At 31.8% G+C, this 57,671-nt stretch carries 45 protein-coding genes and 3 tRNA genes (2 of these 48 cut by a window edge); 22 read left to right on the forward strand and 26 right to left on the reverse strand.

Annotated elements, in window-relative coordinates; genetic code table 11:
- The 3 genes from ABNT61_RS06030 to ABNT61_RS06040 all read right to left on the reverse strand — a co-directional run.
- Positions 1–1,723 carry the 5' portion of a VCBS repeat-containing protein gene (locus tag ABNT61_RS06030; protein ID WP_348745239.1) on the reverse strand. It extends 1,571 nt beyond the left edge of the window, so 1,723 of the gene's 3,294 nt are visible here — the first part of the coding sequence; it begins with the start codon at positions 1,721–1,723; the stop codon falls past the left edge of the window.
- Positions 1,724–1,837: 114 nt separating this feature from the next.
- Positions 1,838–3,379: a RagB/SusD family nutrient uptake outer membrane protein gene (locus tag ABNT61_RS06035; protein ID WP_348713200.1), complete on the reverse strand. Its 1,542-nt coding sequence runs from the start codon at positions 3,377–3,379 to the stop codon at positions 1,838–1,840.
- 23 nt (positions 3,380–3,402) lie between these two features.
- On the reverse strand, positions 3,403–6,435 hold the full coding sequence (locus tag ABNT61_RS06040; RefSeq protein ID WP_348745240.1) for a TonB-dependent receptor: 3,033 nt from the start codon (positions 6,433–6,435) through the stop codon (positions 3,403–3,405).
- 216 nt (positions 6,436–6,651) lie between these two features.
- Here ABNT61_RS06040 and ABNT61_RS06045 point away from each other — a divergent pair, with 216 nt between their 5' ends.
- Positions 6,652–7,524, forward strand: coding sequence for an AraC family transcriptional regulator (locus ABNT61_RS06045; RefSeq protein ID WP_348713198.1), 873 nt, complete (start codon positions 6,652–6,654; stop codon positions 7,522–7,524).
- A 130-nt stretch (positions 7,525–7,654) separates the two neighbouring features.
- Positions 7,655–9,955, forward strand: coding sequence for a beta-glucosidase BglX (gene bglX / locus ABNT61_RS06050; protein WP_412766932.1), 2,301 nt, complete (start codon positions 7,655–7,657; stop codon positions 9,953–9,955).
- A gap of 77 nt (positions 9,956–10,032) precedes the next feature.
- Here bglX and ABNT61_RS06055 read toward each other — a convergent pair whose 3' ends face one another.
- From ABNT61_RS06055 to ABNT61_RS06085, 7 genes are all read right to left on the reverse strand, one after another.
- Entirely contained in the window at positions 10,033–11,169 is a 1,137-nt protein-coding gene (locus tag ABNT61_RS06055; protein WP_348745242.1) for a response regulator, read from the reverse strand.
- A gap of 246 nt (positions 11,170–11,415) precedes the next feature.
- Entirely contained in the window at positions 11,416–12,594 is a 1,179-nt protein-coding gene (locus ABNT61_RS06060) for a glycosyltransferase (RefSeq protein ID WP_348745243.1), read from the reverse strand.
- Positions 12,595–12,678: 84 nt separating this feature from the next.
- Entirely contained in the window at positions 12,679–13,884 is a 1,206-nt protein-coding gene (locus tag ABNT61_RS06065; RefSeq protein ID WP_348745244.1) for an oligosaccharide flippase family protein, read from the reverse strand.
- 1,003 nt (positions 13,885–14,887) lie between these two features.
- Positions 14,888–15,610 (reverse strand): LytTR family DNA-binding domain-containing protein, encoded by a 723-nt coding sequence (locus ABNT61_RS06070; RefSeq protein WP_348745245.1) that lies wholly within the window; start codon positions 15,608–15,610, stop codon positions 14,888–14,890.
- Between the two features lie 14 nt (positions 15,611–15,624).
- Entirely contained in the window at positions 15,625–15,945 is a 321-nt protein-coding gene (locus ABNT61_RS06075) for an Hpt domain-containing protein (RefSeq protein WP_348745246.1), read from the reverse strand.
- A 3-nt stretch (positions 15,946–15,948) separates the two neighbouring features.
- Positions 15,949–18,258: a PAS domain S-box protein gene (locus ABNT61_RS06080; RefSeq protein WP_348745247.1), complete on the reverse strand. Its 2,310-nt coding sequence runs from the start codon at positions 18,256–18,258 to the stop codon at positions 15,949–15,951.
- A 121-nt stretch (positions 18,259–18,379) separates the two neighbouring features.
- Complete coding sequence (locus ABNT61_RS06085) at positions 18,380–18,793, reverse strand: response regulator (RefSeq protein ID WP_348713190.1); 414 nt, start codon at positions 18,791–18,793, stop codon at positions 18,380–18,382.
- Between the two features lie 350 nt (positions 18,794–19,143).
- On the opposite strand from ABNT61_RS06085, the gene ABNT61_RS06090 reads away from it, so the two are divergent.
- Positions 19,144–19,404: a hypothetical protein gene (locus ABNT61_RS06090; protein WP_348724370.1), complete on the forward strand. Its 261-nt coding sequence runs from the start codon at positions 19,144–19,146 to the stop codon at positions 19,402–19,404.
- Between the two features lie 54 nt (positions 19,405–19,458).
- Here the strand turns inward: ABNT61_RS06090 and ABNT61_RS06095 are convergent.
- The 4 genes from ABNT61_RS06095 to ABNT61_RS06110 form a co-directional block, all read right to left on the reverse strand.
- A tRNA-Arg gene (locus ABNT61_RS06095) sits at positions 19,459–19,532 on the reverse strand.
- 14 nt (positions 19,533–19,546) lie between these two features.
- A tRNA-Pro gene (locus ABNT61_RS06100) sits at positions 19,547–19,621 on the reverse strand.
- 24 nt (positions 19,622–19,645) lie between these two features.
- A tRNA-Ser gene (locus ABNT61_RS06105) sits at positions 19,646–19,728 on the reverse strand.
- 84 nt (positions 19,729–19,812) lie between these two features.
- Positions 19,813–21,873: an HDIG domain-containing metalloprotein gene (locus ABNT61_RS06110; RefSeq protein WP_348745248.1), complete on the reverse strand. Its 2,061-nt coding sequence runs from the start codon at positions 21,871–21,873 to the stop codon at positions 19,813–19,815.
- Between the two features lie 102 nt (positions 21,874–21,975).
- Here ABNT61_RS06110 and ABNT61_RS06115 point away from each other — a divergent pair, with 102 nt between their 5' ends.
- Both ABNT61_RS06115 and ABNT61_RS06120 read left to right on the forward strand, forming a co-directional pair.
- Positions 21,976–23,151: an acetyl-CoA C-acyltransferase gene (locus ABNT61_RS06115; protein ID WP_348745249.1), complete on the forward strand. Its 1,176-nt coding sequence runs from the start codon at positions 21,976–21,978 to the stop codon at positions 23,149–23,151.
- 21 nt (positions 23,152–23,172) lie between these two features.
- A complete protein-coding gene (locus tag ABNT61_RS06120) occupies positions 23,173–23,940 on the forward strand; it encodes a C40 family peptidase (protein ID WP_348745250.1) in 768 nt (255 codons plus the stop codon).
- A 52-nt stretch (positions 23,941–23,992) separates the two neighbouring features.
- Here ABNT61_RS06120 and ABNT61_RS06125 read toward each other — a convergent pair whose 3' ends face one another.
- Entirely contained in the window at positions 23,993–25,237 is a 1,245-nt protein-coding gene (locus ABNT61_RS06125; RefSeq protein WP_348713185.1) for a tetratricopeptide repeat protein, read from the reverse strand.
- A gap of 33 nt (positions 25,238–25,270) precedes the next feature.
- Positions 25,271–27,757 (reverse strand): DNA gyrase subunit A, encoded by a 2,487-nt coding sequence (gene gyrA / locus ABNT61_RS06130; RefSeq protein WP_348724364.1) that lies wholly within the window; start codon positions 27,755–27,757, stop codon positions 25,271–25,273.
- A 302-nt stretch (positions 27,758–28,059) separates the two neighbouring features.
- Here gyrA and ABNT61_RS06135 point away from each other — a divergent pair, with 302 nt between their 5' ends.
- The 3 genes from ABNT61_RS06135 (at position 28,060) to ABNT61_RS06145 (ending at position 33,366) form a co-directional block, all read left to right on the forward strand.
- On the forward strand, positions 28,060–30,624 hold the full coding sequence (locus ABNT61_RS06135; RefSeq protein ID WP_348713183.1) for an ATP-dependent Clp protease ATP-binding subunit: 2,565 nt from the start codon (positions 28,060–28,062) through the stop codon (positions 30,622–30,624).
- A gap of 80 nt (positions 30,625–30,704) precedes the next feature.
- Complete coding sequence (locus ABNT61_RS06140; protein ID WP_348745251.1) at positions 30,705–31,658, forward strand: septum formation inhibitor Maf; 954 nt, start codon at positions 30,705–30,707, stop codon at positions 31,656–31,658.
- Positions 31,659–31,707: 49 nt separating this feature from the next.
- The gene (locus ABNT61_RS06145) at positions 31,708–33,366 is read left to right on the forward strand and encodes a glycosyltransferase family 39 protein (protein ID WP_348745252.1); all 1,659 of its coding nucleotides are present in this window, start codon (positions 31,708–31,710) and stop codon (positions 33,364–33,366) included.
- Between the two features lie 6 nt (positions 33,367–33,372).
- On the opposite strand, the gene ABNT61_RS06150 is transcribed toward ABNT61_RS06145, so the two are convergent.
- From ABNT61_RS06150 to ABNT61_RS06170, 5 genes are all read right to left on the reverse strand, one after another.
- A complete protein-coding gene (locus ABNT61_RS06150; RefSeq protein WP_348745253.1) occupies positions 33,373–33,945 on the reverse strand; it encodes a phosphatase PAP2 family protein in 573 nt (190 codons plus the stop codon).
- Positions 33,946–33,949: 4 nt separating this feature from the next.
- A complete protein-coding gene (locus tag ABNT61_RS06155) occupies positions 33,950–34,999 on the reverse strand; it encodes a peptidylprolyl isomerase (protein WP_348745254.1) in 1,050 nt (349 codons plus the stop codon).
- Positions 35,000–35,068: 69 nt separating this feature from the next.
- Positions 35,069–35,863: an FKBP-type peptidyl-prolyl cis-trans isomerase gene (locus ABNT61_RS06160; protein ID WP_348745255.1), complete on the reverse strand. Its 795-nt coding sequence runs from the start codon at positions 35,861–35,863 to the stop codon at positions 35,069–35,071.
- Positions 35,850–36,398 (reverse strand): gliding motility-associated peptidyl-prolyl isomerase GldI, encoded by a 549-nt coding sequence (gene gldI / locus ABNT61_RS06165; RefSeq protein WP_348745256.1) that lies wholly within the window; start codon positions 36,396–36,398, stop codon positions 35,850–35,852. Before gldI ends, ABNT61_RS06160 begins: the two co-directional genes overlap by 14 nt.
- Complete coding sequence (locus ABNT61_RS06170; protein WP_348724362.1) at positions 36,388–37,416, reverse strand: bifunctional oligoribonuclease/PAP phosphatase NrnA; 1,029 nt, start codon at positions 37,414–37,416, stop codon at positions 36,388–36,390. Before ABNT61_RS06170 ends, gldI begins: the two co-directional genes overlap by 11 nt.
- A gap of 238 nt (positions 37,417–37,654) precedes the next feature.
- Between ABNT61_RS06170 and ABNT61_RS06175 the strand changes: the two genes are divergently transcribed.
- From ABNT61_RS06175 to ABNT61_RS06185, 3 genes are all read left to right on the forward strand, one after another.
- Entirely contained in the window at positions 37,655–38,074 is a 420-nt protein-coding gene (locus tag ABNT61_RS06175; protein WP_348713175.1) for a nucleoside-diphosphate kinase, read from the forward strand.
- Positions 38,075–38,258: 184 nt separating this feature from the next.
- Positions 38,259–38,669 (forward strand): hypothetical protein, encoded by a 411-nt coding sequence (locus ABNT61_RS06180; protein WP_348745257.1) that lies wholly within the window; start codon positions 38,259–38,261, stop codon positions 38,667–38,669.
- A 93-nt stretch (positions 38,670–38,762) separates the two neighbouring features.
- Positions 38,763–39,173, forward strand: a complete 411-nt coding sequence (locus ABNT61_RS06185) for a hypothetical protein (RefSeq protein WP_348745258.1) — start codon at positions 38,763–38,765, stop codon at positions 39,171–39,173.
- Positions 39,174–39,177: 4 nt separating this feature from the next.
- On the opposite strand, the gene ABNT61_RS06190 is transcribed toward ABNT61_RS06185, so the two are convergent.
- Positions 39,178–39,474 (reverse strand): DUF721 domain-containing protein, encoded by a 297-nt coding sequence (locus tag ABNT61_RS06190; RefSeq protein WP_348724360.1) that lies wholly within the window; start codon positions 39,472–39,474, stop codon positions 39,178–39,180.
- A 10-nt stretch (positions 39,475–39,484) separates the two neighbouring features.
- On the reverse strand, positions 39,485–40,570 hold the full coding sequence (recF, locus tag ABNT61_RS06195; protein ID WP_348745259.1) for a DNA replication/repair protein RecF: 1,086 nt from the start codon (positions 40,568–40,570) through the stop codon (positions 39,485–39,487).
- Between the two features lie 101 nt (positions 40,571–40,671).
- On the opposite strand from recF, the gene ABNT61_RS06200 reads away from it, so the two are divergent.
- The 8 genes from ABNT61_RS06200 to ABNT61_RS06235 all read left to right on the forward strand — a co-directional run bounded on the left by ABNT61_RS06200 (position 40,672) and on the right by ABNT61_RS06235 (position 48,109).
- Positions 40,672–41,457, forward strand: coding sequence for a tetratricopeptide repeat protein (locus tag ABNT61_RS06200; RefSeq protein ID WP_348742742.1), 786 nt, complete (start codon positions 40,672–40,674; stop codon positions 41,455–41,457).
- A gap of 40 nt (positions 41,458–41,497) precedes the next feature.
- Entirely contained in the window at positions 41,498–42,004 is a 507-nt protein-coding gene (gene ribH / locus ABNT61_RS06205) for a 6,7-dimethyl-8-ribityllumazine synthase (RefSeq protein WP_348745260.1), read from the forward strand.
- Between the two features lie 170 nt (positions 42,005–42,174).
- The gene (locus ABNT61_RS06210; protein WP_348713169.1) at positions 42,175–42,453 is read left to right on the forward strand and encodes a riboflavin synthase subunit beta; all 279 of its coding nucleotides are present in this window, start codon (positions 42,175–42,177) and stop codon (positions 42,451–42,453) included.
- Positions 42,453–44,312: a DNA mismatch repair endonuclease MutL gene (mutL, locus tag ABNT61_RS06215; RefSeq protein WP_348745261.1), complete on the forward strand. Its 1,860-nt coding sequence runs from the start codon at positions 42,453–42,455 to the stop codon at positions 44,310–44,312. The genes ABNT61_RS06210 and mutL overlap by 1 nt, the downstream gene beginning before the upstream one ends.
- Before the next feature lie 3 nt (positions 44,313–44,315).
- The gene (locus ABNT61_RS06220) at positions 44,316–45,041 is read left to right on the forward strand and encodes a rhomboid family intramembrane serine protease (protein WP_348745262.1); all 726 of its coding nucleotides are present in this window, start codon (positions 44,316–44,318) and stop codon (positions 45,039–45,041) included.
- Between the two features lie 6 nt (positions 45,042–45,047).
- Positions 45,048–45,905 (forward strand): rhomboid family intramembrane serine protease, encoded by an 858-nt coding sequence (locus tag ABNT61_RS06225; protein ID WP_348745263.1) that lies wholly within the window; start codon positions 45,048–45,050, stop codon positions 45,903–45,905.
- Positions 45,905–46,927 carry an endonuclease/exonuclease/phosphatase family protein gene (locus ABNT61_RS06230; protein ID WP_348745264.1) on the forward strand — a complete coding sequence of 341 codons (1,023 nt, stop codon included), beginning with the start codon at positions 45,905–45,907 and terminating at the stop codon, positions 46,925–46,927. The genes ABNT61_RS06225 and ABNT61_RS06230 overlap by 1 nt, the downstream gene beginning before the upstream one ends.
- 42 nt (positions 46,928–46,969) lie before the next feature.
- On the forward strand, positions 46,970–48,109 hold the full coding sequence (locus tag ABNT61_RS06235; RefSeq protein WP_348745265.1) for a geranylgeranyl reductase family protein: 1,140 nt from the start codon (positions 46,970–46,972) through the stop codon (positions 48,107–48,109).
- Positions 48,110–48,178: 69 nt separating this feature from the next.
- Here ABNT61_RS06235 and ABNT61_RS06240 read toward each other — a convergent pair whose 3' ends face one another.
- Both ABNT61_RS06240 and ABNT61_RS06245 read right to left on the reverse strand, forming a co-directional pair.
- Positions 48,179–51,988, reverse strand: a complete 3,810-nt coding sequence (locus ABNT61_RS06240; protein ID WP_348745266.1) for a M36 family metallopeptidase — start codon at positions 51,986–51,988, stop codon at positions 48,179–48,181.
- A gap of 159 nt (positions 51,989–52,147) precedes the next feature.
- Positions 52,148–53,785 (reverse strand): ABC transporter substrate-binding protein, encoded by a 1,638-nt coding sequence (locus tag ABNT61_RS06245; RefSeq protein WP_348745267.1) that lies wholly within the window; start codon positions 53,783–53,785, stop codon positions 52,148–52,150.
- Between the two features lie 574 nt (positions 53,786–54,359).
- Here ABNT61_RS06245 and ABNT61_RS06250 point away from each other — a divergent pair.
- Positions 54,360–55,625 (forward strand): S8 family serine peptidase, encoded by a 1,266-nt coding sequence (locus ABNT61_RS06250; protein WP_348724341.1) that lies wholly within the window; start codon positions 54,360–54,362, stop codon positions 55,623–55,625.
- An 88-nt stretch (positions 55,626–55,713) separates the two neighbouring features.
- On the opposite strand, the gene ABNT61_RS06255 is transcribed toward ABNT61_RS06250, so the two are convergent.
- The gene (locus ABNT61_RS06255; RefSeq protein ID WP_348745268.1) at positions 55,714–56,214 is read right to left on the reverse strand and encodes a GNAT family N-acetyltransferase; all 501 of its coding nucleotides are present in this window, start codon (positions 56,212–56,214) and stop codon (positions 55,714–55,716) included.
- Positions 56,215–56,254: 40 nt separating this feature from the next.
- On the opposite strand from ABNT61_RS06255, the gene mtaB reads away from it, so the two are divergent.
- On the forward strand, positions 56,255–57,589 hold the full coding sequence (gene mtaB, locus ABNT61_RS06260) for a tRNA (N(6)-L-threonylcarbamoyladenosine(37)-C(2))-methylthiotransferase MtaB (RefSeq protein WP_348745269.1): 1,335 nt from the start codon (positions 56,255–56,257) through the stop codon (positions 57,587–57,589).
- A 41-nt stretch (positions 57,590–57,630) separates the two neighbouring features.
- Positions 57,631–57,671 carry the beginning of a DUF6438 domain-containing protein gene (locus ABNT61_RS06265; protein WP_348745270.1) on the forward strand. Its footprint extends 706 nt past the window's final position, so 41 of the gene's 747 nt are visible here — the first part of the coding sequence; the start codon lies at positions 57,631–57,633; its stop codon lies beyond the right edge, outside the window.

The raw sequence follows: 57,671 nt of genomic DNA on the forward strand, positions 1-57,671 counted from the left end.
TTATGATTTGAGACTTCTGAGTATTCCACTGCACTTTAACACTATCAACATTCATCTTTTTATTCAAACCAAAATGTAATTCTGGAGCTACAGAAGACTGAAAACCTCTAGTTAGCGTTAACTCTTGAACTTGCTCTGAATCCTTTGAATAAACGAACACTTTTGCACCTAAACCGAAAGTGTTTTTCTCGTTTCCTTTCAGTTTTACCTTTAAGAAGTTTTTATCTTTAGAAGAAGTATTTTCAAATATGGTTGCTTCCTCATCAATATTATTTACAATAACTTCTAAATCACCGTCATTATCTAAGTCCGCATAAGCTACTCCGTTCGAAAATCCTTCATGAGAAATTCCCCAATCGTTATTTACTTTTTTGAATTCAATTCCTCCTAAGTTTTTAAACATGAAATTGTCTATTTTCTCACTAGGAATCATTTTTGTTTTTTCTAAAAGAGAAACTTCCTTAAATTCTTCACCATCGATTTTATTAAAGAAATCTTTATTATTCACCTCTCTTCTTGTTCCGTTAGTTACATATAAATCTTTGTATCCATCATTATCAAAATCTGCAAATAATGGAGCCCAACTCCAATCTGTAGAAGATGTCCCTGTTAATCGTGAAATATTAGAGAACTTCGGAACTCCGTTTTTGTTATACCCAGAATTCAATTGTAAACAATTGTGCATGTATTGATAATGGAAACCGTACAAAACAGTTTCATAAAACAATCTTGGATTCATACTTGACATGTTAGCTTTTTGCCTTCTATTATCATCTGAATCCATGTCAGCTTGAAAAATATCTAAATGACCATCATTATTGATATCGGCAATATCGATTCCCATTCCGTAAAAAGCAGTTTGAGAAGTTGCTTCTTTAACTACTTCTTTAAAAGTACCATCTTGGTTATTGATGTACATAAAATCTGGAATACTATAATCGTTTGACACGTATATATCTGTCCAACCATCATTGTTCAAATCAGCAGCAGAAATACCCAGTGAAAAACTATAATTTTTCACGCCAGCCTTCTCTGTAACATCAATAAAATTCCCATCTTGATTCTCAAATAATTTATCCGATTCAACATCTTTAACATTTTGCATTCGATGTTTATAAATCATATTTGGAGTTGAAGGATGTGCTATTGGATAATTGGCTAAATACATATCTAAGTCACCATCATTGTCATAATCTAGAAATGTAGCTTGAACAGAATTTCCTTCGTCAGCTAAACCATATTTTTCTGCAGATTCAGTAAATGTATTGTCTTTATTATTGATAAATAATTGATTCTTCTTATTCCCATCTTTACCTGCAACAGAACAATAAATATCTAAATAACCATCGTTATTAATATCTATCATTGTAGAACCTGTGTACCATCTTGAATCACCGGTAATTTTGGCTGATTCTGAAATATCTTCAAAAGTTAAATCTCCTTTATTAACATATAATTTATTTGAAACTTGATTTCCTGTAAAGAAAACATCTAACAAACCATCATTATTAACATCACCAACAGACACTCCTCCTCCCATGTATATTGAGGTATACTTAAAATAATTTAAAGAATCAGTCTCTGTTAATGTATTACTGAAATGAATTTGTGATTTACTCGAGGAAAGCTGAACAAACTTTTTTCTGTTACTTTTTGGATTTTCAACTTTGGTACAACTAATAACAATTAGTACAAGTAAAAAAAGCGTAGCTACTTTTTTCATTATGGAATAAGATATAGGTTAAAATTAGTAAAGCAGTATGCACTTTCATACTGCTTTACTTATAATTAGATTATTAATTCAAATACAATCTACAAATAATCTAAGTTCACAAACTTAATATCCTGGGTTCTGATCCGCAGCGGTTAACTCAGAATTTTTATCGATTTCTGTTTGTGGAATAGGATATAAATTATTCTTAACTGAATAACCCGTACCTGATAATTCTGTTGAAGCTCTTCCCCAACGAACTAAATCCCAAAAACGTTGACCTTCGTGAGCTAATTCTAAAAACTTCTCATTTACAATTGCATCGAATAAATCGTTTCCTGCAGTTGAAGATGGAATATCTGCTAATCCAGCCCTATTTCTAATCTTGTTTAACTCAATTCTTGCTTGAGGATCATTTCCTGACATGTTATAAGCCTCAGCAGCTAATAAAAGAACCTCTGCGTATCGTAATAATCTGAAGTTAGTACTATAGTTTAATTCTCTAACTCCATCTGCACTTGTATCTTCTGATTTTGTAGCATATTTAATTCTAATTGCTCCTTCGTAATCCCAAATAACTCCACCTGTTGCGGCAGATGCATCCACTGATCCTCCAGCCGCAATTAATTCAGCTTCTGTCATTAAAGTTGCAGATTTACGATTTGTATCTCCAGCTGCATCAAACGCCATAGCAAGTTTATTCGTTGGTAAATTAAAGCCCCATCCATTCAATAATCCAATAGAACCTACTCCGAAAATACCATCTCCTCTAGGTCCCATTAACTGAATATGTAAGTTACTTTCATTTCTTCCTCCCCAAGCGATATTTCCCCAATCTCTACCAGTAGTAGAAATGTATCCAATCTCTAATAAAGATTCAACACCAAACTCGTTACTTACAGACCAAACATCTGCGATATTTGATTGTAAATCGTGAGATGGATTATTAATTACTGATTCAAAGAAAGGAACTGCTTCTGCATACTTTTCTTGGAATACTAAAACCTTACCCATTACAGCTTGAGCCGCTCCTTTAGAAACTCTAAACGAATCAGCAACTCCTGATTTTTCAGGTAAATTTGTAATTGCATCTCTTAAATCATCCTCTATTGCCACATATACGTCAGCACGTGAAGATTTCGCTAATCCAAAATCTTCCGCTCCTTTTGGAACAGTTAATCTCAATGGAATATCTCCAAACATTGTTGTTAATTCGAAATAACACCATGCTCTGAAAAACTTAGCTTCAGCAATAGCTCTATCTTTATTACTTACATCGCTATCGGCTAAATTTTCAATAATTAAATTAGACATAGCAATTGTTCTGTAGAATAAATTCCACATGCTTTCAATTGATGGATTAGACGTTGCTACATTTGCGTAATCGTCTATATCTTGTAATTGCGCTTGATCATTAGAGTTACCTCCAGCACAGTTTGCATCATCTCCAGGTAATAATTTCACTAAAAATGCACTATGCCAATCTCTACCATAGTTATACTGCATTAAATCGTAAACACCGATCACAGCTTGCTCAACATTATCTTCTTCTAAGAAGAATGTTTTTAAATCCTGTACGTCTTCACGAGGATTATTCGTAAAATCCTCACTACACGAAATAGCACCTAGAAACATTATAAATGCTATAAAATAAATCGCTTTTTTCATTTTTTATTGTAAGTTTTTAGTCTTTAAAAGTTAAGAGAAAATCCAAATAATGCTCTTCCAGCAGTTGGATAATATCCTCTATCAACACCTATATCATTAAATCCAAAATTTCCAATTTCTGGATCAAGTCCCTTGTAGTTTGTGAATGTAAAAATATCATCAAATGAAACATACATTCTTAAACTACTTACGTGTAATTTTTCAGTTATACTTTGTGGTAAAGTATACCCTAATTGAATTTGTTTGATTCTCATAAAAGATCCGTCTTCAACAACTAAGTCTGTATCATAAGCCGATGCAACATTTGCTGCCGATGGAAAAGTCGCATCAGTATCTCCAGCTCCTGTCCATCTTCCTTCAAAGAAGTGTAATGGCTTATTTGTAATAGGACGAGAAGGTTGATGGTAAGTTGCAATGATATCATTTCCTACTGTTCCTTGGAATTGAACATTAAAATCAAATCCTTTATAACCTAATCTGATATTACCACCGTATAATAAATCTGGATGTGGAGAACCAATCATTGTTTTATCATCATTAGTTACACTTCCATCTCCATTAGTATCAACTCTGATAATTTCACCTGTAGCAGGATCGATTCCATCAGTTTTATATCCATAGAAATACCAAGCTGGCAATCCTTCTGTAAATCTAGTTACACCATCAGCATTTTGAGGTGCTCCTGCTCCTACAATAGAAGTTCCTTCTGGTACAAATTGAATTTCAGTTACCTCGTTATCTAAAGTAGATAAGTTTGCATTTATCTGGTAACTGAAGTCACTTTCTGTAGTATCAGAATATCCTATTTCAAATTCGAAACCTTGGTTTACAACTGTACCTCCGTTAAAATCATTTGAAACGAAACCTGCAGATCCAGGAGTAATTAATTCACCAGCAACAAACGCTAAATCGTTAGTTGTTTTCTTGTAATAATCTGCTGTGAAATTTAATTTACTATTAAAAGCTCTTAAATCAACACCAAATCCTAATTGTTCTGAAGTTTCCCAAACTAAGTTTTCATTTGCAAATCCAGTAATTTGAGCTCCTACATTTCCTAAATAGTTTAATTCTAAACCTCCAACTTGATTTGTAATTGCAATTATATCAGCATTACCTCTTAAGTTGTTTTTATTTCCATTTTGTCCCCAACTTCCTCTTAATTTCATATAATTAATTGGTGAATCTTCTTTCCAGAAATCTTCTTTCGAAACTAACCAACCAGCAGAAAATGATGGAAAAACTGCAGCTCTATTTCCAGCAGGGAACTTATCCGACTTATCTCTTCTGATAGATGCTTCGAAAAGATATTTTTCCATGTAGTTGTATGATAATCTACCGTACATTGAAACTAAATTATCTCTAAAAGTTAACTGCCTTGGTGAAGTTGGATCAAAAACCGTAGTTGGTGAGTTGATATTGAATCCATTAAAATCATCTACAGCAATAGAATAAGCTTCATTTGTAAAAGCTGGTCTTCTACTTTGTTCTGCTGAATAACCTGCTAATAATTTGAAGTTATGGTTATCAAAAGATTTTTCATAAGTGGCAAAGTTTTCCCATAACCACCTTCTGAATCTTTGTTTAGATCTATTAATATTATACTGAGTGTTTGCCGCTTCTGAAGCAACATAATAAGCATTCGTATTTCTTTGGTTTAAAAACTGGTTTTGCTCATAACCATATCTCGACGTAAAAGTCAGTCCTTCTAAGATATTAAATTTACCATAAATGGTTGTTAAAAACTGATCATTTTCATTAAGATTTTCTTGAATAGCATTTGCATAGGCCACTGGGTTAATTACCTCACCAGTAGAATATGCAGGATAACCGTATACATTACCATCTTTATCTCTTAATACCGGAACTCCATTTGCTGCTGAACGATCGAATACATCAACTGGAACTCCGTTGGTATAAATGACTGGAGTTAAAGGATCAATAATTAACATATTTTGAATCACACCTCTCGTATCACTATTCTCAACAATTCCTTTTCTATCAATAAAAGATGTATTGGAATTCACACCAATTTCTAACCAATCTGTAACTTGGCTTTGAATATTTAACCTGAATGTATTTCTCTTGAAAGTTGAATTATCTCCAACAACAACACCTTCTTGGTTCGTATGTGAACCTGAAAAATAGTAAGAAGTATTTTTCATTGAACCTGATAAACTAACATCATAACGTTGCATAAAAGCAGTATCAAAAGTTTCATCAATCCAATTTGTATCAACTCCATTATTCACTACGGATGCATTTCCTGCTTCATTTAAATACGTAACGAATTGATTTGCATTCATTAATTCCATATTTGTATTTACAAATTGAAATCCTACTTGAGTATTAAAGTTTACTTGTAATTCTCCACTCGTTCCTTTTTTAGTAGTCACAATAATTACCCCATTCGCACCTTCTGTACCATAAATAGCAGCTGATGCAGCATCTTTTAACACCTCAATATTTGCAATATCCGATGGAGCAATATTATCAATTGTAGATACTTTCATTCCATCTACAATAAATAATGGATCAGCATTTCCACTAGAACCTGTACCTCTAATTCTAATTTTAGTTCCAGAACCCGGCGAACCCGAAGATGAAGATACTGTAACACCTGATGTTCTACCTTGTAGTACTTGATCAACTCTTTGATTAGAAATACTCTTTATCTCTTTACTATCAATACTAGAAATTGCTCCAGTTACTAAACTTTTCTTTTTAGTTCCATAACCGACAACAACTACTTCTTCAAGAGTATCGGAATCTTCTTCCAATGTAACATTAATCGTAGTTCTACCATTTACTGGAACCTCTAATGTCTTATATCCTATAAAACTAAATATTAAAACATCGTTTGGTTTTACGTTTTTAATGGTAAAAGTACCATCAAATCCAGTTTCTGTTCCACGAGTAGTTCCTTTAACTAATACATTTACACCTGGGAGCTCTCCAGTGACGTCAGAGACTACTCCTTTTACATCTTGTGCATGCACCGCTAAGGTGGCAGAAAAAGCAAGCACTAGTAAAAAATACTTAAAGATATTTTTTTTCATTTTGATAATTAATTTGGCGTTTTTTTGACTAAAAAGTAATTATCTGTTTTAGAAATTATCATAAAAATAAAACTAATATGTCAATTTCATAATCACTTTGATCTTAAAACTAATTTGTTTTACACAAAAATATATCCAATATTAACAAATCATTAATATAATTTTATCAATCATTAATAATTTTTTAATATTGTTACACACAAAACAAACAAACCGATGAATAAAAATATCCACAGAGAGATAACTCAGCTCTCTCCATCAGACAGTTTTTTAGTTTATTATAGAGTAAAAGATGAATTTGATTTCCCATTACATTTTCATCCAGAATACGAACTAAACTTTATACATAAAGGTAAAGGTGTAAGACGTGTAATTGGAGACCACATGGGAGAAATAGGTGATTACGAATTAGTATTAGTAGGACCTAATCTTCCTCATTGCTGGGAGTTACATAATTGTACTAATAAAGAAATACACGAAATCACGATTCACATTCACAGCGACTTACTAGATGAAAAACTCCTATCACGCAGAGTTTTTAAATCAATAAGAGATATGCTAAACAGATCTATACACGGCATTTCTTTCTCTGAAAAAACAATCAAAGAGCTTATGCCTAGATTAATGGAACTACCTAAAACCTCAGGTATAGACTACTTTCTAGAGTTTATCTCTATACTACACGACCTATCTAATTCAAGAAACCAAAAACTTCTATCAACCTCATTTTCAAATTATAATGATTTTGAAAATAGCGGTAAAATCAAAAAAGTTTACGAATTTGTACAAAACAATTTTCAAAGAAAAATATCACTTGATGAAATTTCTGAATTAGTAAACATGACTCCTGTTTCGTTTAATAGATTCATAAAAAAGAGAACCGGAAAAACATTCGTATCCTATATCAACAACACCAGGATAAGCTACGCAAGTCGCTTATTATTAGAAACTGACCTAAGTGTTGGCGAAGTAGCATATAAATGTGGATTCAATAATCTCGCAAACTTTAACAGGATGTTTAAAAAGATTAAAAACAATACACCAAGCGAGTTTAGATCTGAATTCAACGGAATTCAAAAAGTATTCTAATACTTTTTAATCAAATAAAATTCATTTTTTGACTTTTAAAATAAAAAAAGTACCATATTTTGATTATTTGAGCACATATATTCAAACTAATCTATCATAAATTTACGTCACTTTTCTAAATTATAAATTCATGAAACATCATTTGAGAAAAACAATACTAACTTGTACAGTGTCAACACTATTTCTTTTCGGATGTTCAAGCGATAAAAAAGATAATCTAATGATAGATACAAAAAATGAAACGATAAGCGAAAAAGTTACTCTCCTTCTTTCAAAGATGACTATCGAAGAAAAAGTTGGTCAAATGAATCAGTATAACGGATTTTGGGATGTAACTGGACCAACTCCACAGAATGGAAATGCGAAAAAAAAGTATGAGCATTTAAGAAAAGGATGGGTTGGATCAATGCTTAATGTAAGAGGAACTGAAAATGTAAGAGAAGTTCAGCGAATTGCCGTTGAAGAGTCTAGATTAGGTATACCTTTAATTATTGGCTTTGACGTTATTCACGGATACAAAACATTAAGTCCTATTCCTATCGCAGAATCTGCAAGTTGGGATTTAAAGGCTATAGAGAACTCTGCCAGAGTAGCTGCTACAGAAGCATCTGCTGCAGGAATCAATTGGACATTTGCTCCAATGGTTGATATTTCTAGAGATCCACGCTGGGGAAGAGTTATGGAAGGTGGCGGTGAAGACCCGTTTCTAGGTTCGAAAATCGCCCAAGCACGAGTTAAAGGATTTCAAGGAGATGACTTATCTAAACCTAATACAATAGCAGCTTGTGCAAAACATTTTGCTGCTTACGGATTTTCTGAAGCTGGTAAAGAGTATAATTCCGTTGATATCGGAACATCTACTTTATACAACATTGTACTACCTCCATTTAAAGCTGCCGCAGATAGCGATGTTAAAACCTTTATGAATTCTTTTAATGAATTAAACGGAGTTCCAGTAACTGGTAGTAGTTTTTTACAAAGAGAAATTTTAAAAGGAAAATGGAATTTCAATGGTTTCGTTGTTTCGGATTGGGCCTCTATGCGAGAATTAATTGAATGGGGACATGCAAAAGACAAAAAAGAAGCGGCAAAAATTGCGGCAACTGCTGGTTCTGATATGGACATGGAAGGATATGTTTATATAGAGGAATTAGCTAAACTTGTAAAAGACGGAACTATAAAGGAAAGTATCTTAGATGACGCAGTAAGAAGAATTTTAACTGTAAAGTATGAATTAGGTTTGTTTGACAATCCTTTCCTATACTGCGATGAAACCAATGAAAAAGAACAAATTGGAAATGAAGCACATCATGAAGCTGTACTAGATGTTGCCAAAAAATCTATAGTATTACTTAAAAACGAAAATAACTTATTACCTTTAAAAAAGAGCGGACAAAAAATCGCATTAATTGGTCCGTTAGCAAATGATAAAAACAGTCCTTTAGGAAGCTGGAGACTTGCGTCAGACGACAATACTGCGGTGTCAGTTCATGAGGGATTATCAAAATATAAAGAAAATACTTTAAGCTTTGAAAAAGGGATTGATCTGATTGAAGGTAACACTTCTTTCACTCAACCTTTAAAAGTTAATAACACCATCAATACATCAGAAATCAACAAAGCTCTACAGATTGCAAAGAATGCAGATGTTGTAGTTATGGTTTTAGGAGAACATGGTTTCCAAAGTGGTGAAGCAAGAAGTAGAACTGAAATTGATTTACCAGGAAGACAACAAGAGCTTTTAGAAAAAGTTTACGAAGTAAACAAAAACATAGTATTAGTATTAAATAACGGTAGACCATTAGCTATCGAATGGGCTGATAAAAATATACCTGCAATTGTTGAAGCTTGGCAATTAGGAACACAAACTGGAAACGCAGTTGCCGAAGTTTTATATGGAGATTACAACCCAAGTGGTAAATTACCCATGACTTTCCCAAGAAATTTAGGACAGGTTCCAATTTATTACAACTATAAAAGCACAGGAAGACCTAATCCAGAGAACAATGTATTCTGGTCTCACTATATTGATTCAGAAAACTCTCCTTTATACCCATTTGGATATGGATTAAGCTACACTACTTTTAAATACTCAGACTTTAAAGTTCATAATAAAAAGGCATCTATAAATGAAGACATTAAAATCTCAGTAAAAGTTAGCAATACTGGAAATTATGATGGAAAGGAAGTCGTTCAACTATATATAAGAGATTTATTTGGTAGTATTACCAGACCAGTAAAAGAATTAAAAGGCTTTGAGTTAGTTGAACTTAAAAAAGGAGAATCAAAAGTTATTGATTTCACTTTAACGAAAAACGAATTAGGGTTCTTTAACAATCAAGGTGAATATATTATAGAACCAGGAGATTTTGAAGTTTTTGTAGGTGGAAATTCTGCAGAGAACTTAAAAGAAACATTTGTGCTAGAATAGAAACGCACTAACATATATAAAAACAAAAAAGACTGATCGTTTGAAGTGAATTATTTTTCCCCCGATCAGTCTTTTACTTATTTGTAATGAGCTGCAATTTTCATGAGCTGTGTTCCAATTTTGAGTGAATCTCTCATAGATAATTTAGAACCTTCTGCATGAACCCACCTCTTGAGCGGTTGTTCATAAATCATTTCTTTTGCTCTCATTCCGTATCGTTTTTTCATACGCAAAAATATTTCTACATCAAATAGCCATCTGGTTAAAAACTTCTCGTTAAACACAGTTTTAACAGCTTCTCTATCCAGAATTTTCGCTCCACATTGCGTATCCTTAAAATTCATACCCAAAATCTTACGTATAATATAGTTGATAGACATACTAATAACTTGCCTTGCCGACTCTCTGGAAATATTCGCACCAATTCGTGAAATTCTAGATCCACTAACAATCTTATAATTGTTCAAATTAATGGTCTTTACCAAATCATCAAAATCATTTAAGTCCGTAGATAAATCCGCATCTAGGAACCCTAAATAATCAAGAGCTAAGTCATTATCATTTATTAAATGTAACATTCCTTGACGAACAGCCTCAGCTTTTCCGCCATTTGTATCACAATTATAAACTCCAATGTAATCTTCTCTACCTTGTTTCATTTCTTCCAATACTTCAAGGGTATTGTCAGTACTACCATCATTTACAAAACATAAATAATAGCCGACGTTTCGACTCACAAAATGCACAAAGCTTTTAGACAACAACCTACTTGCTTCGTTGTAACATGGTATTACAACTCCGATAGATAATTCTCTAACAACCTCTTCATTTTGTTGATAGAATTCATCAGATAAAGAGCTCATTCCTACCAACTTATTAATTCTAATAAGTATTTCTGTAAGTGTAGCTGGTTTTTTAATGTATTCATCTATGCCATACTCAAAGAGATCAGATACGAGCGCTTGCTCTTTTTCCCCTGATATGACCATTACTTTAGTATCTAAGCCGGATTCTTTAATAAACTTCAACACGTCAATTCCTCCAAAATTTGACATGTTTATGTCTAAAATAACTAGGTTGGGCTTTCGTACTTTTAATTGTTCAACAGCTTCTTTTCCATTTTTAACTGTGGTCACGTGGTATCCAATATTAGACAACCTTCTTTCCAACAACTTAGCAGTCAATTTTTTTTCATCAATGTTAAGAATTTTCATACATGATAATTTGTGGTTAATAACTTAATGTCACCGTCCTTCCCTCATATATAAAAATCATAAGCGTTTACAATATACGAAAATATCACCCGTGAAGTAATTGATTATCAAGGGGTTTTTCCCCTTTTCTCACAATAAATTGCAATTTTTAGCGTTGCGTGGTCAAAAAATCATCTTTTTCTGATGTAAAATTACACCTAACCTAACAAATTGACTAACATAGTTTTAACAAACAACTTCAAAAAACTACCTTTTTTTCTTGATTTGATCAAAATGATCCAAATACATTTCTGCAACTTCAGACATTGGAAGAGAAGCTGCTGCTTTATAATTCGCTTGAGCTAACTCTAATCTATACTCATCATTTTCAACAACTTTTTTAATAGCATTTGCTAAAGAAGAAACATCATCTGCTTCAAAAAACTCACCGCGATAACCTTCATCCTGAATCAAATCGGTTAAATCACCAAGATTAGGCATAATAACAGCTTTACCATAACTTCCTGCTTGATGCAAAACACCTGAACTACCTGTAGTTGACGTATAAGGAAAAACTACAACAGCACTTTCATTAAATATTCTAGGTACATCTTCTTCAGCAACGTATCCAGTAAAATGAAGACCTTTTACATCTTTATACTTCTGCTTCATTTCCTCTAAATAACCAGGAGTATTAGGACTGTCCGTACCTGCCACAACAATTTCAAGCTCTTCTGATGTAGACTTTCGAACTTCCTCAACAGCCTCAATCATAACCTCAACCTTTTTATAAGTTCCAAATTTTCCAAACGCCATTACTTTTTTCGGTCCGATTGGCAAACTATAATCAGGTTCCTCTATCATTTCAAAAGTTCCATGAGGAATTAGAGCTACTTTTTCAGTCTTATATTTATCCTTTAAGGTGTTCACAAACTTTTGAATCGTAAGTGCAACTAAATCTGCGGAGAGCAAGAATTTAGTCAAAACTGTACCAATTAAACCATACGCTTTTTGAAGCACTACATTCTTAGTAAACCCAGCACTATTCAAATCCACTTGTTCTAAAATGTTATGCAATAAAACTATTGTTGGTATATTCTTAGAACGACATCGATATGGAGTTAATAATCCCAAAGCGGCTGGTATTTTTTTATCTCCGAATTTCAAAAATTGTAAATTAAACAAAACAGCATCTGGTTTTGTTTCTTTCACTGCCTTATTAATAGTGAATATATTTTTGTAACTATTGAATTCCCAACAGTTCTTTACAACTACTTTACACCCATCCTCTTCAAAATTAACATCTTCAGGCTCCACTGCCTCATCAGTTAATAATATCAACTCCTTTACTCTATCATTAATTCTAAATTGTTTCACTAAATGATATCCATACTCATTTAATGTCACTTTACTTGGGGGAAATGCAGTAACTATAGCTAATTTCATATATCTATATATTTATTTCATTAGTAAACATAACTTTAAGTCATATTTAATAATATTGGTTAGTTCAGTAATTTACCTCGGTAATTAAGTATTCTGTTTTTTACTAGAAACAACAGAATTACCATAGAAAAACAGCAATTGAACGATTAATAAAATAACCATTGCAATTATTTGTACAGTAACAATTTCTTTTAAAGAGGTATGAAAAAATATAATTAGTACCACTTGAGTAATACCTAAGATTCCGGTAATAACAACTGGGACATATTGATCTAAGGAAAGAAAATAATAAGCAAACACATTTGATACAGCAAAAATCGATGTTGCCAAAGCATATTGCCACAACAATGGTGCTATTTCTATGTACTCTTTCCCAAATAAGATAGTAACAACAAATTCAGGAAATAAATACGTTACAAAAACAATACAAGCCGAAAGTATTGTTACGTAACCGACATACTTCAATAATACATTTCGATGTGGAATACCATCTTTTTGTTTACTAACAACTGCTGGTAATAAAAGCATCACAAACATCCAAGCTACAAAGTACACTACTCTTCCTATTAAAGCTAATGAAGCATATAAACCAGCATTATAATTATCGAAGTAATGCTTTACCAATAAAATATCACTATTGTTTATTATGATTTGTGTACACTCATAAAACGCAGTGAGAAATAAAAATTTATGGACTAAACTTTTATTTTCAGCGTTTAAAACTCCTTCTTGATTAAATCTAACTCTTTTACTTAAGGGAAACAACCCAAATATTAAGGATATCAAAATACCTAGAGAAATTAAGATCGAAGATTCACTAGAAACAAATAATAAGAGTAACAATAAAGTTATTGTTAATCTTGAAATCATTTCCGTTTGATATGTTGTTGCCAATTTTAGAAAATCCTTTCCACCTTGAAAAACACCACGATTCACACTCATTAAAAAGTATATTGGAACACTAATTCCAAATATTACGAACATTAATCGATTCTCTGTATTAAATATGGATTGTAGTTGACTGGAAAAAACAATAATTAACACACCAACAAGTACTCCGAAAAATACAGACCTTTTAAGGATAAAATTCATAAACCTTTTAAACACTATATTCTCAAATAAAACAGTATACTTAGCCGTTACCAATTGAAAGGTCATAGCTATAAATGATAATACTAATAAAAAGGTGATTAAAATAGCAGCATCAGCAAACTTTGATGGCCCCAAAATTCTACCCACAAGTAAATTATACAAGTAGTTTCCGGCATTGACAATAATAGCGCTGAGCATGAATACCCTTTCGGGAGTTAGCAATTGGTGTTTTAAGATTTTCAAACTTTCGGGGTTGTTCGATTTACCTGTAATTTACACATTTAAGTTTACAAAATTAAATGTGATTTACTTTTTTTCCTTTTAAATCACAATAAATCAAAAATATAAGTAGAATATTGACTTATCAGAAGCTAGAATTAAACCAAAAAGAAAATCCTTTTACATATTGGGGATGTAAAAGGATTTCTAATCAACCAAATAAATCTAAAAACCTTCAATTTTATGAAGTTGTTTTTCAAAAATGAAAAAACAAATTGTGTACTTAAATGTATATTAAATACACTACAAATATAATTTAGAATTCCTGTTCAACTGTACTTATTTCGACAACTAAGCTTATAACTATAGATTAACGGAATTAAATCTTCGATAAGTTGAATTTCACGTTTAAAATTTACCTGAAAAAGAAAAAACCCAATTACATTATGAAGACATGTAAAAGGGTTCTTAATCAACCAAATAAATCTAAAAACCTTTAATTATTTTTTCTTTAAATATGGTTTAAATGAAAAAAAACTAAAACTTAACTACACTTCAAATATACCACTGAATTTCAGTTAAAAAGGTAGTTTTTCGTTGTGGCTAAACACTCTCATAGACCAGTTGTCGAGATAGTACGTTAAGCTGTAAATGAATGTAAAACTGAAGTGTTAATTGTGAGGAAAGGATAAAAAACAATAAACCCTTTCATTTGTTGTAGAAGTTAATGAAAGGGTTATATTAATCAACCAAATAAATCTAAAAACCTTCAATTTTTTGATGTTGGGGAACTCAAAAAATGAAAAATACTTTTTTCAAAGTGTACTTTATGTATTTAAAACTTTTATTTAAATCTTAATTACACTTCAAAGATAGCGGCTTTTACATGTTTATTTGGAGACAATTCGTTATAGTCCCTTTCAACTGTAGATAAAATGGTGGTATCCATCGGTAAATGGAAAAACGTTATGAATTACTCCCTTTAAAGAAGGTTTAAACGCTTCATTAATTCAGATCTATTTGATCGACTAACAGGAACTACATCCTTAGCAATCAGCACACTATTATCTTCAATGTCAATAATTCTTTTCAAATTAATAATATAAGATCTGTGAACTTTTAAAAATAAATCTTTTGGAAGTTTTTCTTCTATTTTCTTTAATGTAGAATGAACTGTATAGTTCTTTGTATCAGTTTTTATAAGAATATAATCACCTTTTGCTTCAACTAAATATATACTAGAAATTTCGATTTTAATTAATCTTCTATCAATATTAATATACAATTGAGATTCTTCTTCTTTAGCCTCTCCATTAGTAGAAGCTACTTCTTTTTCTTGACCTTGCTTTTTAATCGTGAACTTTTTCGCCTTATCAACTGCTTTCTGGAATCTTTGTTCTGATATAGGCTTTACCAAATAATCAACAATACATTCATACTCGAATGCATCTATCGCAAATTTAGCATCTGACGTTGTTAAAATTATTTTTGGTGGATTTTTGAGTGTTTGAATTAAATCAAAACCAGTAAAATCAGGCATATGGATATCGAGAAACATTAAATCAACTTCATTTTGATTTAAATACTTGATAGCTTGTATTGCATTAGAAAACTGATCGATTACGGTTAAAGAACCTTCTTTTTTACACAATTGCTCTACTATGGCTCTAGCAGCAAATTCATCATCAATAATTAAACAATTCATTTAAGATGTTATTTTTATTTGGTCAAAAATTCGGACATTTTATTTAATATCCTTAAAAAATCTTCATGTCCACCTCTATTACCATCCAATAACTCTTTTTCGTATTGAATTGTATACTCATAAGATTTTTCCAAGCCTAAAATACTAATTTTATGTTTAATTTTATGTACGATTTCCGCTGTTTGATGTAAATTATTGATTTCTAAGGTGTTTAGATAGATTTTTATCTCTTCAGGAAGTTCTTGCTGTAATATACTGAGCATTTTTTCCTCAAATTCAACATCTCCTCCGGAAAGTTGTCTTATATAATTGATATTTGGCTGTTCGTTGTGCATGTGTTACTTTTTAAATTCTATAAAAAAGGTTGTACCAACTCCTTCCTCACTTTCTAGCCATATCCTTCCATCGTACACATCAACAATCTTCTTTACAATTGACAACCCAATACCTGTGGAATCTTTATGATCTCCTAAAGACTCAAACACTTTAAATATTTTATCGTGATATTCTTTTGCAATACCAACTCCATTATCAGCTACAGAAAACACATGATACTTTTTCTTTTCTCTGTAGTTAATATTAACATACCCTTCTTCCTTATCTGAATAATTGATAGCGTTACTAATTAAATTCTGAAATAACTGCTGAAGTCTTACTTTGTCAGCTCTAATTACTGGTAAATTTTCATCAATATTCACATTAATATGTTTAGGCACATAAAGTAATTTTTTGATATCACTCACTAACTCATAAACATTCACATTTTCTAAATCTGTAGATTTCTCTTTAATGCTAGAATAATTTAGAATATCATTAATTAAGGCCTCCATCTTCTGAACAACCTCTTGAATTAAGTTGATATTCTTTTCTCCATCAGAACCTAGTTTATCACCGTAATCTTCCTTTAGCCAACTTGTAAGAGCTGAAATACTTCGTAAAGGAGATTTTAAATCATGCGAAACTATATGCGCATACTCTTCAAGCTCTACATTTCTTCTCTCAAGAGTTTTGAGTAATTCTTCTTTTTGGGATTCTAATTTCTTGATATGAGTAATATCTAGTATAATACCAATAGAACCGATAATTTCACCACGTATTGTAAAATTAGGTGCTGCACTTACTAGAAGTACCTTTTCTTCGTTTAAGTTATTTAAAAACTTAAATTCATAAGATCCAGTTTTACCTTCTCTTTTATCTTGGTTTCTTTGCTGAATTAGATTTTTTATTTTTTCTTTTTTGAATAATCGACGTAAATCTTTACCTAAAATTTCTTCTTCGTTAAAACCTGTCATTTTAACAAAGCTTTTATTAGCTGAAAGCACTTTACTATCAGCACTCAACTCAACTAACCCTAACTTTAAATTAGCAATAATATTACTATATCTCTTCTTTTGAGTTTCTAGACTCTTTCTATAATTTCTCGAAAGAGTAACATCCCTGTAAGTCCATAAATGACCTTTATACTCTCGATCTTGAGAAATTGGAATATAATCACGCTCTAAAATCCTACCATCAATCAATCTTAACTCATCTCCTAAAATAACCTTCTTATCTTTTATCAGTTTATTTATTCTAGTTTCAAGTTTTTCTGGTTCTTCAAAAAAGCCTTTTGATTCTTTTAGCAGTTTAACACAGTCTTGCCCTAATAGTTTTTCAGGCTGAGAAGGAATGCTAAAGATTTCGCAAAACTTTTTATTTACAATTGAAATTTCTCTTTTTTCATTCTCCAATAAAACAGCACTATCCAAATTCGATATTAAAGATGATAACCTGTTCTCCGATTCTATTAATTTCTCTTTATCTAATTTATTTTCAGTTATATCCTCAACTATTGCAACTTGAAACTTAACTTTACCATCTAGATCTTTCACAGAATTCACAATGGTTTTTGCCCAAAGCACTTCCCCATTTTTACGAATATATCTTTTCTCTATACTAAAACTATCGATTTTACCTGACGATAGCCTATCTCGAAATACTCTAGACATATTACGATCATCTGGATGTGTAAATTTATCCACTTTCACTTGCTTCATTTCCTCCAAAGTGTAACCCAGCATTTCACATAAAGCTTTGTTAACAAGTAAAAACTCATCATCCTTTTCTTTGGATAAAGAAATTCCAATAGGTGAATTATCAAAAATAATATCAAGCTGTTTCTTTTGTTGCTCCAATAATTCTTGAACTGCTATTTCTTGAGTAACATCTCGAGCAATTCCTTGTGCCCCAATCATAGCTCCATCTTTATCAAAAACTAGACTACAATTTACCTCTAGCGTTTTAACAATCTCATCATTAGTGATTATTCTAGATCTATATTTAGAATAACGACCAGTTTTCATTAAATTTTGGAAAGCTTCTAAAGTGTATTTGTAATCTTTTGGATGAACTAGTTTCATTAAATTTAAAGGAGTGCCATTAATCTTATAGCCAAACATTTCTTCAGCTATTTCGTTCATTTTAATAACATTTCCTTGAAGATCAATCCATACGAACGCATCGTTCATATTTTCATAAACCCCTTTAAATTCAGATTCTTTTTGAAGTAGACTTTCTTTTAATTTTAAGTTCTCTTGCTCGGCTATTTGTCTAGCCTTTCGTTCTTCATCTAAAGCCTTCTTTAAACTTTTAATTTCATCCTCGCTCATAAAATTTGCTTTTAGAATTGTAGAAAATTCTATTGTTAAAACACTTATGCCTTAGAAATGAAAGAATTAACAAGTTTAAATACTGGCAATTAGCCACAAAGTTTGGTAGCGACTTAGATGTTTAAACCGTAATCAATTCATTAACGCTCCAGTAAGATAATAATTTTATCAATTTATTTTTATAATCTTCATACTTTAATGGCTTGACTAAATAGCCAGCTATACCAATTTTATAGCATTCGAAGATATCTTTATAATTGTTTGATGTAGTTAAAACAACTGTAGGTATGTATTTTAACACATCGTCATTCTTTAAGATCTTTAAAAATTCAATACCATTAACTTTTGGCATGTTAAGATCTAAAAGAATAATACTTGGAAGGTTTTCTTTCTTCATCAAGTAATTTAAGGCTTCTTCACCATTGTTAGCCTCAATTACATTGTGTTTCATTTCCATTTTGGATAAAATCCGATTGAATTTCATTACTTCAATCTGATCATCTTCAATTAACAATATTGTTAATATGTTTTGCATTCTATTTTTTTTAATCCCTATTTGCAAGTTAGTCTTTATAAACCAACCATTTTAAATCTTTGGCTTAACTTATGTTACGAAACGATAAAATACCAAAAAGTATAGACGAGTTGTTTTTATTAAAAGTTTAAGGGGAATATTTGCACCGAAAATGCAAGCAAATATAAAAAAAACATGATACTTCGATAGTAACAATACTTCTCATAAATGAACATAATAATGAAACCTCCATAGTGAGTCTTTACTTTAACGAATTATGCTAAACATTAAGAATAAGTATAATACTACTTAGTCTTCTTTCATTTTAATAGATTAGTTATAAAATCATTATGGAAAAAAGTTAATTTATTATGAAAAAAACAATCTTAAACTTAGGAACTAAATTATCGAAAGAAGTTCTAAAAGAAATTACTGGTGGTGTTATACAATCATCAGGAAGATGCGCTTATTACAATGGTGAAACTGGGAAAGTGAACTATAATATAAGTAGTTCACACGCTCAGAATAGTCTACATAATTCTAGTGACCATTGGTGTTGTGATTCTTGTAATTCTGCTTCTTGGTTTGATGCAGATGATGCGATGAATGATTTCTGGGAAGACTACAGATAATATAGCTAAACCTTAAAAACAAAAAAGCCTTACTAAAACTAGTAAGGCTTATTGTGATCGCGACAGGATTCGAACCTGTGACCGTCTGCTTAGAAGGCAGATGCTCTATCCAGCTGAGCTACGCGACCAATAACTATTTTTGTCGGGGTGGCAGGATTCGAACCTGCGACCTCCTGCTCCCAAAGCAGGCGCGATGACCGGGCTACGCTACACCCCGAAAATGGTTATCTACAATTTTTTGCGGAGAGACCGGGATTCGAACCCGGGCATCGAAAAACGATGACAGCTTAGCAGGCTGCTGCATTACCACTCTGCCACCTCTCCTTAACTCTTATTGAGTTAAAAATTGCGAGTGCAAATGTAACATTAGAAAAGGAATCTCACAAGTATTTTTGATAAAAAAAATTGCTATTCTGGGTATTCAATTCGTAAATGGTAGATATTCATTAACTTACCTTTTATAACTTTTTTTATTTTTTCTATCTCTCTAAACGTAATATTCGAATTTATGAACTGATTGTTCCCTTTTTGTCCTTCAACAATTTTATCTATTAATTCGTCGATTGATTGTGCAGATGGATTCTGTAAACTTTTAGAAGCTGCTTCAGCAGCATCACAAATCATTAAAATTGCTGTTTCTTTTGAAAACGGGATTGGACCTTGATATCTAAACTTCTTCTCCTCTACTTCCATATTAGGATTCTTATCTTTTTCTTTCTTATAGAAATAATAGACCAAACTCGTTCCGTGATGTGTTCTAATAAAATCAATAATTCTATCTGGAATATTATTCTTCTTAGCAATTTCAATTCCGTCTATTACATGATCCAAAATAATCTTAGCACTATCTCTAGGCGCAAGATCATTGTGAGGATTAACTCCTGTAATTTGATTTTCGGTAAAAAATTTAGGATTTTTCATTTTACCAATATCATGATATAATGCACCTGTGCGAACCAACATTGAATTTGCTCCAATTTCATTAGCTGCTGCTTCCGCTAAGTTTGCTACTTGCATTGAATGCTGAAATGTTCCTGGAGCTTTTTCATTTAACTCTCTAAGTAGTTTAGAATTCGTGTTTGATAATTCCAATAGAGTTACATCCGAAACCAAACCAAATATTTTCTCATAGAAGTAAATAAAGAATACTGCCAAAAAGGATAACAATCCATTCACAGCAAACAAACCGAAATACTCCCATTTTATATTACTTATGTTTCCTTCTTTGATAATAGAGAAAGCAAAATATGTTACCATATAAATTAACGTAATCTGTGCAATGGAAATGAATAAACTAGCTCTTTTATATAGCTCCGTAACTGATAAAATTGTAACGATTCCTGCTATTATGTGTAAATAAATGAATTCAAAACTATTCGGAACAATAAATCCAAGTAACAAAACAGTTAAAACATGAGTAAACAAACCTAATCTGGCATCAAAAAATGCTTTTAATACAATCGGCAAAATACTCAACGGAATTACATACAAGAAATCCGGATTATATTTCACCATTAAGGTTTGTGCAAATATCATTAGCAGAACGTTAGAAAATATAAAGGTGACTTTACTATTATCTAAATATATTTCTTTTCTGTATCGATCTAAAAACAGCAACAGCATTAACAGTGCCAACGAAACCAATAACGTGTATCCTAAAACAAGCCAATTATAGTTAGATTTTGTCCATATCAATGATTTTGAAGCCTCTTTAAACGAGTTTAATACATTTAGGTTTTCTCCTTCAACAATATCACCTTTTTGTATGATTAAAGCATCTTTAGAAACCATTCCTTTAGTATAGGATATATCATTTAAAATTTCATCCAACTCTTTCTGAGTAAACTTTGCATCAAAACTTACGTTTGGCTGAATTATTTCAGACAATACTTCGAAAATGTAATCTTTGCCATATGACTTTTCATAATCAACAAATTTATCATTGATCTTTGTTAAAATATCCCTGGATTGCACTAACTTTTGATAAGAAATCTCTTCTATTACCTCTCCTTTCCTTAGAACAACAATTGAATTTTTATTCAGTTTATTCTTAGAAACATCATCAATAAAACCATATCTATAAATATCGTTTATCAATTGATTTCCACTTTTTTTAAGCTTTCTAATATCTTGTGAAGACAAGCTATCAGAAACCTTTAAACTCTCTAATTTTTGAGTGAATTCACTTTTTATTTCGTCAACTTTAGTATTGTCAAATAAAAAGTATTGTTTTGATGAAGAAGTGATTTGTGTAATTTCATCAGACACCTCTTTTTCAGACTTTTCAATAGCAAAATCAAAAGGTGCATATAAATTATCGTACTGCCAAGGTTTACCCTGCGAGAAATCATATCTAAACTTCCCTCCTTTTGGAAAGAAATACACGATTGCAAACGCAGTACTCAAAAACAGTAAAACCTTGTAAACTATAGAGTTATTTCGATACAAATAACTTATTAATTTCTTCATTTCATCACTTTTATATCCGTAAATATAACCTTTTAGTATTATTTGAGTTCTTACTATAAAATAGTTATTTTCGCATTACATTATTTAACAAATAAACATAACATGAAAGAAGTAGTAATTGCATCTGTAGCTAGAACTCCTATTGGGAGTTTCTTAGGAACATTATCAAGTACTCCTGCTCCAAAATTAGGTGCAGTGGCTATTAAAGGTGCTCTAGATAAAATCAACTTAAAACCAGAAATGGTTAATGAAGTATACATGGGTAACGTTGTATCTGCTGGTTTAGGACAAGCTCCAGCTCGTCAAGCAGCAATTATGGCAGGAATTCCTGATACAGTTCCTTGTACTACTGTAAATAAAGTATGTTCTTCTGGTATGAAATCAATTATGTTAGGTGCTCAGGCAATTGCTTTAGGAGATGCTGACATTGTGGTTACTGGAGGAATGGAAAACATGAGTATGATACCTCACTACCAACATGCAAGATCTTCTACTAAATTTGGTCCAGTTAAGATGGAAGATGGAATGCAAAGAGACGGATTAGTTGATGCTTACGAACAAGTAGCAATGGGAGTTTGTGCTGATGAATGTGCTGTAGAGTATAATTTCTCAAGAGAAGACCAAGATGCATTTGCAATTGAATCTTATAATAGATCTGCAAAAGCTTGGAGTGAAGGTAAATTTGCTGATGAAGTTGTACCTGTAGAAATTCCACAAAGAAGAGGAGAACCAATTATTTTCTCTGAAGATGAAGAATATAAGAATGTAAAAATGGAAAAAATTCCAGCTTTACGTCCTGCATTTACAAAAGAAGGTACAGTTACAGCAGCTAATGCCTCTACTATTAATGATGGAGGTGCAGCATTAGTTTTAATGTCTGCTGAGAAAGCGGAAGAATTAGGTATCCAACCTTTAGCAAAAATTAAAGCATATGCCGATGCAGCCCACGAACCAAAATGGTTTACTACTGCTCCTGCAAAAGCATTACCAAAGGCATTAGCAAAAGCAAATGTGGCAATTGAAGATGTAGATTATTTCGAATTAAACGAAGCTTTCTCTGTAGTTGGATTAGCCAATACTAAAATTTTAGGTATCTCTGGAGATAAAGTAAACGTTAACGGAGGAGCTGTTTCATTAGGACATCCATTAGGGGTTTCTGGTGCTCGTATAGTTATTGCTTTAACTTCTATTTTAAAGCAAAACGACGCTAAAATTGGAGCTGCTGGAATTTGTAACGGTGGTGGTGGTGCTAGCGCAATGGTTATCGAAAGAGTTTAATAAAAATTAAATCAATAGTATTTGTTCGGAATTTGTAATTTAAGTATTGTTCCTTTACGTTTTGATGCAAGCGATGCTTCAGAAATGGTAAGTCAGGTAATCTTCGGAGAACATTTTGAAATCCTAGAAAAAACCAAAAAATGGAGTAAAATAAAACTCGCTTTTGATGGTTATGAAGGTTATATTGACAATAAACAATATCAAGAAATTTCTGATAGCTTATATAAGCAATTAGAAAATGAGGAAAAAATTTACTCTGGTGAATTAATTGACTTCATTACAGATTCCGACAATAATTTAACTACCATTCCTATTGGTGCCAGATTACCTTTTTACGATAAAAATTCGTTTAAGATTCATGAAACAGAATTTAAATATGAGGGAAAAACTTCTGGTAAAAAGTTAAATAAAAATGCTATTGTAGAGACTGCTTATTTATTTTTGAATTCTCCATATTTGTGGGGAGGCAAAACTCCCTTTGGCATTGATTGTTCTGGTTTTACGCAAACCGTTTATAAACTATGCGGATATAATCTTTTAAGAGACGCTAAAGAGCAAGCAACTCAAGGAGAAGTCTTAAGTTTTATTGAAGAGTGTGAACCGGGTGATTTAGCCTTTTTTGATAATGAAGAAGGTGTTATTACGCACGTTGGTATCATTATGAATGATTATAATATTATTCATGCACATGGTAAGGTACGTATTGATAAACTAGATCACAGCGGTATTTACAATATCGATACACAACAACATAGTCATCGCTTAAGAGTTATTAAAAAGATGATATAAAAAAAGAGAAGCTTTTTAGCTTCTCTTTTTTTTTATTCTATTAAGATAAAGATTATCTCATTGACTTATATAAATCTCTGAATTCTTTAGCCTTTGCTTCCATTTCTAAAACTTCGTAGATACTCATTAAAGACTTAACTGTATCAATACTTCTATTTAAACTATCCGCTTTCTCCAAATATGGTAAAGCTTCTTGATATACTCCTTTTTGTTTAAGAGCTAACTCATCATACTTCTTAAAGTTAGATAAGTTCTTATTCATTTCCTCTACAATTGCTTTTTCTTTATCCAAGATAACAACTGATAAGTTCATGTAAGCATCTGCATAATCAGGCTTTAACTCAATTGCCTTTTTGTAGTACTTAGCTGCATCTTCGGCTCTACCTTGATTAAAGTTTACAACTCCTAAATTGTAGTATAAAGTTGGGTTGTTAGGATCTAAAGCAACTGCCTCATTCATTAACTCTCCAAACTTATCCATTTTACCTAACTCGATATATAATTGAGCTTCGTTTAAGATTAAGTTTAAGTCATTCTTATTCGCTTTTCTAGCTTCAGAAATTGCAGCAATAGCTTCATCAGTCTTCCCTTGTTCTTTTAAAAGTAAAGCGAAGTTCTTCATAATTGAAGCTGTTTTTCCCTCAGTAGTTTTTTGACTAGGGTTAGAATATTTCCCAGATTTAACCATTAAATCTCTTTGAGTTTTACTTCCTAAGTTCTCCTCTTTACCAGTAGATTTATTTACAGCAAAATATTGAACTTCTTTACCAGTATAACCGATAGAAAGTAACTCTTTATAATAGTTAATTGCTCCATCATAATCTTTCGCTTGAGTTGCACTTACTGCAGCATTATAAGCAAAAGCCGTATCTCTTGGACTTAACTTATACGTTAAATAGAAATACTTAGAAGCTTCCCCAAAATTCTTTTCTTTATTATATAAGTTAATTGCTCTTTCTGAAACAGACTGAATTAACTTATCTAATTTCGGTCTAGCCTCAGCTGAGTAACGCTCCTTACCAATTTTCTTTTCGAAATCAAATAATTGATTGAAAGAATCAGCTGCTTTTTGATATTCTTTCTTACCTGCAAAAGCCTGTCCTTTTAAAAAGTAATATTTAGCTTTATACTTATCATCAGCGCTTTCAATTGAACCATCAAGTGAATTTACAATTGTTAAAGCTCCAGTAAAATCATTATTCTTTAGTGCTTTTTCAATAGATCTAAGCTCTTTCTTTTGGGCAAAAGCTCCCAATGTTAGTAAACCTAAAGAAATTGCTAAAACTTGTTTTCTCATTTTAGTTATTATTAGTTATTTTATAATGTATTCTTAATTTACACTAGTTTCATTTTCAATTTCCGTGCCATTTTCTTCTTCCTCTTCATGCATTACCTTTGCAACCGCTGCAATACTATCATTATTTTTAATATTGATAAGCTTTACACCTTGAGTTGCTCTACCCATTACACGTAAGTCTTCAACAGCCATTCTAATTGTAATTCCAGACTTATTAATAATCATTAAATCATTAGAATCATCTACATTTTTAATGGCCACCAAATTACCTGTTTTTTCTGAAATATTCAATGTTTTCACACCTTTTCCTCCACGATTGGTAATTCTGTAATCTTCTAACTTCGATCGTTTACCATATCCTTTCTCAGAAACTACAAGAATATTACTTTCCATATCATTAACTGAAACCATACCAATCACCTCGTCATCTTCGTGTTGTAAGGTTATACCTCTAACTCCAGAAGCTGTTCTTCCCATTGGTCTAGTTTTCTCCTCTTCGAAACGAATGGCTTTACCAGATCTTAATGCTAACATTACTTGACTATCTCCAGTAGTTAATTTAGCTTCTAAAAGCTCATCTCCATCTTTAATAGTAATTGCATTAATACCATTTGCTCTTGGTCTTGAGTACTGCTCTAAAGGAGTTTTCTTAACCTTTCCTTTCTTAGTAGCCATAATTACATAATGATTATTGATGTATTCTTCATCTTTTAAATCATCTGTAACTAAGAATGCTTTTACCTTATCGTCCTGTTCTATGTTGATTAGATTCTGGATTGCTCTACCTTTTGTATTCTTCCCTCCTTCTGGAATTTCAAATACTCTCATCCAAAATACTTTTCCTTTCTGAGTAAAGAACAACATGTGCTGGTGATTTGTTCCAACAAATAAATGTTCTAAGAAATCTTCGTTACGTGTAGTAACTCCTTTTTGACCTCTGCCTCCTCTATTTTGAACCTTATACTCGTCTAAGTTTGTTCTTTTCACATATCCTGCGTGAGAAATTGTAACAACAACCTTAGTATTAGGTATCATGTCTTCAATTTTCATATCACCTCCAGCATACTCTATTACCGAACGACGCTCATCTCCATACTTATCACGAACTAAAGTTAATTCGTCCTTGATAATTTGATATCTTCTTGATTCGTTAGATAAAATATCTTTAAGATCTGCAATTGTCTTAACGATTTCATCATACTCAGCTCTTAACTTATCTTGCTCCAGACCTGTTAACTGACGAAGACGCATTTCAACAATGGCTTTAGCTTGAATTTCAGTAAGCTCGAATCGTTTCATCAAACTTTCTCTAGCTTCATCTGCATTAGCAGATCCTCTAATGATTGAAATTACTTCATCAATATTGTCTGATGCAATAATTAATCCTTCAAGAATGTGAGCTCTCGCCTCAGCTTTTCTTAACTCATATTCAGTTCTTCGAACAATAACTTCATGTCTATGCTCAACGAAATAATGAATTAATTCTTTTAAGTTTAATTGTTGTGGACGACCTTTTACTAAGGCAATATTGTTTACACTAAAAGAAGTTTGTAATTGTGTGTATTTAAATAGTTTATTTAAAACAATATTAGGAATTGCATCACGCTTTAATACATAAACAATTCGCATTCCTTTTCTATCAGATTCGTCACGTATACTTGCGATTCCTTCTAACTTCTTATCGTTAACTAAATCAGCAGTTTTCTTAATCATTTCTGCCTTGTTAACCTGATAAGGAATTTCAGTTACAATAATACATTCACGTCCTTTTACTTCCTCAATTGTAGCTTTTGCACGCATTACAATACGCCCTCTACCTGTATGGAAAGCATCTCTTACACCATCATATCCATAAATGATACCACCTGTTGGAAAATCTGGCGCTTTGATATGTTGCATTAACTCATCGATTTCGATATCCCTATTATCTATGTATGCAATTGTTCCATTAACAACCTCAGTTAAGTTGTGTGGCGCCATATTAGTAGCCATACCTACAGCAATACCTGAAGCTCCATTAACTAATAAGTTTGGAATTCTTGTAGGAAGTACTGTTGGCTCTTGTAATGTATCATCAAAATTTAACTTGTGATCAACTGTATCTTTTTCAATATCTGAAAGCATTTCTTCAGATATTTTTTGCATTCTTACCTCAGTATAACGCATAGCTGCCGGGCTATCTCCATCAACAGAACCGAAGTTTCCTTGTCCGTCAATCATCATATAACGCATACTCCAGTTTTGTGCCATACGCACCATAGAATCGTAAACTGAAGTATCTCCATGTGGATGATACTTTCCTAAAACTTCTCCAACTACTCTCGCAGATTTTTTATATGATCCTGTTGCTTTTATTCCTAATTCGTGCATACCATATAAAACTCTTCTATGAACTGGTTTTAAACCATCTCTTACATCTGGTAATGCTCTAGAAACAATTACTGACATTGAATAATCAATGTAAGCAGATTTCATTTGTTCCTCAATATTAATTGGAATTAACTTTTCCCCGTCTGCCATATATCTCTATTTAAATCATTAATACTCATTTCGTTAAAAAAGTGAATTTTAACCTCCTAAAATTCACTTCTTCTTAATACAAGAATGTATTTGTTTTTACAAACAGTGCAAGATATGATATTACCACTGATTTTCCCAATATTTACCTACCCAATTTCACTTTATTTATTAACAATAATGTAAGGTTTTTCAACATCTTACAACTGATTATTAAAACTGCCTTTTTGTCTTGTTGTTTTACTGGCATCGTTTTTGTATTTTTCAATAAAATTCTTATTAACTTTACAACAAAGAAATTATTTATGGACGAAAATTTTTCACCTGGAGTTAGAGATGTGATTACGTTTAGTAAAGAAGAAGCCTTAAGATTAGGGCACGACTTTATTGGAACGGAGCACCTTTTACTCGGATTAATAAGAAAAGGAGACGGCAAAGCAATAGAAATATTAACCACTTTTGATATAGACTTAGATTTAGTTCGAAATAAATTAGAAAAGTTAAACCCAACTTCTTCTTTATTAGAAGCTAATCAGAAGAAAAATTTACACTTAACTCGTCAAGCCGAGAAAGCAATAAAAACAACTTTCCTAGAAGCTAAGTTATATCAGAGCGATGCTATTGATACCGCTCATTTGTTATTATGCATTTTAAGAAACGAAAATGATCCTACAACAAAACTTTTACAAAAGTATGATGTTGATTATGATCAAGCTAAAGCCTTATATAAAGAATTGAATATTGAAGACGGTAGCCTACCTATTAATCCGGTAGCAGAAACTCCTGATGATGAATTCGCAGAAGAGAAGTCAGGACCATACGGACAACAACAATCTTCGCAAAGAAGCAAAGCTAACAAAAAGTCTAAAACACCTGTTTTAGACAACTTCGGAAGAGACTTGACAGCATTAGCCGAAAACGGAAAGTTAGACCCTGTAGTTGGACGTTTAAAAGAAATTGAGCGTGTTTCTCAAATCTTAAGTCGTAGAAAGAAAAACAATCCAATGCTAATTGGTGAACCTGGAGTTGGTAAATCTGCCATTGCAGAAGGATTAGCACTTCGAATTGTAAACAGAAAAGTTTCAAGAATTCTTTTTGACAAGCGAATTATATCTCTTGACTTAGCTAGTTTAGTAGCTGGAACAAAATATAGAGGACAATTCGAAGAGCGTATGAAAGCGCTTATGAACGAGCTTGAAAAGAATGATGATATTATCTTATTTATTGATGAAATCCATACAATTGTTGGAGCAGGTGGAGCAACTGGATCTTTAGATGCTTCTAACATGTTGAAACCAGCACTAGCCCGTGGTGAGATTCAATGTATTGGAGCTACAACTCTAGATGAATACAGAACTAACATTGAAAAAGACGGAGCTTTAGAACGTCGTTTTCAAAAAGTAATGGTTGAACCAACTACCGTTGAAGAAACTGTACAAATCTTACACAACATTAAAGGTAAATATGAAGCTCACCACAATGTTGAATTTACTGATGAAGCAATTGAAGCTTGTGTAAAATTAACAAACAGATATATGACGGATCGCTTCCTTCCAGACAAAGCTATTGATGCATTGGATGAAGCAGGATCCAGAATTCATATTACAAACATTGTAGTTCCTCAACAAATTTTAGAATTAGAATCTAAACTTGAAGAAATTAGAGAACGTAAAACTAAAGCTGTGAGCGGACAGAAGTATGAAGAAGCAGCTAAATTACGTGATGATGAAAAGAATTTAGAAGCAGCCTTAGATTCTGCTCAAAATCAATGGGAAGAAGATTCTAAGCTGCACAGAGAAACCGTAACTGAAGATAACGTTGCTGAAGTTGTTTCTATGATGACAGGTATTCCTGTAAACAGAGTTGCAGAAGCAGAGAGCAACAGACTAGCAGAATTACCTAGTTTAATCGAAGGAAAAGTTATTGGTCAAAGTGAAGCGGTGACTAAAGTTGTAAAAGCAATTCAACGTAACAGAGTTGGATTAAAAGATCCTAACAAGCCGATTGGATCTTTCATATTCCTAGGATCTACTGGTGTTGGTAAAACACAACTTGCAAAAGTATTAGCTCGAGAATTATTTGATTCAGATGAATCTTTAATTCGAATTGATATGAGTGAGTATATGGAAAAATTCGCAATTTCGAGATTAATTGGAGCACCTCCGGGATATGTTGGATATGAAGAAGGAGGACAATTAACTGAGAAAGTTCGTCGTAAACCTTATTCTGTAGTGCTATTAGATGAGATTGAAAAAGCACATCCAGACGTTTTTAACATGTTATTACAGATTTTGGATGATGGACATGTTACGGATAGTTTAGGAAGAAAAATCGATTTCAGAAATACTGTAATCATAATGACTTCTAATATTGGAGTTCGTAAACTTAAAGATTTTGGTGGCGGTGTTGGTTTTGGAACACAAGCGAAAAAAGAACAACAAGACGCACATGCTAGAGGAATCATTGAAAGTGCATTGAAAAAATCATTCGCTCCAGAATTCTTAAACCGTATTGATGATGTAATTATCTTCAACTCATTAGAGCGTGAGGATATTCACAAAATTATTGATATTGAGCTTAAGAAGTTATTAGATCGAATTGCTGATTTAGGTTATAACTTAAACTTAACTGAAAAAGCAAAAGATTACATTGCCGATAAAGGTTTCGATAAGCAATACGGAGCTCGACCTCTTAAGAGAGCAATTCAAAAATATATTGAGGATGCGCTTGCAGAGGAAATCGTAAGTTCTAAACTAAATGAAGGTGATTCAATATTTATGGATTTAGATGATAAAACAAATCAACTAACCATTAAAATTGAAAAAGGAGAAAAACCTGAAGAAACTAGAACAGAAATCGACGAAGAATAAACAAGAAAAACCCTGAGATACTCTCAGGGTTTTTTATTTTCAAATTCTTCAATTTACGAATAACACAAACTATTCTAACCATGAAACTAAATAATCCATTTCACTTCACTCTAATACTAACGACAATTATCATTAGTTTCTCATCACTAGTTTCTTGTAAAAAAGGAAACGCTTTAGAAGTAGAACATAAGAAAACAAAAAGTAGCGACACTTTTCCCAGTAGAAAAGTAAATCAAGATTTAAAAAATTATTGGTTTGATGGTACTGCGGAAATATCCACTTATGAACTTAATCAGGTTAGATATGGTGAAGTTCATAAAGGAAAAGCCACTTTAATTTTTGTTACAGAACCTTTCTCAAAAGCTTCTAATACAAAAGCTGACTATACTAACGATAATAATATTCCAGTCTTAAAATTAAACTCAACTAAAAAGTTCAATACAGGGATTTATCCATACTCTTTAATGAACAGCACTTTTTTCCCTTTTGAAAACACTAGTACATCCTTAAAAATTTCGTCATCAATACAGGAATGGTGTGGCATGACTTATTTAGAGATGAAAAATGAAAATGACTTAATCTTTAATTTTAATTCTTACTTTGAAGGTGCTTCTTTCAAAAATAAGAAACTCAACAACTCAATATTAGAAGATGACTTATGGTCTTTATTAAGATTAAACCCAGAATTATTACCAAAAGGTAATTTTTCAATAATACCGAGCATGTTTTACCTTACACTAACACACAAAGAGATAAAGAGCTTTAATGTAATCACTTCTTTAGAAACAAATTCAACAAAAACTATTAATATCTACACAATTCATTATCCCGAACTAGATAGAACTTTACAAATTGAATTCACTTCAAAACCACCCTATCAAATATCAAGCTGGAAAGAATCTTATTCAAGCGGTTACGGAAATCAAAGAAAAAAACTAACAACTGAAGCAAAACTAATCAAATCCTTAAAGATTGATTACTGGAATAAAAATAAAACTTCAGACATTCATTTAAGAGATTCTTTAGGAATATAATCTACTTTCTTTTAAAGAAAACAAAAGGTAATTTTATAGCTTTGCGAGAATGAAATCAATCGTAAATTCTAAGTACTTTTTTCCGTTATTTTTAATCTTATTAACATTAATAAATGTTATTCAAGCTTATTCAACAGAACTACTAGCAGATGAAGCTTACTACTGGGCATACAGCAATAATTTAAGTTGGGGTTATTTTGACCACCCTCCTATGGTTGCTATTTGGATTAGTATATCAAAATTATTTTTTTCAAGCGGAGAACTTAGTGTTAGATTTTTTTCATCAATAACATTAACAGCTACTTTTTATATTATTTGGAGACTAGTCAATCATCCTAAAAAAAGAGAATTCACATGGCTATTTGTATTACTTCTAGTAACTACATTTCTTTTTAATGTTTATGGGTTTATAACTGTTCCAGATACTCCTTTAATGTTTTTTGCTGCTCTATTTTTATTAGGCTATAACAAGTATTTAGAAGAAAAATCAACAATTAGTTACGCTATTTTAGCACTAGGAATGGCCGGAATGTTATATAGTAAATATCAAGGAATTCTAATCATATTCTTTGTTTTATTATCGAATTTAAAAGTACTGAAGGATTGGAAAATTTGGGTTACAGCAGTAGTTACTGTATTATTGTTCTCTCCACATTTATACTGGCAATTTGTAAACGACTTCCCATCTATTAAATATCATTTAGTCGAACGAAGTTCTAAAAAATACCGAATAGATTTTACCACGAATCATTTTTTAAATCTAATTGCAATTATTGGATTAACTTTTCCCATTGTTTACATGGGGTTTTATAAAAGATTTAAAGCTAAAGATCAATTTGAAAAAGCCTTACGCTTTATAGTTTTAGGGTTTGCTATTTTCTTCTTTTTCTCTTCTTTTAAAAATCATGTTCAAGCGCAATGGGTTGTACCAATTTCAATTCCTTTGATTTTAATTCCATTTTACTTTTTGATTGAACATCCAAAGTTTTTGAAAGCTTTCAAAATATTAGCATCGATTACTATTGTTGTCACCATTGCATTAAGATTTATCATAGCTAATGATGGAATCATTCCAAAACAGTTTGAAATGCATGGTAATAAAGAATGGGTTGATCGCTTAGACAAAGAGCTTGGAGATAAAACACCTTTGTTTATTAATTCTTACCAAAACACATCAACATACTGGTTCTATTCTGGTAAAAGACCTTATCAAATCAATTCATGGGATAGCAGAAAAAACCAGTATGATATTTACTCTTACAATATGAATTTCAATATTGAAAACCCGGTTTTAATTGATTTTAGAAGAAAAAATTTAACAAGAGTTACAGATTCAGTATCGAAAAAGAATAATGGATTTTTATTTCTAGATTCTGTAACTGGTAATTATTCTAAATCGAGTAGTTTATGGTTTGAATTTACCGATGAAATTATTAATTTAAAAGAGAACTCAATTAATTCTATAAATATTTCACATGAAGTAACTGATGCTAAGCTACTTTCTCATTTAGATCTTGAAGTTGTTATTACTTCAACAGATAAACAAAGAAAAATATTTAAAGCAAATTTAGAAGAACAAAAGGTAACTTTTTCTATTTCTACTCTTGACAATTTTATTCCAAGTAAAATACAAATTATTGCAACTACACTTAAAGCTGTAAAACCAATTAGAATGAGTACTATTGGTAAGGCAAAACTTGAAAATTAAATATTTTTAAACCAACTGTTCTTTAAAAATCTTCGAATATAGAAAAGAGTATAACTTGTAAAACAAAGTTCCAAATACTATTCCTGAAATATAACCAACGGTAATATCTCCTGGATAATGAACTCCTAAATACACTCTACTATATCCAAACACCATTGGAAATAGAACTAGTAAATAAATAAATTTAAACCTACTTCTTAATAAGAGAATAATAAAAACTGTAAAAGTTGTGGATAGAGAAGCATGCCCTGACCAAAAACTATATCCTCTTGGCTTGTAAGAAAACTGTCTTAAATACTCTTGTAATTCTAAGGTATTACATGGACGAAGTCTTCCTGTAGTGTTTTTAATCAAATTGGTAAACTGATCTGAAAAAGCTACTAACACTGTAATAAAAAGTAATGTAAACAATGTCTTTTTAAGGCCAAATCTCCAAAAGATTAATAGTAAAATAATAACGAAAAGAGGAACCCAATTGAATTGATTCGTAATGGTTAACCAAAATGAATCCCACTTTTCGTTACCTAAATTATTTAAAAAAATTAATAATTCAGCATCTTTAGATATTATACTATCCATAAAACTATTTCCCAACTTTTAAAACTTCTATTTCAAAGATTAAATCTGTATTAGGCTTAATAACTGGTAAACGTCCTACTTCACCATATCCTAAATAACTAGGAATAAATAAACGAGCCTTCTCACCTTCTCTCATCATTTTTGCTCCTTCTTTCCATCCAGCGATTAATGGATAGTTTGGATCATTTATAGTAAATGTAAAGGCTTTGTTTTGATCCAAACTTGACGCGATTTTATTTCCTAAATCATCATATAAAGAATAGTGAACTGTAGTTGGTAAATCTGGATTAACCTTTTTACCATTACCCTTTTGAAGCTGAAGGAATCTTAAACCAGAACTCGTAACAGATGAACTATAATAGTCCATATCTCTTTTTATTTGTTCTTTGGCTAATTTTATTTTTGTCTCACGCTCCTTTTTTCTTTCTTCTGCGTTTTGAATTTCTTGCATGAAAATATCAGCAGCATTAAATTGCTTAGCCGATTTCCCAACTCTAATAATGTCTACCTTTTCTATAACATCATTTTGAAGAATCGTATCAACAATATTCTGCCCGTAAGTTACTTTTCCAAAAACTGAATGTTTACCATCTAACCAAGGTGTAGCTTTATGAGTAATGAAAAACTGAGAAGAATTTGTAGCAGGACCAGCATTAGCCATAGATAAAACTCCTTCAGAATCATGTTTATGAATTAATTGTCCCTTTTCATTTAATGGGAACTCATCATCAAAAGTATAACCCACATTCGCTCTATTATTTCCTGAAGGTTGTCCCGCTTGAATCATGAAGTTTTTAATTACTCTATGAAACTTAACACCTTCATAATAAGGCTTTCCTTTCATAGAATCATTCATTTTAGGATTACTACCTTCAGCTAAAGAAACAAAATTTGCAACCGTCATTGGAACAACATCTGCATGTAATTTTATCAGAATATCTCCTTTATTCGTTTGAATATCGGCGTATAAACCGTCAGCTAAATCTGGATATTTTACAGTTTTACATGATACAATTACAACTGTAAAAAGAAGTAAAAATTTTAAAATCTTCATGAATTTATTTTTTTTAAGAAACAAAAAGCATCAACCGAAGTTGATGCTTTAAAATTACATTATTTTCTCTTAATGATCTTTATGATTTGGCCCACTATGATCTGTATGACCATCAGCAGCTGGCTTAACAGTAGACTTTACTTCTAATAACTCTACTTCAAATACTAAAGTTGAGAATGGTTTAATCTGTGGTAATCTTCCTTGGAAACCGTATGCTAAATCTTGCGGAATAAAGAACTTAAACTTAGATCCTTCTTTCATTAATTGTAATCCTTCAGTCCATCCTTTGATTACTTGAGTTACACCAAATTCTGCAGGTGTTCCTCTATCCACAGAACTATCAAAAACAGTTCCGTCTGTTAACATTCCATGGTAATGCACCTTTACATTATCTGCAATTTTAGGAGACGCTCCATTTCCTTCTTTCATTATGATATATTGTAAACCACTTTCAGTTGTTACAACACCTTCTTTAGATTTATTCTCAGCTAAGAAATCTTCATTAGCTTTTTTATGATCTTTATATTCTAATTCTGCTTTTTGCTCAGCTTCTTTTCTTCTTTCCTCCATTTGCGCCATTTGCTTCTTGGAGAAATAGTTTCTGATGATATTTGTAGCCTCTTCAATATTAATTTTTATATCCGTAGAATCAGCTCCGTTGTAAAAACCTTGAACGTATAAATCTTTACTTAACTCGTTCGCGTTTTTATCAGCTCTCATTCTTGCTCCTGTATTCAATCCTAAAGCATAACTCACAGAATCCAACTCAGTTTCAAGACTTTTTTGAGTTCCTCCTAATTGCTTTCCACATGATACTACTGTTAATCCTAAAACAGTAATTGCTACAATCTTACTTAGTTTCATTATTTGGTTTTTTAATTTCTATTAATGTTAGTGTACTTCTTAATGTTTGATTGATTCCAATCCTACTTCCATCCCCAGTAACTCCATAAGCTCTGTAAGAAGGAATGACAAATGTAATGGTTTCTCCTTTCTTCATCAACTTTATTCCTTCTGTTAATCCAGGAACAAAATCTTCTTTATCAACAGTATAATCTCTAGTTTGATAATCATAGAACTGATTCCCTTGCAAACCTGTAACATTATACTTCACTGTAACTATATCTCCTTTAATTGGTGTTTGATTAGAGACAGTATCTTTATTTATGTACGTATACCAAAATCCATTAGCTGAAGATTTATATGTCGTTAACGTATCTCTATCTAAAGTTTGTTTTATTCTTTTTGTTTCTAAAGCATTCAGTTTTTTATTCTGCTCGATAACTTCCTTATAAAAATTAGTAGTAGAATGCTCTTTCGGCCTTCTTGGTTCTAATTCTTTACAACCTAAAAAAGTCAAAACAACTAAAGTTATTATGTATAATTGACTATTCTTCATACGAAACCTTAAGTTCTTCTTGATAATTTGGCAGTAGAGATTTAAACTTCGTTACCGTATCCTCTAAAGATTCAGTAGATCTTCCTCCAGCAGCATTATCATGTCCTCCACCATTAAAATATGACCTCGCAAATTTATTTACTGAGAAACTACCTTTAGATCTTAATGATATTTTGATTATACCTTGTTCTTTATCTTCAATAAAAATTGCAGCAAAAACAATTCCTTTAAGAGACAATGCATAATTAACCACTCCTTCTGTATCACCTTTCTCATAATTAAACCTATTCTTCTCTTCTTGAGAAAGTGTAATAAAAGCGGTTTTGTATTCTGGTAATACTTGTAAATTACTTAAAGACTGACCTAATAACTGAAGTCTACTAAAGGTATTTGCATCATACACATTACTATGAATTCGGTCGTTCTGAGCTCCTTTATCTATTAAATCTGCGATAATTCTATGTGTAGTACTTGTTGTTGATCTAAACCTAAATGATCCTGTATCTGTCATTATACCAGTATACAAACAAGTTGCGATATTTTTTTCAATCATTTCAACATCACCCATCATATCAATAAAGTTATACACCATTTGACATGTAGAACACATAGATGTATCAGAATACATATATTCGAAATCATCTGGCTGTTGATGATGATCTATTAACGCAAAGTCATTCTCATACTTCTCCAACGTATTTTTCATATCATCTCCTACTCTATGTAACGCATTAAAATCAAGTAAGAAGATAATATCTGATCTTTTTAGAGCTTTAACACATTGATTGTTCTGGCGATCGAAACGATAAACAGTTTCTACTCCAGGAATCCAATGTAAAAAATCAGGAAATTCATTCGGCATTAACACCTGTGCAGTATGACCTTTAAAATCAAGATAATGCTTTAATCCTAATGTTGATCCAACAGCATCTCCATCTGGATTTTTATGGCCAATTATTACAATATTTCTCGGCGTTTCTAAATACGCCTTAAGTGCTTCAAAATTCTTTAAAATCATAAAGGGCGAATATACAATTTAATATTCTTTTGAATAAATTATATAAGATTTGTTGCTTTTCAGTAACGAAAGGTGTTTGACTTTATTTTTCGCGCTATAGTTTTAATACAATTGAGATATAACAAAATTCTTCTCTATCAGAGTAATCAGATAAAAATTGATTCTACATTAAGCTTAACTTGCGGATAACATTAAAAACTGTATTTTTGCGCGAAATTATAATCTGATTAAAATACAAATGGCAACAAATAGAACTTTTACAATGATTAAACCAGATGCTGTTGAAAATGGACATACTGGTGCTATTTTAGAAAAAATTAATGCTGCTGGTTTTAGAATTGTAGCAATGAAAAAAACGCACATGACTAAGCGTGATGCTGAAACTTTTTATGCTATTCACAAAGAGCGTCCGTTTTTTGGAGAATTAGTTGAGTTTATGACACGTGGTCCTATTGTTGCTGCAATCTTAGAAAAAGAAAATGCAGTTGAAGACTTTAGAACTTTAATTGGTGCTACGAACCCAGCTGAAGCTGCTGAAGGAACAATTAGAAAACTATATGCTACTTCTATTGGTGAGAACGCTGTTCACGGTTCTGACTCTGATGAAAATGCAGCTATCGAAGGAAACTTCCACTTCTCTGGTAGAGAAATGTTTTAATTTCGATTTTACTTACCATATAAAAAACTCGACATAGAAATATCGAGTTTTTTTTATTTAAAATTTTAACATTTCCAAATTCTTTATTCTATATTCGCGAACCTAAAATGGAGTCCAGAAACCATTCAAACGGGGCGGAACTGAAAAGCCTTACGAGTAAGAAAAACATTACAATTTTATTACTATGAAATTTAAAAATTACATTCTATTAGCGCTTACTGTTTTAACTTTATCTAGCTGTTCTGTAAGACTTGTTGATTTTACTACAATTAGTTCAAAAAATGTTAGCTTAAACATTGACAGAACACAAGGTAAAAAAGTAAAGGCAAGTAAATCTTACTTCTTAGGGATCGGATGGAACATTAAAGACGCTTTAGATTTAGCTCTTGAAAAAGCAGGAAATGATTATGATTTATTAATCGATGGTGTTGTTAGGTATGGAAGTTATCCTTTCATAGCATCTGTTTCTGTAGAAGGAACAGCGATCAGCACTAGAGCTATGAAAACAGCTATGGGAGAAGAAGAATTTAACAAATGGTTAGCAGGACAAGACGTTTTCGATCCGAAAAAGGATGTAGCTGAGAATAAAAAATAAAACAACTCCTTATTAGTTTTAAAACTCGTTACTTTTTGGTAACGAGTTTTTTTATTTAAATTCGCCATATAATCTTTTATCTCTTGAACTTTTATGAGACATTTATTTCTACTTTTCATTTTATCTGCAGTAAACATTAATATTAGCTTTGCTCAAGAAAACAATCAAAATAAAGCTCAAGATTTTGCTGTAATAATTAGTAGAATTGAAGGTCAAGAACCAATATCTTTAAAGGAATGGTTAAACTACACTAAGCTTGATTACAAATTAAAAGCTTCGAGTGAAGCTAACAAAAGTTCAGATGTAGCAGACAACGAACTTACGTTCTTCTTGGATGAGAACGGTAAAGAAGTTCCTTTTAAATTCAACAAAGGAACTATCTCCACTCAAAACCCATCAAAAGAAACACTTTTTAAAATGTTTCTTATTTCAAAAAGATTGAGCGCTACACTTAAAAGTAATACTGGTAAAACATTTAGTGACAGCGATTTTTACAAGCAATAAAAAATTATACTAACATAATTTTTTTCACAGCTTCCTCCCCCATTTCTTCGTTAATCATAGTAAGAATTTTTTCTTTCCCGTAACTAAGTTCCTCTCTTAACACAGAAGAGTTTAAACGAATAATTAATGTTCCATTTTGAAGTTTTACTTCATTAGTGTATGAAGCAATTCCTGGTCCCATTAACTTATTCCAAGCTTCTTCAATATGAATTTTTTGAAACCCTTTTTCAAGTTTATTTTCCTTAATAAAAGCTCCCATTAAATCTTTTATTGAATACTCGCTGTTTTCTCTTTTCGACATGTTCTTTCTACTATTCGCTTAAATTAAAAATCTCGTAAGGTTTATTACTTTGTTTTACCACCGATTCGGTTCTTTCAAAGTGTGTATCTGTAATAAATATTTGCCCGAATTCATCCTTATTTACTAGGTCGACAATTTGAGATACTCTGTTCTCATCTAACTTATCAAATATATCATCTAATAATAAAATCGGCGTAATATTAGACTGTTTTTTAATAAATTCAAACTGTGCCAATTTTAAAGCAATTAAATACGATTTCTGTTGACCTTGAGATCCGAATTTCTTAATCGGATACTCTCCTATTTCAAAATTTAAATCATCTTTATGAATTCCTACAGATGTATATTGTAAGATTTTATCCTTCTCTAAATTATTTTTTAATAACTCTTCAAAAGTAATATCATTCAATTGGCTTTTATAATGTAACGCAACTTTTTCCTTTTCATTGGAAATCATTTGATACTTTTCATTAAAAATAGGAACAAACTCCTTTAAAAACGTTTTCCTTTTCTCAAAAATCTCAGTTCCGTACAACATTAATTGTTCGTTGTATACATTTAAATTCAACTCATCAAAAGTCCTGTTGGCAGCGAAAAACTTTAACAATGCATTTCTTTGACTTACAACCTTATTATAGGATATTAAAGTTTTTAAATACTGTTTATCTTGTTGAGAAATTACACCATCAATAAACTTTCTTCTAGTATCGCTTCCTTCTATAATTAAATCTCTATCTGCAGGAGAAATAATAACCAATGGAAACTGTCCGATATGATCTGAGAAACGATCATAAACTTTACCATTTCTCTTTAACACTTTCTTCTGACCACGCTTTAAAGAGCAAATAATTTTTTCTAGTCTTTCGTTTACTAAATAATCTCCTTCAACAACAAAAAAATCTTGATTATGTCTAATATTTTGTCCAGCTATAGGATTAAAATAACTCTTTGAAAAGGATAGATAATAGATTGCATCAAGCACGTTAGTCTTACCTACACCGTTATTTCCCACGAAACAATTTATTTTTTTCTCGAAAGTAAATGTTTGGGATTCAATATTTTTAAAATTGACTAAGGATATTTTCTGTAAATACACTCGCTATGTTGTTTCTAGACACGAAGTGCAAAATAACGAAAAATCGGCTTTTAAAATCCAATTAAAAAAACTATTTTTGCGCCACTAATTTTATAAGAATTATGGCAACATATAAAAAGAGAGGATATAAACCTAAGAAAGAAAAGGTTGTAGATAATACTATTGAAGAGACATTTGACGAGTCGCAAAGTGATGTGGCTAAAGCGTTTGAAGGATTAGACCAAGCCGCTAACAAATCAGAAGAATGGATCGAAAAAAATAGTAAGCCTTTATTTTATGGTTTAGTTGGTGTAGCTGCTTTAATACTTTTATACTTAGGGTATACAAAGTTTATTTCAGAGCCAACAGAATTAGAAGCTTCTAACGAATTAGCTTATCCTAGATCTTTTTTCGATCAAGCTGAAACTTCTGCAGGTGTACAAGCTGATAGCTTATATACTTTAGGTTTAGAAGGTGGTGATGGAAAATATGGATTTTTAGACATCGCTCAAACTTACGGTGGAACAAAAGCTGGAAACTTAGCTAACTATTATGCTGGTATTTCTTACTTAAAGATGAAAAAATATCAGGAAGCTATCGAGTATTTAGATAACTTTAGTTCTGATGACGAATTATTAGGACCAACTGCTTTAGGTGCTATCGGAGATGCTTTTGCTGATATTAATCAACCTGACAATGCTCTTGAATATTATGAGAAAGCTGGAAATAAAAAAGACAATGAGTTTACTGCTCCTATGTTTTTATTTAAAGCTGGACAAACTGCTATGGAGTTAAAGAAGTATGGTAAAGCAGAAAGCTTATTCAATACAATCAAAGAAAAATACGCTACTACGCAAGTAGGAAGAAATATTGATAAATACATTAATAGCGCGAAATACGCTCAATAAACTATAATTCATTCCTCTAAAAAGAAGAATAATTTTAGATATGGCTACAACGAATTTATCATATTACGATAAAAACACCATCCCAAATGCGAAGGACTTTCGATTTGGGATTGTTGTTTCTGAATGGAATCCAGAAATAACAAAAAATCTTCATCAAGGAGCAATTGAAACTTTGATAGATTGTGGAGCAAAAAAAGAAAATATTATTTCTTGGGATGTTCCTGGAAGTTTCGAATTAATTTACGGGTGTAAAAAAATGTTAGAAACTGAAAATCTTGACGCAATAATTGCTATTGGAAATGTAATCCAAGGAGAAACAAAACATTTTGATTTTGTTTGTGATGGAGTAACTCAAGGAATTAAGGATTTAAACATTAAATACGATGTTCCTGTAATCTTTTGTGTATTAACAGATAACACCAGACAACAATCGATTGACAGATCAGGTGGAGCGTTAGGAAACAAAGGAGTTGAATGCGCGGTTGCTGCAGTTAAAATGGCAGCCATTAAAAATATCGGAAGAAATACCAACAGCGTTGGTTTCTAGTTTTTATTCTTAGAATAGTAAATATACATTTAAAGAAGTCAAGATTTAACCGTCTTGACTTTTTTAATTTATAGAACTTACTTGATAGCTTATCATTTATTCCGTAATTTTGATTTACGTTTTTTTGGTGTGGTTTTTGACCTATTAATAAAAACTACAATTATTTTATCATGGGAATCTTTAAAAAAGAACATAAAAAGTTTGAATACAAACCTCGTTACTACAAAGGAGACGGGAATCCTTATGAATTTAAGCATAAGTTTGATGAATACAGAACTACTGTAGGTAAGAGAAAATCTTTAAAAGATAAATTCACTACAGCACTTGACGAGTTCAAATCTTCTGAACACGGAGGGTTTAACAAAACTATAGTATTTATTATCATTATTTTAACGCTTATTTTCCTGTATTTAATCGATTTTGATCTTTCTATATTTTTGCAAAATTAATGTCAGATATTATTCAATTACTTCCAGACCATGTTGCTAATCAAATAGCAGCTGGTGAAGTTGTTCAACGCCCTGCATCAGTTGTTAAGGAATTATTAGAAAATGCTATAGATGCTGGAGCTACTTCCATTACATTATTATTAAAAGATGCTGGAAAAACATTAGTCCAAGTAATTGACAATGGAAAAGGAATGAGCACTACAGATGCTCGTTTATGTTTTGAACGACATGCAACTTCTAAAATTAAAAATGCTGAGGATTTATTTAATTTAAATACGAAAGGATTTAGAGGCGAAGCATTGGCATCAATTGCTGCAATTGCTCATGTTGAATTGAAAACTAAACAAGAAAATGAAGAGTTAGGTACTTGTATTAAAATTGAAGGAAGTAATGTGGTTTCTCAAGATGTCACCTCTACTCCCAAAGGAACGAGTTTAGCTGTTAAAAATCTGTTTTACAATATACCAGCCCGCAGAAACTTTTTAAAATCGGATACGGTTGAAACTAGGCATATCATTGATGAATTTCAACGCGTTGCTTTGGCACATCCGAATATTGCCTTTGTATTACATCATAATAATAATGAGGTTTACAACTTAAAAAGCAGTAACCTAAAAAAGCGAATAGTTTCTATTTTTGGTAATAAGACTAATGAAAAATTAGTTCCTGTTGATGAACATACCGATATCATTTCAATTAAAGGATTTGTTGCAAAACCTGAGTTCGCTAAAAAGAAAAGAGGAGAACAATTCTTTTTTGTTAATGATAGATTCATTAAAAGTTCATATTTAAATCATGCGGTAAATAGTGCTTTTGAAGGATTGTTGGAACAAGGATCTCATCCAACATATTTCATTTATTTCGAAGTTCCACCAAATACTATCGATATCAATATCCACCCAACAAAAACTGAGGTGAAATTTGATAATGAGAAAGCGTTGTATGCAATTATTAGAGCAACAGTAAAACATAGTTTAGGTCAGTATAACGTGGCACCTGTTTTAGATTTCAATAGAGATGCAACTTTGGATACACCTTATGATTTTAAAAATAAATCTAGTGTATCGACACCTAAAATTATTGTTGACCCGACATTTAATCCGTTTAAAAACGAAACCTTAGATAAGAATCCAGTTCAAACCGAAAGACTAAGAACTAGTTCTACTAAAACTTATCAAAGTAATTTTAAAAAGGACACTGGAAGCTGGGAGTCTTTATATGCGAATTTAAATACAGAATCATTCAGCTCTACAAATACGCAAGAGGAGTTATTTGAGAGTGAAAAAGAGACGGAAACAGGAAAAACTTTTCAGGTTCAGAAAAAATATATTTTAAGCACAATCAAATCAGGAGTTGTGTTAATTCATCAGACTTTAGCACATCAACGTGTATTGTATGAAGAATATTTAGAACATATTACCGTTAAAGAAGCTAACAGCCAGCAATTATTGTTTCCTATTAATATTTCATTTTCAACAACAGATATTGAAATGATTACAGGAATGAAAGCGGATTTAGAAAGTGCCGGTTTTGTGTTTAATGAAATTACAAAGGATACAGTTGTTATTGGAGGTATTCCAACTTCTATTTCTGAAAGTCAAATTACCTTGATTTTAGAACAATTATTAGACGATATAAAGTTAGAAGTGCCTGATGCAAGTTTTAGTCATTTTGATGTAATGGCAAAATCATTTGCAAAATCGTTAGCCATAAAAACAGGAACGGTATTATCTGGAAAAGAACAAGAAACCTTAGTGAATAATTTATTTTCATGTAAAGAACCTAGTGTTTCTCCCCTTGGAAAACCAACATTTAAAACCTTAACTTTACAAGAAATTGATACTATTTTTAGTAAGTAAAAAATGAATAGACTAACTACAGCTATAAAACACCTTATTATAATCAATGTGATTTTGTTTTTCGTTCCCAAATTAATGGGAATGGATTTAACAAGAATACTTGCATTATACTTCCCAAAAAACGAATATTTCGGATTTTGGCAATATGTATCGCACATGTTCATGCATGGAAGCGAATTCCATATTTTATTTAATATGTATGGTTTATGGGCTTTTGGAACACCTTTAGAGCAAATGTGGGGTAAGAATAAGTTTTTATTCTTCTATTTTTCTGCGGGAATTGGAGCTGGGTTAATTTATAGCTTAGTTAACTACTATCAATTTAACGGTTTCTATGAGCAATTAATAAATTCTGGATTAACTGTGACCGATATCCAAAGCATATTGGATACAGGGAAATATAACGCCGATATTATACAATTGACAAATAAAGAAATGAGTGAATTTTACTCACTCTATCATACCCCAGCTGTCGGAGCTTCGGGTGCAGTATATGGTATTTTAGTTGCATTTGGATTAGCATTCCCGAATGCGAAATTAGCCTTGATATTTTTACCGGTACCAATTGCCGCAAAATATTTTATACCATTAATGATTTTTGGTGATTTATTCTTTGGAGTTACAAAATACTCAATTGGAAATGTAGCACACTTCGCTCACGTTGGTGGAGCATTAATTGGCTTTATTATTGCTTGGTATTGGAAGAAAAATCAATTCAAAATAAGATAATCTACTATGGAAAATTTAAAGCAACATTTTTCTAGAGCTTCTATGTTAGAGAAAATCATTTACATAAACATTGCTGTTTTTATGTTAGAATTATTGATTTCCTCTTTTACAGGCCTATACAGAAGTCAACTAAACTTTATAGATCAATGGTTTGCTTTATCTTCTTCTTTGGATGCATATATCACTAAACCATGGTCAATTGTATCCTATGGTTTTTTACATGCAGGTTTTTTTCATATACTTTTTAACTGTTTCGCTCTATACATCTTTGGTAGACTATTCACTGAATATTTTACCCAAAAGCAACTACTTAACTTTTATTTATTAGGAACTATTTTTGGTGGATTATTCTTTTTAATTGCTACTAATACATTTCCTTTCTTTCTTGGTAAAAGTCTAATTTTAGTTGGCGCATCTGCTGGTGTATATGCCATAATGGTTGGAATTGCTACTTACATACCAAATTATGAATTAAGAATCCCACTTGTAAACTTATACATTAAATTATGGCAGTTGGTTGCATTTTTTATTGTTATGAATTTAATCAGTTTATCTGGTGGTAATGGCGGAGGACATTTTGCTCATTTAGGAGGAGCTTTGTTTGGTTTCTTATATGTGAGTAGAGCTAGCAATAAAGAACTCAACCTATTTGAAAATATTAGTAAATGGTTTAAAAGAGATAAAAGCAATTTAAAAACCGTTTATAAATCTGATAATCCTACCCCAAGAAGAAAAGACACTTTGCGTAAATCTGATAATCAAAAAAAGATCGATGAAATTTTAGATAAAATCGGTAAATCTGGTTACGATGCGCTTACAAAAGAAGAAAAAGAATTCTTATTTAAGCAAGGAAACCCAAAATAATGGCTAAGAAAAATCAGTTTAATTTATTTCAAAAATTGCTCTATTTTATAAATTCGATTGTTGCAACTATACTGTTACTTTCTTATTTTCTAGCTTTTGTTTCTCCTAAAACCATTCCTGTATTTTCTGTAGCTAGTTTAGCTGTTCCTTTTTTAATTGTTTTAAATCTTGTATTTCTGATTTATTGGGTAATTAAACTCAAAAAACATTTTATTCTTTCAGGGATTGTTTTAGCTTTTGGTTGGTTATTTTTCCCTCCATTTGTAAAACTTTCTAAAAAGAGCATTGCATTGAATTCAGATGTAAAAGTGATGAGTTATAATGTTCGTATGTTCAATATTTATAACTGGATTGAAGAGAAGGATATTGATCAAAAAATCATGACTTTTATTAATGAAAAAGAACCTGATATCCTCGCTTTACAAGAATACTACGATTCAAAAGATAGAAAATTCAACTACCCATACAGTTATTTTGTACCTAAATCACAAAAAAATAATTTTGGACTAGCGATTTTCTCTAAGTACAAAATTCTAAACAAAGGATCTTTAGACTTTAAAAAAAGTGCTAACAATGCCATATTTATCGATATTCTAAAAGGAAAAGATACTGTTAGGGTTTACAACATACATTTACAATCGTTAAAACTAAATCCACAAAAAGAAAATTTTGGAGAAGCTAACTCTGAAAAATTAGTAGATCGATTAAAAACTGGATTTAAAAAACAGGCTTCACAAGTTGAATCATTCCTAGCTCACGAAAAAAATTGGAAAGGGAAAAAAGTAATTTGCGGAGACTTTAACAATACAGCATTTTCGTGGGTGTATCGTCAAATTAGTAAAAATAAAAAAGACGCCTTCGAAGTTGCTGGAAGCGGATTAGGAAAAACATTTAACTACTTCTTCCCTATTCGAATTGATTTTATTCTTACGGATGAAAAAACTAAGATTCATAGTTTTACTACCTTTTCAGAAAAATTATCTGATCACTTCCCCGTAATGTCAAGAATAAATTTCGAATAGCTATATTAGCAATCGATTAAAATCTAATAAATTCTAACTTTCATGGAACACTTTGATGTAGCTGTAATAGGTAGCGGACCATCGGGAGCATCAACTGCTTTTCACTTAGCAAAAAAAGGAATTTCAACAGTACTTATTGAAAAAGAAAAACTACCGAGGTATAAGACTTGTGGTGGTGGTTTTGTATACAGAGGAAGAAAAAATCTTCCTTTTGATATTAGTTCTGTTATTGAGCGTGAATTTCATACTGTTGATGTTTTCTTAGGAAATACATTACACTTTCAAACCGTAAGAGAAGAGCCTACGATTACAATGATCATGAGAGATTCTTTTGATAATTTAATTGTAGAAGAAGCGAAAAAACAAGGAGTTACTTTATTAGAAGAAAACAAATTAACGGATATTAGTTTCGATAATGACGTAGCGATACTTACAACAGATAAAAATACCATATCTGCTAAATTTGTAGTTGCCGCTGATGGAGCTTTAAGTCCGACTGCGAAAATGGCGGGATGGACAGAAGAAACTAGAAAATTAATTCCTGCATTAGAATATGAGATTGAAGTTCCTGAAGAGGATTTCAATCGATTAAAAGATCAAGTTAGATTTGATATCGATGCAATTCCATATGGTTATGCTTGGAATTTCCCAAAGAAAAATCACCTTTCAGTAGGTGTAGCTTCTACAAAGAAAGCGAGAATCAATTTAAAGAAATATTATCAAGAATATCTTGAGACTATTGGAATAAAAACCATTTTAAAGGAATCTCAACATGGATTTCAAATTCCAATTGCTCCAAGAACTGATGGTTTTGTAAAAAGAAATGTATTCCTAATTGGTGATGCTGCTGGTTTTGCTGATCCAATTACTGCTGAAGGAATTTCAAACGCAATTTACAGTGGAGTGTTAGTTGCTGATGCAATTAGCGAAAGTGAATTGAATTTAGAAAAAGCTTCAGCTCTTTATGAGGTAAAACTACATGAAAAGCTAATTCCAGAAATTAAAACTGGATTATGGTTAGCGAAATGGTTTTACGAGCAAAAAACTATTAGAAATGTAATGCTTAAAAAATACGGCCAGCGATTTAGTGATGCAATGGCAGACGTTTTCCATGGAGACAGATCTTATCCAACCGATATTAAACAGGCCATTACTAGAAAAATTAAAGAACTTGTATTCTAAATAAAAAAGCCTCTCGATTACATCGAGAGGCTTTTCTTTTTCTTCTTAATTTTCTACGAAAATCTTTCCCTATTCAATTATGAATCGTTTATTCGCCTTAGTGAATTCATTTTCTAATCTTAGAATATAAACTCCAGACTCATATCGATCGATATTGATAGCTCTGTTATTATTTAAAGTTCCTCTATCTAAAACTTGACCTAACATATTAATTACGCTATATCTAGTATTAGACAAGTTATTACTTGAACTAATAATTTTTAATAGATTTCCTTTTTTAACTGGCACAGGAGCAACTGTTAAAGATGCTAATACATTCTCATCTTCATCTCCTAAAACATCAACTCTAGTTCCAAAACTAGCAGTTTCAACTAATGAAGCACTACAAGAACCTTCGTAAATTCTCACATTCGTGAATGTAGAAGTATTTCCAGATCCTGCATCATTATCATTAATGAATACTAATCTATCCATAGTTCCCGTATAAGAATCTCCTACTGGAATCACATACGTTTGAGTTCCACCAGCATAATTATCAAAGTTTGTAATACCATAGTTTTGAGTACCATGCACTTTGAAATATCTCGTAGATGTTAATGTATTATCATCTTCGAATCCAATACCATGAATCTCACCTTGAGACGTACTACTAAATTCAAATTCAATAACTGTATTAGCAGTAACAGTATAATTTAACGGAATGTACTTCCATGTATTATTAGTTAACGTTAAAGAAGCTCCTCCATTTCCAACAGAGAAATTACCTGCTGAATCTTGATTAGAGAATGGCGTAATTGTGAAACTATTGAAATCTAATGAAGCACAACCAGGGTCAGGATTTCCAGAATCCTCACCAATAGAAATTGCATCTAAAGCAATATCACTTTGCCATCCACTAGTTCCAGAACCAGTAACAACGGTAAATCTAATCTGTACACTAGACTCTCCTGCATAAGCAGTTAAATCAACATTTGCAGCATTCCATTGATTACCTTTATTACCATTTTGACTGAATATTGAAGTCCAAGCACCAGTATTATTAGTTCTAGCTTCAGCAGTTAATGAATTAATTGCACTACCAAACATGTGGTATTGGAATTGTAAACTTGGAGTTGACAAAGAACTGAAGTTTAAACAAGGAGAGTTTAAAATTGCAGTTTTATTTGGGAACCCTGTTCCATCACCAGAAGCTTCAACATAAATATATGTTGCACCATCTGCTCCCGAACTCGGACCTGTATTACTAGAAGGTGTTCCTCCTGTATCTCTAGTGAAATCGATATCATCTCCAGAAGTTGCATTTTCCCAGCTTCCAAAACTTGATTCAAAACTTTCACTAAATGGATATGAAGTAATTTCTCCATTACATCCGCCTGGATCTGGAGTAGTTCCTCCATTTTGAATTGCTACTGCATCTAATGCAATATCACTTTGCCATCCACTAGTTCCAGTACCTGTAACAACAATAAATCTTAATTGCACACTAGCTTGACTAGCATAAGCTGCTAAATCAACACTTGCTGCATTCCACTGATTTCCTTGATCTCCAGTTTGTGTAAACACAGCTGTCCAATCACCAGTATTATCTGTTCTAGCTTCAACCGTTAACGAGTTAATAGCACTTCCGAACATATGATATTGGAATGATAAATTCGGATTTGTTAATGATGAGAAATTCAAACAAGGAGAATTTAATACCGCTCTTTTATTTGGGAATCCTGTTCCATCTCCAGAAGCTTCAACATAAATATATGTAGAACCATCAGACGCAGCACTCGGTCCTGTATTACTTGAAGGAGTTCCTCCAGAATTTCTAGTAAAATCTACATCATCTCCAGAAGTTGCGTTAGACCACTCTCCAAAATTAGTTTCAAAGCTTTCACTAAACGGGAATGTAGTTACATCTCCTGAACATACATCTGGTGTTGGGTCTGGACCACCACCATCACAAGGATTCACAAAAGAAACCGTTTGATCTGAATTCGTATTTGTTCCTCCATTTGAATTTTCATTCGCTCCTTCTCCTACACCTCTTTCAGCAAATGCTTTCCAAATTAAACATCTGTATTGACCTCCATATAAATCTTGGTCAGCTTGTAAAATTCCATCACGACCAGAAACGAATCCTGGGTTGTTAGCCGTATTTTTTAATCCTTCGATTACTAAAGCCATCGCAATGTTATTTCCTCCAGTTCCGTTATAAAAATCTGGATCGAATCCTTCTTGATCAACTAATAACCAAGTCATATCCCAAAGTATTGTTGCGAAAGCATAACCAACACCGTGAGGTACAGCCAATCCATTGATATCAGCATAATCTGTATTATTGATCGATCTGTTTGTAGAGTAAGGTGTTGGACGAATACCAGGACCAGCATCATTTTGTCCTAAAACGTAGTTACCTACTCCTCTACTATCAGTTCCTTGATCTCCAGCTTTCATTGTAAGCATTAGTCCAAACCAATCAGACCATCCTTCTCCCATTTGCTCAGAACCACCTAAAGTATTACTATTTCTACCACCAACTAAACGGGTAGAAATACCATGACCGTATTCGTGAGCAATAATTACGTTATCAAAAGAACCATCTCTCCCAGGGTTCGTTTGATTCCATAAGAACATTTGCATTCGAGGGTTTCCTCCATCTCCAGGAGTTGCAAAGTTTGCGTTGTTCGTTCCACTACCATCTTGCGAATCAGCATTCACAGAATCACTTCCAGAACCACCTTTTCCGTAGTTGTTTTCTTGGAAGTTTCCACTAGCCTCATCAAATCCGTACTGATACCACACATCATGCATGATATTATTCCAGTAGAATAAATTTGTAGTAGAAGCGTCTCTATAATTAGCAGGAGATTGATTTAAGTTCACTGGAAAATCAAAATCTAAACCAGTTCCTCCACTAGGTGAAGCTCCAGTTCCGTTATTTCCATTTGCATCTTCTTGTGCCCAAACATTATTACCTCTAGTTATATTAAACTCAGCACCAGCAGCTCCATTTGTATCATGCCATCCAAAAGGTGAAGCAGTTAAATTAGCTGGATCAGTAACAATTGTTCTTCCTCCATCATCTGGATCAGATAAAGGCATTGCATAAACGTTATAAGAATCAGGAGCAACCATCATTGATTTAGTACCAAAAGGAATTCCAGAATTCTTTTCTACAAAGTTCTTAGTTTCTTTATGATTGTGATTATCACCTTTCACATGTGTATGCTCAACTTCACCGAAGTTACACGTGATTACCCAATTATCTTCGGCAATAATCTTACTAGAAGAAATATCTACAAAACTATTCCACCAGTTTTGTCCTCCTTCTTCATAAAGGTTAATATTCCAACATAATTTCAACTCATTATCTTGAAAAACATAAACTTTTTTAGCTGTAATAGGCTCATTATCTTCAGTAATTCCTGAATTCAAAAAATGAATTTCATCATCACCACTATTAGATCTTTTAGTTGTTCTAATTAGGTTTGCTGATGATTTCAAATTATGAGTAGTAATTACCGATTGAATAGCTGCCTCTGGAGTAATACCAGTAGTTTTAGATGAAGTTAATTTGGCTGCAATGTTCGGAACAAATTGATCAATTGCATAATTAACTTTATTATTTATTACAGACATGTTATACGTACCATTGACAATAGGAATATTATTGTGATACTGTGTAACGTAATAGTGTGTAAGACCTTTTTTCAATGAAGAAGCTGTACTAGTAACTTTCCATTCAGAAAAATCTAAAGAAGCATCTTTACTTTTCTTCTTTAAACTATTAAAATGCTGTTGAATTACACCTATATCTTTGGGAGTGGAATTTTGGCCATAGGCGATTAGGGACAGCAGGAATGCTGTCATTAATAGGAAGGGTTTTTTCATAATTAATTGATTATTAATGGTTATGCTGAAAGTTAAAGAATTATTAAATTAAAAAATATTTAACTTAAAAAATAAACAAAATAAAACCCTTTGTTATTTTTTATAACAAATTCAAAAAATATTTACAAATAAGACATAAAATATTAAAAAATACTCAATTTACCGCTTAAACACTCGCTTTAAGTCTAGTAAATCAATAGGATTTATACCCAATCCGTTCACATTCTTACGTGAAAATCGAATAACTTCATCGTAATACAATGGTATTACTGGAGCTTCGTTAATTAAGATACTATCCATTTTTTGATACATTACATAGCGTTTACTATTATCAACTTCTTGTATCGATTTCTCATAAAGATTATCAAAATTTTCATTTGAAAAATGAGTATAGTTTGGGCCGTTAGGGGTGAAGTTTTTGGAATAAAAAAGCGATAAATAATTTTCTGCATCAGGATAATCAGCAATCCAACTAGCTCTAAAAATTGGAAGTTTACCATTTGCCTTCCCTTGCCTTAATGTAGAAGGAGGAATTACATCTACATTAACACTCAAACCTATATTTTGCAATTCACGTTGAATAAATTCGCACAAATCTAAATAGCTACTATTAGTAGTTATTGTAATTACAACATTTGAATTACCAGTAACTTTTTTATATTCTTCAATTAAGGATTGAGCCTTTTGAGGCTGATAAGTATATCCTTTTTGATTATTAAAAGAAGGAAGACCTTTGGGCACAAATCCATTTAACGCAGGAGTTCCTATGTTGTTTCTTAAAAATGTTATCATTTTCACTCTGTCAAAACCGTAATTAATCGCCTGTCTAATAAGTTTTGACTTAATTGGAGTCTTAGATTCTCCACCGATAAAAAAACCTAAATATTCTGTATTTAAATAAGCACCTTTCTGCATGACAACTTCTTCCTTATACTTTTCAACAAGCTCTCCAGAAGTAGTAACCATCTCATCCTTGTACGAAGCATCTAAACTTTTCATAAAATCTAAATTCCCTTGAATAAACTGAAGAAACTCACTTTGCTTATCTGGCAAAAACGTAACTGCGACAGCTTCTAAATACGGTAAAGATTTTCCTTTTTCATCTTTCTCAAAATAGTATTCATTCTTTCGCAATACTAACTTTGTGTTTTCTACCCAAAGTTTAAACTTAAAAGGGCCCGTTCCTATTGGATTCGATCTAAATTCTTTACCATAAAATTCCACAACTTCTTTTGGAACAACGGAACAATATTTCATACTCAACAAACCAAGAAATGGCGGGAACGCTTGTTTAAGCTGTATTGTAAAGATAGAATCATTCTCAGCTTTAAAATTATCGACATTTTGCAAAACCCATCCTCCAGGTGATGCCACATTTTCATCCAAAAGTCGAGTAAATGAATATTCAAAATCATTAGCCATTACTTTTCTTGTTCCTTTTTCTCCAAATAATTTATGCTTATGAAAATAAACATCATCTCTCAAAGTAAAACGGTAAACCTTACCATCATCTGAAATATCCCATTTTTTAGCTAAACTAGGTTTTACATGAAGTGAATCATCTAACTGAACTAACCCATTAAATAATTGATTTACAACCCAAATATTTCTTTGGTCTTTAGCGAAAGCAGGATCCAATGAAGTTACATTAGAATGTTCATTGTACCTAAAAACCTCATCATCCTTAAACTTAGATTCTTTTTTAGCACAAGAAGTAAAACACAAAATTGAAAAAAGTAGCAAAGAGTAAAGCACACTCTTTAAACAACCTACCAAGCCCCTATTTGGTTTAAACATGAATATCCAAATTTTAAAATAGTCTTGTAAATATAAAGGTTAAATCTCCTAAAACGTGACTTTGTTAGCACCATCATCCAGCAATACCATCAAAACACGAATCAAACCATCTTAATAAAACTGTAATTATCTTATTTTAAATGTTAAATACTTAACATATTCTCAAAAAATGTTAAAATACACATTAAATGAATCCAAATACCGAAATTATGTTAAAAAAATAAATTATAACCACACATTAACTAAAATTGATAAACATTAATCAATGAAAAACACAAAAAAATGAATAAAAAGCTCCAGAAAGCCATTTCAATACTCTTAAAAAAATGTTAATTTAAGTTAATTTTTGTTAAAGTTTTACAGATATTATTTTACAAAAACACCTTAAATTTTACTCACCTGAAATAAAGTAAATCTCTTTATTTTACTAATGCTACACTGTTGCGTTTATAAGTTAAATCAGGTCAAAAAACACCACCTATACACTACTGTAAAACAACGCCTTACAGGTAAACCACTGATTTTTTTATCTTCTAAATCGATACATTTGCGTCAAATAAATATTTAATCAACCATGAAAAATTTAATTAAATTAACGCTGACTGCCATGACGGCAGCACTTGTGATTACCTCTTGTCAAAATGAAGGTAACAATGCAAACACAGATCAAAATGTAGAGGCAACTGCAAACGATGGTAACATCATTCCAGGGCAATACATTGTTGTTTTTAACGAAACAAAAATCGCGTCTGCTTCGAAATCATTAGGTGATGTAACTTTTACAGACAGAAAAGCGAAAGCAAAATCTGTTGATAATCTATCAGAAGTTTCTATTCGTAAAATGAACGAAGTTATTAGCACTTACAATTTAGATGAAAAGAGAGTTTTAAACTACTACACTACTAAAATTTCTGGTATGGCTATCAAATTATCTAATGCTGAATTTGAAGCTTTATCAAAAGATCCTTCTGTAGCATTTATTGAGCATGACAGAGTTGTAGAACTTCCAAAATTTGAAGTTGAAAGTACGATTCAACATAACGATGCTCAAAAAATGGCTCAACAAACTCCATGTGGAATTTCTAGAGCTGGTGGTTTTGCTAACGGATCAGGAAAAAACCAATGGATTTGGGTTATTGATAGTGGAATTGATTTAGATCACCCAGATTTAAATGTTGTTACAAACTCTACTTATGCTAGATCTTTTGTTGGTGGAAGCGCAAACGATTGTAACGGTCACGGTACTCACGTTGCTGGAACAGCTGCTGCAATTAACAACGGAACTGGAGTTGTTGGTGTTTCTGCTGGAGCTAGTGTAGTTCCTGTAAGAGTATTTGGTTGTAGCGGAGGAAGTGCTACTTCTACAATCTTAGCTGGAATTAACCATGTTGGTAGATATGACATCGCTGGAGATGTTGCTAACTTAAGTTTAGGTGGATATTTCGGATCTGGATGTTCTTCTAGTTCTTCATATAGAAGTGCTTTACAAGGATTAGGAAATTCAGGAACTTATGTTGCTATTGCAGCTGGAAACAGTAGTGCAAATGCAGCATTTTATGATCCTGCATGTATCAACGGAAATCGTATTTATACTGTTGCATCAATGACATGTAATCGTGGTTTCTCTTCTTTCTCTAACTATAACATGAATCCAATTGATGTTATCGCAACTGGAAGCAGTGTATTAAGTACATATTTAAATGGTGGATACGCTACTTTAAGTGGAACTTCTATGGCTTCACCTCACGTTGCTGGAATTATGCACGCAAGAGGAAGTGGACCTAGAACTTCGGGTTCTGTTTCAAATAGAGGAGAATCTTATCCAATTGCTGTAAGATAATTACGGACAACGAATTTGATATTTGATAAACTATTACCACTTGTTTCAAATGAAACAAGTGGTTTTCTAATTTATTATCTTAAAGAATTTATAATTCGAGCTCATACATAGTTTCAGGCAATCCAATATCATCGCTAATAAAATCTTTCACCTTTCTAAATCCCATTTTTATTAAAATTCGCTCAGAAGCAACATTAGCATTTACAACGTTACCAATTATCTTTTTCATTCCAATTTCCTTACAATAACTTATCAACCCTTTACAAGTTTCAGTTGCATAACCATTACCCCAATACCTCTCAATAAATCGATACCCTATTTCATCATTTCCATCTTCATCTTTAACCAAAGCTACCGTTCCTACAAACTTTTCATCACCTTTATTTACAATTGCATAAATCCAAAAGTCATTTGTTTCTATTTCATACTTTTCTATCAAATCTACTAACTCCTTTTTACATTCATCTAGGGTCTTTACCTCTCCCGTAGCGTATTGCAAAACCTTGGCATTACTTTCTAATTCAAAAAAAGGTTGTAAATCACTTATTAACAACTTTCTAATTACTAGTCTTTCAGTTTCAAAAATCATTTTCAATATTGTACTTTTGCAGTTGCTTAAATGTACAAGAATGAATGCGGAAAAAAAAGTAGCTTTTTACACCTTAGGATGCAAATTAAACTTTTCAGAAACTTCTACGATTGCAAGAAACTTTGTTAACGAAGGATTCAGTAGAGTAGAATTTGAAGAGAAAGCAGATATTTATGTGATTAACACTTGTTCTGTAACTGATAATGCTGACAAACGATTTAAAACTATTGTAAAATCAGCTTTGAAACAAAACTCTGAAGCTTTTTTAATTGCTGTAGGTTGTTACGCACAATTAAAACCGGAGGAATTGGCTAATGTTGATGGTGTTGATTTAGTTTTAGGTGCTACCGAAAAGTTTAATGTTACAAGCTACATTAATGATCTTACCAAAAATGATGTTGGAGAAGTTCATTCTTGTGAAATTGAAGATGCGGATTTCTATGTTGGATCATATTCCATAGGTGATAGAACTCGAGCTTTTTTAAAAGTTCAAGATGGTTGTGACTACAAATGCACATATTGTACAATTCCATTAGCTAGAGGAATCTCCAGAAGTGATACTCTAGAAAATGTATTAAAAAATGCTAAAGAAATTTCCGAGAAAAACATCAAAGAAATTGTTCTTACTGGTGTTAATATTGGTGATTATGGTAAAGGTGAATTTGGCAACAAAAAACATGAACATACTTTTCTTGAATTAGTACAGAATTTAGATAAAGTTGAAGGGATTCATAGATTAAGAATTTCATCTATCGAACCCAATCTCTTAAAGGATGAAACTATTGATTTTGTAGCTAACTCTGATACTTTTGTTCCTCATTTTCATATTCCTTTACAGTCAGGTAGTGATACTCTTTTGAAGAAAATGAAACGTAGATACTTGAGAAAGGTTTACACAGATAGAGTTTCAAAAATCAAAGAAGTTATGCCAAACGCTTGTATTGGCGTTGACGTAATTGTAGGTTTCCCTGGAGAAACAGATGAATTATTCTTAGAAACATATAACTACTTATCGGAATTAGATATTTCTTATCTACACGTTTTCACCTATTCTGAAAGACCAAACACAGAAGCTGTTTTAATGGATGGAGTTGTTCCTAAAAATGTTCGCTCTAAAAGAAGCAAAATGCTACGTGGACTTTCTGTTAAGAAAAGAAGAGCTTTTTATGAAAGTCAATTAGGAAATACGCTTACTGTTTTATTCGAGAGTGAAAATAAAGAAGGATATATACATGGATTTACGGAAAACTATGTGAAGGTAAAAACTCCTTGGAATCCAGAATTAGTAAACACTTTACATAAAGTAACATTGACAAAAATAGATGATGATGGACTAGTGCGTTTCAACTTTGTTGATACCAAAGTAATTGCTTAAATTAACATCATTAATTATTATCCCTATTAAAAAATTCAATTATGAGACTATTATGTATGTTTGTCTTATTATTGGCATTGAG

This window comes from Tenacibaculum sp. 190524A05c (genome assembly GCF_964036595.1).
GTDB lineage: Bacteria > Bacteroidota > Bacteroidia > Flavobacteriales > Flavobacteriaceae > Polaribacter > Polaribacter platacis.

Coding starts and splice junctions, on each gene's coding strand:
- ABNT61_RS06035 (WP_348713200.1), bottom strand. CDS start 3,379: ATGAAAAAAGCGATTTATTTTATAGCATTTATAATGTTTCTAGGTGCT.
- ABNT61_RS06040 (WP_348745240.1), bottom strand. CDS start 6,435: ATGAAAAAAAATATCTTTAAGTATTTTTTACTAGTGCTTGCTTTTTCT.
- ABNT61_RS06045 (WP_348713198.1), top strand. CDS start 6,652: ATGAATAAAAATATCCACAGAGAGATAACTCAGCTCTCTCCATCAGAC.
- bglX (WP_412766932.1), top strand. CDS start 7,655: ATGAAACATCATTTGAGAAAAACAATACTAACTTGTACAGTGTCAACA.
- ABNT61_RS06055 (WP_348745242.1), bottom strand. CDS start 11,169: ATGAAAATTCTTAACATTGATGAAAAAAAATTGACTGCTAAGTTGTTG.
- ABNT61_RS06060 (WP_348745243.1), bottom strand. CDS start 12,594: ATGAAATTAGCTATAGTTACTGCATTTCCCCCAAGTAAAGTGACATTA.
- ABNT61_RS06065 (WP_348745244.1), bottom strand. CDS start 13,884: ATGCTCAGCGCTATTATTGTCAATGCCGGAAACTACTTGTATAATTTA.
- ABNT61_RS06070 (WP_348745245.1), bottom strand. CDS start 15,610: ATGAATTGTTTAATTATTGATGATGAATTTGCTGCTAGAGCCATAGTA.
- ABNT61_RS06075 (WP_348745246.1), bottom strand. CDS start 15,945: ATGCACAACGAACAGCCAAATATCAATTATATAAGACAACTTTCCGGA.
- ABNT61_RS06080 (WP_348745247.1), bottom strand. CDS start 18,258: ATGAGCGAGGATGAAATTAAAAGTTTAAAGAAGGCTTTAGATGAAGAA.
- ABNT61_RS06085 (WP_348713190.1), bottom strand. CDS start 18,793: ATGCAAAACATATTAACAATATTGTTAATTGAAGATGATCAGATTGAA.
- ABNT61_RS06090 (WP_348724370.1), top strand. CDS start 19,144: ATGAAAAAAACAATCTTAAACTTAGGAACTAAATTATCGAAAGAAGTT.
- ABNT61_RS06110 (WP_348745248.1), bottom strand. CDS start 21,873: ATGAAGAAATTAATAAGTTATTTGTATCGAAATAACTCTATAGTTTAC.
- ABNT61_RS06115 (WP_348745249.1), top strand. CDS start 21,976: ATGAAAGAAGTAGTAATTGCATCTGTAGCTAGAACTCCTATTGGGAGT.
- ABNT61_RS06125 (WP_348713185.1), bottom strand. CDS start 25,237: ATGAGAAAACAAGTTTTAGCAATTTCTTTAGGTTTACTAACATTGGGA.
- gyrA (WP_348724364.1), bottom strand. CDS start 27,757: ATGGCAGACGGGGAAAAGTTAATTCCAATTAATATTGAGGAACAAATG.
- ABNT61_RS06135 (WP_348713183.1), top strand. CDS start 28,060: ATGGACGAAAATTTTTCACCTGGAGTTAGAGATGTGATTACGTTTAGT.
- ABNT61_RS06140 (WP_348745251.1), top strand. CDS start 30,705: ATGAAACTAAATAATCCATTTCACTTCACTCTAATACTAACGACAATT.
- ABNT61_RS06145 (WP_348745252.1), top strand. CDS start 31,708: ATGAAATCAATCGTAAATTCTAAGTACTTTTTTCCGTTATTTTTAATC.
- ABNT61_RS06150 (WP_348745253.1), bottom strand. CDS start 33,945: ATGGATAGTATAATATCTAAAGATGCTGAATTATTAATTTTTTTAAAT.
- ABNT61_RS06155 (WP_348745254.1), bottom strand. CDS start 34,999: ATGAAGATTTTAAAATTTTTACTTCTTTTTACAGTTGTAATTGTATCA.
- ABNT61_RS06160 (WP_348745255.1), bottom strand. CDS start 35,863: ATGAAACTAAGTAAGATTGTAGCAATTACTGTTTTAGGATTAACAGTA.
- gldI (WP_348745256.1), bottom strand. CDS start 36,398: ATGAAGAATAGTCAATTATACATAATAACTTTAGTTGTTTTGACTTTT.
- ABNT61_RS06170 (WP_348724362.1), bottom strand. CDS start 37,416: ATGATTTTAAAGAATTTTGAAGCACTTAAGGCGTATTTAGAAACGCCG.
- ABNT61_RS06175 (WP_348713175.1), top strand. CDS start 37,655: ATGGCAACAAATAGAACTTTTACAATGATTAAACCAGATGCTGTTGAA.
- ABNT61_RS06180 (WP_348745257.1), top strand. CDS start 38,259: ATGAAATTTAAAAATTACATTCTATTAGCGCTTACTGTTTTAACTTTA.
- ABNT61_RS06185 (WP_348745258.1), top strand. CDS start 38,763: ATGAGACATTTATTTCTACTTTTCATTTTATCTGCAGTAAACATTAAT.
- ABNT61_RS06190 (WP_348724360.1), bottom strand. CDS start 39,474: ATGTCGAAAAGAGAAAACAGCGAGTATTCAATAAAAGATTTAATGGGA.
- ABNT61_RS06200 (WP_348742742.1), top strand. CDS start 40,672: ATGGCAACATATAAAAAGAGAGGATATAAACCTAAGAAAGAAAAGGTT.
- ribH (WP_348745260.1), top strand. CDS start 41,498: ATGGCTACAACGAATTTATCATATTACGATAAAAACACCATCCCAAAT.
- ABNT61_RS06210 (WP_348713169.1), top strand. CDS start 42,175: ATGGGAATCTTTAAAAAAGAACATAAAAAGTTTGAATACAAACCTCGT.
- mutL (WP_348745261.1), top strand. CDS start 42,453: ATGTCAGATATTATTCAATTACTTCCAGACCATGTTGCTAATCAAATA.
- ABNT61_RS06220 (WP_348745262.1), top strand. CDS start 44,316: ATGAATAGACTAACTACAGCTATAAAACACCTTATTATAATCAATGTG.
- ABNT61_RS06225 (WP_348745263.1), top strand. CDS start 45,048: ATGGAAAATTTAAAGCAACATTTTTCTAGAGCTTCTATGTTAGAGAAA.
- ABNT61_RS06230 (WP_348745264.1), top strand. CDS start 45,905: ATGGCTAAGAAAAATCAGTTTAATTTATTTCAAAAATTGCTCTATTTT.
- ABNT61_RS06235 (WP_348745265.1), top strand. CDS start 46,970: ATGGAACACTTTGATGTAGCTGTAATAGGTAGCGGACCATCGGGAGCA.
- ABNT61_RS06240 (WP_348745266.1), bottom strand. CDS start 51,988: ATGAAAAAACCCTTCCTATTAATGACAGCATTCCTGCTGTCCCTAATC.
- ABNT61_RS06245 (WP_348745267.1), bottom strand. CDS start 53,785: ATGTTTAAACCAAATAGGGGCTTGGTAGGTTGTTTAAAGAGTGTGCTT.
- ABNT61_RS06250 (WP_348724341.1), top strand. CDS start 54,360: ATGAAAAATTTAATTAAATTAACGCTGACTGCCATGACGGCAGCACTT.
- ABNT61_RS06255 (WP_348745268.1), bottom strand. CDS start 56,214: ATGATTTTTGAAACTGAAAGACTAGTAATTAGAAAGTTGTTAATAAGT.
- mtaB (WP_348745269.1), top strand. CDS start 56,255: ATGAATGCGGAAAAAAAAGTAGCTTTTTACACCTTAGGATGCAAATTA.